This window comes from Promicromonospora iranensis (assembly GCF_028994805.1).
GTDB classification, from domain to species: Bacteria; Actinomycetota; Actinomycetes; order Actinomycetales; family Cellulomonadaceae; genus Promicromonospora; species Promicromonospora iranensis.
Genome location: NZ_JAJQQP010000005.1, coordinates 1 through 54,045, shown reverse-complemented (window position 1 = coordinate 54,045; position 54,045 = coordinate 1). Strand labels below are relative to the sequence as shown.

At 71.6% G+C, this 54,045-nt stretch carries 63 protein-coding genes, 2 tRNA genes and 1 riboswitch (1 of these 66 only partly in view); of the genes, 33 read left to right on the top strand and 32 right to left on the bottom strand.

From position 1 onward, the window contains the following. From LUM46_RS09520 to LUM46_RS09490, 7 genes are all read left to right on the top strand, one after another. On the top strand, positions 1-876 hold the 3' portion of the coding sequence (locus tag LUM46_RS09520) for a PucR family transcriptional regulator (protein ID WP_374726974.1). 429 nt of this gene lie to the left of the window's left edge; 876 of the gene's 1,305 nt are visible here — the last part of the coding sequence; its start codon lies off the left edge, out of view; its stop codon occupies positions 874-876. 119 nt (positions 877-995) lie between these two features. Then, complete coding sequence (locus LUM46_RS09515; RefSeq protein ID WP_274993590.1) at positions 996-1,982, top strand: ACP S-malonyltransferase; 987 nt, start codon at positions 996-998, stop codon at positions 1,980-1,982. Further along, the gene (locus LUM46_RS09510; RefSeq protein ID WP_274993588.1) at positions 1,979-2,980 is read left to right on the top strand and encodes a beta-ketoacyl-ACP synthase III; all 1,002 of its coding nucleotides are present in this window, start codon (positions 1,979-1,981) and stop codon (positions 2,978-2,980) included. Before LUM46_RS09515 ends, LUM46_RS09510 begins: the two co-directional genes overlap by 4 nt. Positions 2,981-3,105: 125 nt before the next feature. Further along, positions 3,106-3,354: an acyl carrier protein gene (locus LUM46_RS09505; RefSeq protein WP_274993587.1), complete on the top strand. Its 249-nt coding sequence runs from the start codon at positions 3,106-3,108 to the stop codon at positions 3,352-3,354. A 155-nt stretch (positions 3,355-3,509) separates the two neighbouring features. Beyond that, on the top strand, positions 3,510-4,754 hold the full coding sequence (fabF, locus tag LUM46_RS09500; protein WP_274993586.1) for a beta-ketoacyl-ACP synthase II: 1,245 nt from the start codon (positions 3,510-3,512) through the stop codon (positions 4,752-4,754). A 104-nt stretch (positions 4,755-4,858) separates the two neighbouring features. Next, positions 4,859-5,344, top strand: a complete 486-nt coding sequence (def, locus tag LUM46_RS09495; protein ID WP_274993585.1) for a peptide deformylase — start codon at positions 4,859-4,861, stop codon at positions 5,342-5,344. Between the two features lie 278 nt (positions 5,345-5,622). After that, entirely contained in the window at positions 5,623-6,120 is a 498-nt protein-coding gene (locus tag LUM46_RS09490) for a DUF3145 domain-containing protein (protein WP_274993584.1), read from the top strand. 15 nt (positions 6,121-6,135) lie between these two features. Here LUM46_RS09490 and LUM46_RS09485 read toward each other — a convergent pair whose 3' ends face one another. The 3 genes from LUM46_RS09485 to LUM46_RS09475 all read right to left on the bottom strand — a co-directional run bounded on the left by LUM46_RS09485 (position 6,136) and on the right by LUM46_RS09475 (position 9,219). Beyond that, positions 6,136-7,086 (bottom strand): HTTM domain-containing protein, encoded by a 951-nt coding sequence (locus LUM46_RS09485; protein WP_274993583.1) that lies wholly within the window; start codon positions 7,084-7,086, stop codon positions 6,136-6,138. Then, positions 7,083-7,919: a DUF5819 family protein gene (locus tag LUM46_RS09480; RefSeq protein WP_274993582.1), complete on the bottom strand. Its 837-nt coding sequence runs from the start codon at positions 7,917-7,919 to the stop codon at positions 7,083-7,085. The genes LUM46_RS09485 and LUM46_RS09480 overlap by 4 nt, the downstream gene beginning before the upstream one ends. Before the next feature lie 61 nt (positions 7,920-7,980). Continuing rightward, a complete protein-coding gene (locus tag LUM46_RS09475) occupies positions 7,981-9,219 on the bottom strand; it encodes an RtcB family protein (protein WP_274993580.1) in 1,239 nt (412 codons plus the stop codon). A gap of 161 nt (positions 9,220-9,380) precedes the next feature. On the opposite strand from LUM46_RS09475, the gene LUM46_RS09470 reads away from it, so the two are divergent. Beyond that, positions 9,381-9,457, top strand: a tRNA-Ile gene (locus LUM46_RS09470). Positions 9,458-9,498: 41 nt separating this feature from the next. On the opposite strand, the gene LUM46_RS09465 is transcribed toward LUM46_RS09470, so the two are convergent. Together LUM46_RS09465 and LUM46_RS09460 are read right to left on the bottom strand one after the other, a co-directional pair. After that, positions 9,499-9,900 carry a cupin domain-containing protein gene (locus LUM46_RS09465; RefSeq protein ID WP_274993579.1) on the bottom strand — a complete coding sequence of 134 codons (402 nt, stop codon included), beginning with the start codon at positions 9,898-9,900 and terminating at the stop codon, positions 9,499-9,501. A gap of 98 nt (positions 9,901-9,998) precedes the next feature. Next, positions 9,999-12,704, bottom strand: coding sequence for a pectate lyase family protein (locus LUM46_RS09460; protein WP_274993578.1), 2,706 nt, complete (start codon positions 12,702-12,704; stop codon positions 9,999-10,001). A 214-nt stretch (positions 12,705-12,918) separates the two neighbouring features. Between LUM46_RS09460 and LUM46_RS09455 the strand changes: the two genes are divergently transcribed. Next, complete coding sequence (locus tag LUM46_RS09455; protein WP_274993577.1) at positions 12,919-13,377, top strand: hypothetical protein; 459 nt, start codon at positions 12,919-12,921, stop codon at positions 13,375-13,377. On the opposite strand, the gene LUM46_RS09450 is transcribed toward LUM46_RS09455, so the two are convergent. Next, positions 13,357-14,331 (bottom strand): LPXTG cell wall anchor domain-containing protein, encoded by a 975-nt coding sequence (locus LUM46_RS09450; RefSeq protein WP_274993576.1) that lies wholly within the window; start codon positions 14,329-14,331, stop codon positions 13,357-13,359. The two genes, LUM46_RS09455 and LUM46_RS09450, sit on opposite strands and share 21 nt — an antisense overlap. A gap of 134 nt (positions 14,332-14,465) precedes the next feature. Further along, positions 14,466-15,479 (bottom strand): D-alanyl-D-alanine carboxypeptidase family protein, encoded by a 1,014-nt coding sequence (locus LUM46_RS09445; RefSeq protein WP_274993575.1) that lies wholly within the window; start codon positions 15,477-15,479, stop codon positions 14,466-14,468. Between the two features lie 256 nt (positions 15,480-15,735). Here LUM46_RS09445 and LUM46_RS09440 point away from each other — a divergent pair, with 256 nt between their 5' ends. The 4 genes from LUM46_RS09440 (at position 15,736) to LUM46_RS09425 (ending at position 17,446) form a co-directional block, all read left to right on the top strand. Continuing rightward, the gene (locus LUM46_RS09440; RefSeq protein ID WP_274993574.1) at positions 15,736-16,305 is read left to right on the top strand and encodes a hypothetical protein; all 570 of its coding nucleotides are present in this window, start codon (positions 15,736-15,738) and stop codon (positions 16,303-16,305) included. A 55-nt stretch (positions 16,306-16,360) separates the two neighbouring features. Then, positions 16,361-16,433 (top strand) — tRNA-Asn (locus LUM46_RS09435). A gap of 237 nt (positions 16,434-16,670) precedes the next feature. Next, complete coding sequence (locus tag LUM46_RS09430; protein WP_274993573.1) at positions 16,671-17,078, top strand: hypothetical protein; 408 nt, start codon at positions 16,671-16,673, stop codon at positions 17,076-17,078. Continuing rightward, a complete protein-coding gene (locus LUM46_RS09425; protein ID WP_274993572.1) occupies positions 17,075-17,446 on the top strand; it encodes a helix-turn-helix domain-containing protein in 372 nt (123 codons plus the stop codon). Before LUM46_RS09430 ends, LUM46_RS09425 begins: the two co-directional genes overlap by 4 nt. Positions 17,447-17,821: 375 nt before the next feature. Here LUM46_RS09425 and LUM46_RS09420 read toward each other — a convergent pair whose 3' ends face one another. From LUM46_RS09420 to LUM46_RS09400, 5 genes are all read right to left on the bottom strand, one after another. After that, the gene (locus LUM46_RS09420) at positions 17,822-18,472 is read right to left on the bottom strand and encodes a potassium channel family protein (protein WP_274993571.1); all 651 of its coding nucleotides are present in this window, start codon (positions 18,470-18,472) and stop codon (positions 17,822-17,824) included. A 137-nt stretch (positions 18,473-18,609) separates the two neighbouring features. Beyond that, positions 18,610-19,512, bottom strand: a complete 903-nt coding sequence (locus LUM46_RS09415; protein ID WP_274993570.1) for an ATP-grasp domain-containing protein — start codon at positions 19,510-19,512, stop codon at positions 18,610-18,612. Between the two features lie 82 nt (positions 19,513-19,594). Continuing rightward, positions 19,595-19,879 carry a hypothetical protein gene (locus tag LUM46_RS09410; RefSeq protein ID WP_274993569.1) on the bottom strand — a complete coding sequence of 95 codons (285 nt, stop codon included), beginning with the start codon at positions 19,877-19,879 and terminating at the stop codon, positions 19,595-19,597. A gap of 3 nt (positions 19,880-19,882) precedes the next feature. Further along, complete coding sequence (locus tag LUM46_RS09405) at positions 19,883-20,284, bottom strand: hypothetical protein (protein WP_274993568.1); 402 nt, start codon at positions 20,282-20,284, stop codon at positions 19,883-19,885. An 18-nt stretch (positions 20,285-20,302) separates the two neighbouring features. Beyond that, positions 20,303-21,214, bottom strand: a complete 912-nt coding sequence (locus LUM46_RS09400; protein WP_274993567.1) for a LysR family transcriptional regulator — start codon at positions 21,212-21,214, stop codon at positions 20,303-20,305. A 195-nt stretch (positions 21,215-21,409) separates the two neighbouring features. On the opposite strand from LUM46_RS09400, the gene LUM46_RS09395 reads away from it, so the two are divergent. From LUM46_RS09395 to LUM46_RS09380, 4 genes are all read left to right on the top strand, one after another. After that, on the top strand, positions 21,410-22,144 hold the full coding sequence (locus tag LUM46_RS09395) for an SDR family NAD(P)-dependent oxidoreductase (protein WP_274993566.1): 735 nt from the start codon (positions 21,410-21,412) through the stop codon (positions 22,142-22,144). 36 nt (positions 22,145-22,180) lie between these two features. Beyond that, on the top strand, positions 22,181-22,489 hold the full coding sequence (locus LUM46_RS09390) for an NAD(P)-binding domain-containing protein (RefSeq protein ID WP_274993565.1): 309 nt from the start codon (positions 22,181-22,183) through the stop codon (positions 22,487-22,489). A 49-nt stretch (positions 22,490-22,538) separates the two neighbouring features. Further along, positions 22,539-23,168: an NADPH-dependent F420 reductase gene (locus tag LUM46_RS09385; RefSeq protein WP_274993563.1), complete on the top strand. Its 630-nt coding sequence runs from the start codon at positions 22,539-22,541 to the stop codon at positions 23,166-23,168. Positions 23,169-23,238: 70 nt separating this feature from the next. Beyond that, the gene (locus LUM46_RS09380; RefSeq protein WP_274993562.1) at positions 23,239-24,183 is read left to right on the top strand and encodes an SDR family oxidoreductase; all 945 of its coding nucleotides are present in this window, start codon (positions 23,239-23,241) and stop codon (positions 24,181-24,183) included. A gap of 84 nt (positions 24,184-24,267) precedes the next feature. On the opposite strand, the gene LUM46_RS09375 is transcribed toward LUM46_RS09380, so the two are convergent. Further along, complete coding sequence (locus tag LUM46_RS09375) at positions 24,268-25,980, bottom strand: cellulase family glycosylhydrolase (protein ID WP_274993561.1); 1,713 nt, start codon at positions 25,978-25,980, stop codon at positions 24,268-24,270. A gap of 318 nt (positions 25,981-26,298) precedes the next feature. Between LUM46_RS09375 and LUM46_RS09370 the strand changes: the two genes are divergently transcribed. Continuing rightward, entirely contained in the window at positions 26,299-26,793 is a 495-nt protein-coding gene (locus LUM46_RS09370; protein ID WP_274993560.1) for an NUDIX hydrolase, read from the top strand. Between the two features lies 1 nt (position 26,794). On the opposite strand, the gene LUM46_RS09365 is transcribed toward LUM46_RS09370, so the two are convergent. Together LUM46_RS09365 and LUM46_RS09360 are read right to left on the bottom strand one after the other, a co-directional pair. Next, positions 26,795-26,980 (bottom strand): hypothetical protein, encoded by a 186-nt coding sequence (locus tag LUM46_RS09365; RefSeq protein ID WP_274993559.1) that lies wholly within the window; start codon positions 26,978-26,980, stop codon positions 26,795-26,797. A 71-nt stretch (positions 26,981-27,051) separates the two neighbouring features. Next, a complete protein-coding gene (locus tag LUM46_RS09360) occupies positions 27,052-27,600 on the bottom strand; it encodes a MarR family winged helix-turn-helix transcriptional regulator (protein ID WP_274993558.1) in 549 nt (182 codons plus the stop codon). Positions 27,601-27,676: 76 nt separating this feature from the next. Between LUM46_RS09360 and idi the strand changes: the two genes are divergently transcribed. Genes idi through LUM46_RS09320 form a run of 8 tightly spaced genes read left to right on the top strand, consistent with a single transcriptional unit; the run spans position 27,677 to position 34,568 of the window. Then, positions 27,677-28,258, top strand: a complete 582-nt coding sequence (idi, locus tag LUM46_RS09355) for an isopentenyl-diphosphate Delta-isomerase (RefSeq protein ID WP_274993557.1) — start codon at positions 27,677-27,679, stop codon at positions 28,256-28,258. Continuing rightward, positions 28,255-29,298: a polyprenyl synthetase family protein gene (locus LUM46_RS09350; RefSeq protein WP_274993556.1), complete on the top strand. Its 1,044-nt coding sequence runs from the start codon at positions 28,255-28,257 to the stop codon at positions 29,296-29,298. Before idi ends, LUM46_RS09350 begins: the two co-directional genes overlap by 4 nt. Further along, positions 29,295-30,179: a phytoene/squalene synthase family protein gene (locus LUM46_RS09345; protein ID WP_274993555.1), complete on the top strand. Its 885-nt coding sequence runs from the start codon at positions 29,295-29,297 to the stop codon at positions 30,177-30,179. The genes LUM46_RS09350 and LUM46_RS09345 overlap by 4 nt, the downstream gene beginning before the upstream one ends. Next, the gene (gene crtI / locus LUM46_RS09340) at positions 30,176-31,732 is read left to right on the top strand and encodes a phytoene desaturase family protein (protein ID WP_274993554.1); all 1,557 of its coding nucleotides are present in this window, start codon (positions 30,176-30,178) and stop codon (positions 31,730-31,732) included. Before LUM46_RS09345 ends, crtI begins: the two co-directional genes overlap by 4 nt. Beyond that, positions 31,729-32,055 carry a lycopene cyclase domain-containing protein gene (locus LUM46_RS09335; protein WP_274993553.1) on the top strand — a complete coding sequence of 109 codons (327 nt, stop codon included), beginning with the start codon at positions 31,729-31,731 and terminating at the stop codon, positions 32,053-32,055. The genes crtI and LUM46_RS09335 overlap by 4 nt, the downstream gene beginning before the upstream one ends. Further along, a complete protein-coding gene (locus LUM46_RS09330) occupies positions 32,052-32,357 on the top strand; it encodes a lycopene cyclase domain-containing protein (RefSeq protein WP_274993552.1) in 306 nt (101 codons plus the stop codon). Before LUM46_RS09335 ends, LUM46_RS09330 begins: the two co-directional genes overlap by 4 nt. After that, on the top strand, positions 32,347-33,216 hold the full coding sequence (locus LUM46_RS09325; RefSeq protein ID WP_274993550.1) for a prenyltransferase: 870 nt from the start codon (positions 32,347-32,349) through the stop codon (positions 33,214-33,216). The genes LUM46_RS09330 and LUM46_RS09325 overlap by 11 nt, the downstream gene beginning before the upstream one ends. Beyond that, the gene (locus LUM46_RS09320; RefSeq protein WP_274993549.1) at positions 33,213-34,568 is read left to right on the top strand and encodes a TIGR01777 family oxidoreductase; all 1,356 of its coding nucleotides are present in this window, start codon (positions 33,213-33,215) and stop codon (positions 34,566-34,568) included. Before LUM46_RS09325 ends, LUM46_RS09320 begins: the two co-directional genes overlap by 4 nt. Positions 34,569-34,622: 54 nt before the next feature. On the opposite strand, the gene LUM46_RS09315 is transcribed toward LUM46_RS09320, so the two are convergent. From LUM46_RS09315 to LUM46_RS09300, 4 genes are read right to left on the bottom strand one after another with little or no spacing between them, the layout of a single operon-like run. Further along, positions 34,623-35,048, bottom strand: a complete 426-nt coding sequence (locus LUM46_RS09315; protein WP_274993548.1) for a hypothetical protein — start codon at positions 35,046-35,048, stop codon at positions 34,623-34,625. A 35-nt stretch (positions 35,049-35,083) separates the two neighbouring features. Continuing rightward, positions 35,084-35,578, bottom strand: a complete 495-nt coding sequence (locus LUM46_RS09310; RefSeq protein ID WP_274993547.1) for a hypothetical protein — start codon at positions 35,576-35,578, stop codon at positions 35,084-35,086. Continuing rightward, on the bottom strand, positions 35,575-36,204 hold the full coding sequence (locus LUM46_RS09305) for a maleylpyruvate isomerase family mycothiol-dependent enzyme (RefSeq protein WP_274993546.1): 630 nt from the start codon (positions 36,202-36,204) through the stop codon (positions 35,575-35,577). The genes LUM46_RS09310 and LUM46_RS09305 overlap by 4 nt, the downstream gene beginning before the upstream one ends. Further along, positions 36,173-37,108: an alpha/beta fold hydrolase gene (locus tag LUM46_RS09300; protein ID WP_274993545.1), complete on the bottom strand. Its 936-nt coding sequence runs from the start codon at positions 37,106-37,108 to the stop codon at positions 36,173-36,175. The genes LUM46_RS09305 and LUM46_RS09300 overlap by 32 nt, the downstream gene beginning before the upstream one ends. A gap of 81 nt (positions 37,109-37,189) precedes the next feature. Between LUM46_RS09300 and LUM46_RS09295 the strand changes: the two genes are divergently transcribed. The 3 genes from LUM46_RS09295 to LUM46_RS09285 all read left to right on the top strand — a co-directional run bounded on the left by LUM46_RS09295 (position 37,190) and on the right by LUM46_RS09285 (position 39,842). Beyond that, the gene (locus tag LUM46_RS09295; RefSeq protein ID WP_274993544.1) at positions 37,190-37,642 is read left to right on the top strand and encodes a DUF6153 family protein; all 453 of its coding nucleotides are present in this window, start codon (positions 37,190-37,192) and stop codon (positions 37,640-37,642) included. A gap of 105 nt (positions 37,643-37,747) precedes the next feature. Continuing rightward, the gene (locus tag LUM46_RS09290) at positions 37,748-38,335 is read left to right on the top strand and encodes a DUF305 domain-containing protein (RefSeq protein WP_274993543.1); all 588 of its coding nucleotides are present in this window, start codon (positions 37,748-37,750) and stop codon (positions 38,333-38,335) included. 58 nt (positions 38,336-38,393) lie between these two features. Then, positions 38,394-39,842, top strand: a complete 1,449-nt coding sequence (locus LUM46_RS09285; RefSeq protein ID WP_274993542.1) for a copper resistance CopC family protein — start codon at positions 38,394-38,396, stop codon at positions 39,840-39,842. A gap of 37 nt (positions 39,843-39,879) precedes the next feature. On the opposite strand, the gene LUM46_RS09280 is transcribed toward LUM46_RS09285, so the two are convergent. Further along, entirely contained in the window at positions 39,880-40,194 is a 315-nt protein-coding gene (locus tag LUM46_RS09280) for a DMT family transporter (protein ID WP_274993541.1), read from the bottom strand. A gap of 11 nt (positions 40,195-40,205) precedes the next feature. Next, positions 40,206-40,270: riboswitch (guanidine-III (ykkC-III) riboswitch) on the bottom strand. 77 nt (positions 40,271-40,347) lie between these two features. Continuing rightward, on the bottom strand, positions 40,348-41,265 hold the full coding sequence (locus tag LUM46_RS09275; protein WP_274993540.1) for a LysR family transcriptional regulator: 918 nt from the start codon (positions 41,263-41,265) through the stop codon (positions 40,348-40,350). Positions 41,266-41,339: 74 nt separating this feature from the next. On the opposite strand from LUM46_RS09275, the gene LUM46_RS09270 reads away from it, so the two are divergent. After that, positions 41,340-42,302, top strand: a complete 963-nt coding sequence (locus tag LUM46_RS09270; protein ID WP_274993539.1) for an EamA family transporter — start codon at positions 41,340-41,342, stop codon at positions 42,300-42,302. Here the strand turns inward: LUM46_RS09270 and LUM46_RS09265 are convergent. Together LUM46_RS09265 and LUM46_RS09260 are read right to left on the bottom strand one after the other, a co-directional pair. After that, entirely contained in the window at positions 42,199-43,305 is a 1,107-nt protein-coding gene (locus tag LUM46_RS09265; RefSeq protein ID WP_274993537.1) for an NAD(P)-binding domain-containing protein, read from the bottom strand. The two genes, LUM46_RS09270 and LUM46_RS09265, sit on opposite strands and share 104 nt — an antisense overlap. A gap of 43 nt (positions 43,306-43,348) precedes the next feature. Continuing rightward, complete coding sequence (locus LUM46_RS09260) at positions 43,349-43,894, bottom strand: TetR/AcrR family transcriptional regulator (RefSeq protein WP_274993536.1); 546 nt, start codon at positions 43,892-43,894, stop codon at positions 43,349-43,351. Between the two features lie 58 nt (positions 43,895-43,952). Between LUM46_RS09260 and LUM46_RS09255 the strand changes: the two genes are divergently transcribed. Next, the gene (locus tag LUM46_RS09255; RefSeq protein ID WP_274993534.1) at positions 43,953-45,170 is read left to right on the top strand and encodes an MFS transporter; all 1,218 of its coding nucleotides are present in this window, start codon (positions 43,953-43,955) and stop codon (positions 45,168-45,170) included. An 8-nt stretch (positions 45,171-45,178) separates the two neighbouring features. Here the strand turns inward: LUM46_RS09255 and LUM46_RS09250 are convergent, their stop codons facing one another. The 8 genes from LUM46_RS09250 to LUM46_RS09215 form a co-directional block, all read right to left on the bottom strand. Continuing rightward, entirely contained in the window at positions 45,179-45,610 is a 432-nt protein-coding gene (locus tag LUM46_RS09250; protein WP_274993533.1) for a DUF6098 family protein, read from the bottom strand. A gap of 29 nt (positions 45,611-45,639) precedes the next feature. Further along, positions 45,640-46,953, bottom strand: a complete 1,314-nt coding sequence (locus LUM46_RS09245) for a cytochrome P450 (RefSeq protein WP_274993532.1) — start codon at positions 46,951-46,953, stop codon at positions 45,640-45,642. A gap of 116 nt (positions 46,954-47,069) precedes the next feature. Beyond that, on the bottom strand, positions 47,070-47,486 hold the full coding sequence (locus LUM46_RS09240; protein ID WP_274993531.1) for a CBS domain-containing protein: 417 nt from the start codon (positions 47,484-47,486) through the stop codon (positions 47,070-47,072). A 121-nt stretch (positions 47,487-47,607) separates the two neighbouring features. Then, a complete protein-coding gene (locus tag LUM46_RS09235) occupies positions 47,608-47,850 on the bottom strand; it encodes a hypothetical protein (protein ID WP_274993530.1) in 243 nt (80 codons plus the stop codon). 14 nt (positions 47,851-47,864) lie between these two features. Further along, the gene (locus LUM46_RS09230; RefSeq protein WP_274993529.1) at positions 47,865-48,470 is read right to left on the bottom strand and encodes a flavodoxin family protein; all 606 of its coding nucleotides are present in this window, start codon (positions 48,468-48,470) and stop codon (positions 47,865-47,867) included. Positions 48,471-48,554: 84 nt separating this feature from the next. Next, positions 48,555-49,688, bottom strand: a complete 1,134-nt coding sequence (locus LUM46_RS09225; RefSeq protein WP_274993528.1) for an FUSC family protein — start codon at positions 49,686-49,688, stop codon at positions 48,555-48,557. Positions 49,689-49,704: 16 nt separating this feature from the next. Beyond that, positions 49,705-50,124 carry a CBS domain-containing protein gene (locus LUM46_RS09220; RefSeq protein ID WP_274993526.1) on the bottom strand — a complete coding sequence of 140 codons (420 nt, stop codon included), beginning with the start codon at positions 50,122-50,124 and terminating at the stop codon, positions 49,705-49,707. Positions 50,125-50,467: 343 nt separating this feature from the next. Beyond that, positions 50,468-51,253: an isocitrate lyase/PEP mutase family protein gene (locus tag LUM46_RS09215; RefSeq protein ID WP_274993525.1), complete on the bottom strand. Its 786-nt coding sequence runs from the start codon at positions 51,251-51,253 to the stop codon at positions 50,468-50,470. 161 nt (positions 51,254-51,414) lie between these two features. On the opposite strand from LUM46_RS09215, the gene LUM46_RS09210 reads away from it, so the two are divergent. Further along, complete coding sequence (locus LUM46_RS09210) at positions 51,415-52,368, top strand: zinc-binding dehydrogenase (RefSeq protein ID WP_274993524.1); 954 nt, start codon at positions 51,415-51,417, stop codon at positions 52,366-52,368. Positions 52,369-52,416: 48 nt separating this feature from the next. Beyond that, complete coding sequence (locus LUM46_RS09205) at positions 52,417-53,118, top strand: CPBP family intramembrane glutamic endopeptidase (RefSeq protein WP_274993523.1); 702 nt, start codon at positions 52,417-52,419, stop codon at positions 53,116-53,118. On the opposite strand, the gene LUM46_RS09200 is transcribed toward LUM46_RS09205, so the two are convergent. Further along, positions 53,075-54,045, bottom strand: a 971-nt coding sequence (locus LUM46_RS09200; protein ID WP_274993521.1) for an HNH endonuclease, incomplete at its 5' end; no start/stop codon positions are given. The two genes, LUM46_RS09205 and LUM46_RS09200, sit on opposite strands and share 44 nt — an antisense overlap.

Here is a 54,045-nt window from a genome sequence, read left to right as displayed (position 1 = left end):
CTCGTGCGGGTCGTGGTCGATGTCGTCGAGACGCACTCCGACCGGATCGCCGCGCCGGGTGGCGAGCGCGACCTGCGCGAGGCGGTGCTGCGCTACTCCCGCGAGGTCGCGTTCTCCGCTGCCGAGGTCTACGCCCGTGCGGCCGAGTGGCGGGGCGCCTGGGACGCCCGCCTCGAGGCGCTCGTGGTCGACGCGCTCGTCCGCGGCGACGGCGACGACTCCCTCCGCTCGCGCATCTCTGCGCTCGGCTGGAGCGGCCGCGGGAACGCGCTGGTCGTCGTCGGGCTCGCCACCGAGGAGCTCGACGAGATCCGCACCGCCGAGATCCGCCGGGTCGCCCGGCGCGCCGCGGGAGACGCCCTCGTCGGCATCCACGGCGACCGTCTGGTCCTCGTGCTCGGCGGCGAGGGCGACCTCGTCGCCGCCGCCACGTCGCTGCTGAGCCGCTTCGGCACCGGTCCGGTGGTGATCGGCACGCAGGTGCCGAGCCTGACCGACGCCGCCCGGTCCGCGCGGTCGGCGCTCGCCGGGCTGACGGCCGCACCGGCATGGCCACAGGCGCCTCGCCCGGTCATGGCCGACGACCTCCTGCCGGAACGTGTCCTCACCGGGGACTACACGGCCCGCGCCACACTGATCGCCCAGGCGTTCACCCCGCTGCAGGACGCCGGCGGCGCCGTGCTGGAGACCTTGTCCGCCTATCTCGGCACCGGCCGCTCCCTCGAGGCCGCGGCGCGGCATCTGTACGTTCACCCCAACACGGTGCGCTACCGGCTCCGCAAGGTCTCGGAGATCACGGGCTGGGACCCGCTCGACGCCCGGGAGTCGTTCGTGCTGCAGGTGGCGCTGGCGCTGGGCCAGCTCGGCCGCGGCTGACCCACCTGTCCTAACTCTTCGCCGAGGTCAGCGCCTTGTAGGTTCTCCACAAGGCCCCCTGGTGAGGTTGGTACAGGTCGCGACGTCCCGCGGGCCCTGCGGGTTGGCAGAGTGGACGCGTGCTCGCCGTCGTCTGCCCTGGACAGGGCTCTCAGACCCCCGGGATGCTCAGCGACTGGCTTGAGCTGCCCGGAACCGAACAACGCCTCGCCGCAGCATCCGAGGCCTCCGACCTTGACCTGGTGGCGCACGGCACGACGTCGGACGCCGACACCATCCGCGACACCGCGGTGGCCCAGCCCCTGATCGTCACCACCTCCCTGCTCGCGCTCCGCGCCCTGCTCGACGGGCGCCCCGCGGCCGAGGTCGTGGACGTCACGGCAGGTCACTCCGTCGGCGAGCTGTCGGCGGCCGCGGTGGCAGGCGCCCTGTCCGACGACGGCGCGGCCGGCCTGGTCGCACGCCGCGCCCGGGCGATGGCCACCGCCGCGGCGGCCGCGCCGTCGGGCATGAGCGCCGTCGTGGGCGGTGACCCGGACGAGGTGCTGGCCGCCATCGAGGCCGCGGGCCTGTGGCCCGCCAACGTCAACGGCGCCGGCCAGACGGTCGCCGCCGGTGCGCTGGAGGACCTCGCCAAGCTGGCTGAGAACCCGCCGCCGCGCGCCCGCGTGATCCCCCTGCAGGTCGCCGGTGCGTTCCACACCCCGTTCATGGACGCCGCGCGCGCCGAGTTCGAGCCGGTGGCCCTCGGTTGGGACGCGGCCGACCTGACGCTGCCCTTCCTCGCCGACCTCGACGGGACCGCCTACACCGGCGGCACCCACGGCCACGGCACCGGCGCGGACGTGCTCGCCAACCTCGCGCGCCAGGTGACGGCCCCGGTCCGCTGGGACCTGATCATGACCGGCCTCGCCGAGCGTGGCGTCACCGGTCTGCTCGAGCTCGCGCCGGGCGGCGTCCTGACGGGTCTCGCCAAGCGCGGCCTCAAGGGTGTCGAGACGGTGGCGGTCAAGTCGCCCGCCGACCTCGACGCAGCCCGCGCGCTCATCACCGCGCACAGCGACGTCCTTTCCAGCGGCACGAGCGCGACCGGAGCAGACCAGTGACCACCCTGCAGCAGGCACAGCCCACGCAGTTCTCGCGGATCCTCTCGATCGGCGCGGAGCGCGGCGAGCTCGTCGTCACCAACGACGACATCGCTGGGCCCATCGACTCGTCGGACGAGTGGATCCGCCAGCGCACCGGCATCGTCACCCGCCGTCGGGCCGGCGCGGACAAGGACGTGCTCGACCTGTCCGAGGCCGCGGCCCGCAAGGCGCTCGACGCCGCCGGTCTCACCGGCGCCGACATCGACGCGATCGTCCTCTCGACGATCACGCACATGCACATGACGCCGTCGGGTGCGGCGATCCTGGCCGAGCGCATCGGCGCGACGCCCGCAGCGGCCTACGACGTGTCGGCGGCCTGCGCCGGCTACGCGTACGGCATCGGCCAGGCGGACGCCCTGGTCCGAGCGGGCCTGGCCCGGCACGTGCTGGTGATCGGGGCCGAGAAGCTCAGCGAGATCATCGACCCGACCGACCGGTCCATCTCCTTCCTGCTGGGCGACGGCGCGGGTGCCGCGATCGTCGGCCCGTCCGACACTCCGGGCATCGGCCCGACGGTGTGGGGCTCCGACGGCGCCAAGGCGACCGCGATCCGCCAGACCCACTCCTGGACCGAGCTGCGCGAGGACCCTTCGCTGGGCTGGCCCACGCTGCGCCAGGACGGCCCCACGGTGTTCAAGTGGGCAAGCTTCCAGATGGCGCCCATCGCGGAGAAGGCGATGGCCGAGGCGGGCGTGACCGCCCAGGACATCCAGGTCTTCATCCCGCACCAGGCCAACATGCGGATCATCGACCAGATGAAGAAGCAGCTCGGCCTGCCGGACTCGGTGGTGATCGCGCGCGACATCGCCGAGACCGGCAACACGTCCGCGGCGTCGATCCCGCTGGCTGCCGACCGTCTCCTCGCGGAGGGCCAGGCCAGGTCCGGCGACCTCGCCCTGCAGATCGGGTTCGGTGCGGGCCTCGTCTACGCCGCCCAGGTCGTGGTGCTGCCGTAGCAGGGTGCACGAAGGCGGAGAATGAACCCGCCGTGCATTCCGGTCTCCGGATGCGCCAAGATCTGACCAGCAAGACTCCGGTGCCCGACGGCGCCGGTGACCGTTACGAAAGATAAGGAAGTCCCATGGCCAACACGGACCAGGAGATCCTCGAGGGCCTCGCCGAGATCGTCGCCGAGGAGACGGGCCTCGACAAGGCCGACGTCCTGCTGGAGAAGTCCTTCACGGACGACCTCGACATCGACTCCCTGTCGATGATGACCATCGTCACGCACGCCGAGGACAAGTTCGGGGTTCGTATCCCGGACGAGGAGGTCAAGAACCTCGCGACCGTCGGCGACGCAGTGAGCTTCATCAAGGGCGCCCAGGACTGAGCCGCCCCCCGGCGGCGGCCGCACGGCCCGACCGATCTCACCGACTCCGGTCGACCTGATCGACCGGGCCCGCGCCGCCGTCGGGCACTCGCTGCTCACAAGGCAGCACCTTTCGCACCTGCCCCCTTCGTCCCACCACCCTCGGGAGCATCATCATGACCTCCGCACGCGAAGTCGTCGTCACGGGCCTCGGCGCCACCACACCCATCGGCGGGGACGTGGCATCCACGTGGGAGGCCGCCCTCGCAGGCGAGTCCGGGGCACGCACCCTCGACAACGACTGGGCCGAGAAGTACAGCCTGCCCGTCACCTTCGCCGCCACCATCAAGGTGAACCCGGCCGAGGTGCTCTCGCGCCCCGAGACCAAGCGGATGGACCCGTCCACGCAGTACGCGATCGTCGCGGCACGCGAGGCCTGGGCCGACGCCGGCAGCCCCGAGGTCGACGGCGACCGGCTCGGTGCCGTGGTCTCGTCGGGCATCGGTGGGCTCTGGACCATCCTGGACGGCTGGGACACGCTCCGGGAGCGCGGCGCACGCCGCATGCTGCCCATGACCGTCCCCATGCTCATGCCGAACTCGCCGTCCGCCTACGTCTCCCTGGAGCTCGGCGCCCGCGCCGGCACGCACGCCCTGGTGTCCGCCTGCGCCTCCGGCGCCGAGGCGGTGGGCTACGCGGCAGACATGATCCGCAGCGGCCGGGCCGACGTCGTGGTCGCCGGCGGTACCGAGGCCGTGATCCATCCCATGCCGCTCGGCGCGTTCGCGGCGTCCCGCACGCTCTCGCTGCGCAACGACGACCCGCAGCGCGCCTCCCGCCCGTACGACATCGACCGTGACGGCTTCGTCCTCGGCGAGGGTGCCGCGGTCCTGGTGCTGGAGAGCGCCGAGCACGCGGCCGCCCGTGGCGCCCGTGTCTACGCGAAGATCGGCGGCGTGGGCCTGTCGTCCGACGCGTACCACATCACCTCCCCCGACCCCGAGGGCAAGGGCCAGGTCGCCGCCATGCGCTCCGCGATGGAGGACGCCGGCGTGACCGCCGCCGACATCGTGCACGTCAACGCGCACGCCACCTCCACCAAGGTGGGCGACCTCACCGAGACGTACTCCATCCGGACGCTGCTGGGCTCCGACGCCGACCACGTGCAGCTCTCGGCGACGAAGTCCATGACCGGACACCTGCTGGGCGGCGCCGGCGCCATCGAGTCCCTGTTCGCGGTCAAGGCCGTGGCCGAGCGCGTCGCTCCGCCGACGATCAACGTGGACAACCCCGACCCGGAGCTGCAGGTGCCGCTCGTCCGCGACGAGCCGGCCAAGCTGCCGGGCGGCGACATCGCCGCGATCAACAACTCGTTCGGCTTCGGCGGGCACAACGTCGCCCTGGTGGTCCAGAACCACTGACCCGGCCCCGCAGGCCCTCGTACGTGCCAGACGCTCAGGTCATCCGCTGACCTGAGCGTCTGACACGTCTGCACCCCTTCCTTCTGACATGGGAGAATGCCCGCATGGCAATGCGTGAGATCCGTGTGGTTCCCGACCCAGTGCTGCGCACCCCGTGCGACACCGTGACGACGATCGACGACCGCGTCCGCAGCCTGGTCGCGGACCTGGTCGAGACGGTGGACGACGAGGGACGTGCCGGACTGGCCGCCAACCAGATCGGTGTCTCCCTGCGGGCCTTCTCGTGGAACATCGAGGGCGAGATCGGCTACGTGATCAACCCGCGCATCGTCGAGCTGGGCGAGGAGCTGCAGGACGGCGGCGAGGGCTGCCTGTCCGTGCCCGGCCTCTGGTACCCCACGGTGCGCGCGAACTACGCACGGGTCGAGGGCATCAACCTGGACGGCGAGCCGATCACCGTGGAGGGCACCGAGATCATGGCCCGCTGCCTGCAGCACGAGTGCGACCACCTGGACGGCATGGTCTACCTCGACCGCCTCCAGAAGGAGGCGCGCCGCGCGGCGATGCGGGAGCTTCGCGCGCGCCTGTGAGGGCCTGACCGCCCCGTTTCGTACACACCACGCCCTGTGGGATTCGACTCAAGAAAGTCTTAAGGGGCACTAGTGGTGGTGCGCCCTTTTAGGCAAGAATGTGCCGCACGAACTCGTCGTACGTGGTGCTTCATTCGACGCCTGCGCGTCGTTTCGCCTCGCATCTCGTCGACGGATCGGGCAGGATGTGGTCCGAAGCACCGCTGTGCAGCCGACCACAGCGTCACCGCCCTGGTGAGGACGTAGGGGAAGACGTACCTCGACCCAGGGAGGAAGACATGGCCGGTGTCATCACGCGGGGTGTGCTTTTTGTGCATTCGGCGCCTCGTGCCCTGTGCCCCCACATCGAGTGGGCAGCGGGGAACGTGCTTGGCGTGCGCGTATCCATGGACTGGACCGCGCAGCCAGCGGGTCGCGGTCTGTACCGTGCCGAGTACTCGTGGCAGGGTCCGCAGGGCACGGGCGCCAGGCTGGCGTCCGCCCTGCGCGGCTGGTCCCATCTGCGGTACGAGGTCACGGAGGACGCGAGCAACGGGGCCGACGGCGCCCGGTGGTCGCACACTCCCGACCTCGGCATCTTCCACGCCATGACGGACGTCCACGGCAACGTGGTGGTCCAGGAGGACCGTGTCCGTGCCGCCCTGGAGCTTGCCGACCCGCGCGCCATGCGGGAAGCACTCGACCTCGCGCTGGGCGCCGCCTGGGACGACGAGCTCGAGCCGTTCCGGTACGCGGGTCTCGGCGCCCCGGTCCGATGGCTCCACCAGGTGGGCTGACCCGGTAGCCCGGCCCTACCCAGGGACCCGGTCCAGAACCCTCGCGGGTTCCGGGCCGGATCGCTGGGTGGAGCCGGGCTTCCTGCGTCTCGCCCACCGCGCGACCGTCGCGTCGCGGAGGAAGACGCAGTCGCCCGCCATCATGAACAGCGAGAAGAACGGCAGCCCCATCACGACGGAGATGCCCGCGTGCATCATGATCGCTCCGGCCACCGCCGCCGCCCGCAGGTGGCGCTGCAGCAGCAGGAGCGGGAACGTGAGCTGCAGCGCGAGCGTCCCCCAGGTCACCGCGGCCACGAGCCAACCGGTCCCCGCCACCAGGTCGGCCAGCGCCGGCCACGGCCGGAACTGCGGCAGCAGCAGCGGGTAGTACACGGCCGAACCGTCACGCCACTCGGGGCCGTGCAGCTTGAACAGTCCCGACAGCACGTACACCAGGCAGATCTGGGCGCCCACGGCCAGCACGGCGGCGTTGTGGGCCAGGTTGCGTACGTGGCCGAGCCGACGCCGGCGGCGTCGGGCATCGAGGGACCAGCGGGCCGACGTGTCCGCGAAGCAGAGGTAGACCAGCAGGATGCGCGAGATGTTGTCGCCCTGGTCGGGGATCAGGGGGTTGATCGAGGTCAGCCCGGCCCAGCCGGCCAGCAGCAGCGGCACGGTCCAGCAGGCGCGCCAGCCCAGCGTGACCAGCACGGCGACCACGAACAGTGCGACACAGGCCACCGTGACCGCCGGGCTGCCGGTGAGCGCGTGCCCGCCGAGCGGCGTCGTCCAGCGGGCGCCCGCGCCCCACAGGGCGTGGCGCGCCGGGAAGTTGACCGCGACGTACCCAGCGATGCCCACGCCGAAGGTGATGCGCATCAGTGCGACGCCGTACGTCGCGTGGGCGGACGCCGTCATCCAGCGGGCGCCGGCGTCCAGGAGCGCCGTCAGGGGGTGCCCGGACCGGGCGGACCCGCGAGTCACCCGGTGCCCCCGCCGGCCGCTGTGGACCCGTCCAGCGTGTCCCACGTGCCGCGAAACGCCGCGTCGTCCTGGCCGACGACCGCGTACGGCGGACGCGCCCCGACGGTGAACCCGGCCGGCTCCGGCCGCTGCCGTGCCCCGTACGGCGTGACGACGTGCCGTACGACGTGCGCCTGGACGTAGGCCGGCGCCGGGCTCCCCGCGGCGCCGTCGGCCCGCAGCACCTGGGTGGCGTAGGCGGCCAGAGCACGATCCCGGGCGAGGTAGTCGTCGACGACGCCGGGCGCGGCTCCGGCGTCGAGCAGCGATGCCCGCAGGGCGGGCCAGGGCTCGGACAGGGCGTGCCCCAGGGCTGGTGCCTCCGAGGGCGACCGCAGGACGACGAGCCGTGCCTCCTCGGGCAGCGCCAGGTACGCGGCGCGGGTGCCGGAGGCCAGCCGGCGGGCCGGCCGCTCGGTCGCCCCCGGGAGCACGCGCCCGGTCAGCGCGCGGACCTCGACGGCGGTCGTGTCGGTCCAGGGCCCCGGCACCAGCTCGCCGTCGGCCCGCGCGTACACGCCACGGACCCTCAGGGCGTACTCCACGTGCAGGGGCGACGGCGCGAAGATCGACCAGTTCTGCGCGAAGACAGGCGTCATGTAGGCGCTCAGTGCGCCCGTGCCCGAGGAGCTGGCCGGCTTGTCGTCGGGCCGGCTGGTCAGGGAACCGGGAGCCGCCCAGAGGAACGTGGCGACGAAGTGCCCGAGCAGCAACGCCCAGACCACGACCACGAGGCAGCGGACGCGGGCGGGGACGGCCGGCGCCTCGTCTCCACCACTCCGTGCGACGCTCACCGCGCACAGGTTGCCAGAGGCACCCACCATCGTTCCAGCCCGCGGTCCGCTGCCGTGGTGCTCAGCCCTTGACGCAGAGCACCGTCCGCAGCCGGGCGACGACCTCCACGAGGTCGGACTGTGCGGCGATCACCGCGTCGAGGTCCTTGTACGCGCCGGGGATCTCGTCGAGCACGCCGCGGTCCTTGCGGCACTCGACGCCCTCGGTCTGGACGGCGAGGTCATCCACCGTGAACTCCTTCTTGGCCCGGGTCCGGGACATCCGCCGTCCGGCGCCGTGCGACGCCGACCAGTACGACTCCGGGTTGCCCAGACCGCGCACCACGTAGGAGCCCGTGCCCATCGACCCAGGGATGAGGCCCAGGTCGCCCTGGCCCGCCCGGATCGCGCCCTTGCGGGTGACGATCAGCTCCTCGCCGTCGACCTGCTCGCGCGCCACGTAGTTGTGGTGCACGTTCACACCCTCGTCGAAGGTGAGCGCGCGGCCGCCGTCGACCAGCTGCGCGAACTCGTCCCGGACCGCCTGGACGGTCAGGGCCATCATGACGGCGCGGGACCGGGCCGCGTACTCCTGCGCCCACCAGAGGTCGTTGAGGTACGCGTCCATCTCGGGCGTGCCCGCGAGGAACACGGCGAGCTCGCGGTCCACGAGGCCCACGTTGTGCTCGAGGCGCTTCGCGATGCCGACGTGGTGCTCGGCGAGCTCCTTGCCGATGTTGCGGGAGCCGGAGTGGAGCTGTAGCCAGACCTGGTCGTCCTGGTCGAGGCAGAGCTCGACGAAGTGGTTGCCCGAGCCAAGCGAACCGAGCTGCTTCCGCGCCCGCGTCTCGAGCTGGCGGACCTTCGGGTCCAGCGTCTCGAACCTGTCCCAGAACGCCTGCTCGCCCCGCAGCCGCTCCTGGCCTCCGGACCCCTTGACGGGCCGCAGGCGACGCAGGTCCACCGGCTCGTCGTGGGAGTGGAACCCGACCGGGATCGCGGCCTCGATCCGCGCACGGAGGCGCGAGAGGTCGTCCGGCAGGTCGTTGGCGGTCAGCGAGGTGCGGACACCGATCATGCCGCAGCCGATGTCGACGCCCACGGCGTTCGGCGACACGGCGTCGCGCATCGCGATCACGGAGCCGACGGTCGCACCCTTGCCGAGGTGGACGTCGGGCATCACGCGAACGCCCGCCACCCACGGCAGGGCCGAGATGTTGCGCAGCTGGTTCAGTGCGGCGTGGTCGACGTCGTGCTCGTGCGCCCACATGAGGGTCTGGGCCCGGGCGCCCGAGAGAGCGACCGGGAAGTTCGAGGACATGGGAGTGCTCCTGTTCTGTGCGGGAATGGCTCGCAGAACCTAAGGGTCGCCGTCGAGTGTGCGCCAGGAGATTTCGGCACCGCCCTCGCCCGCGGACGCGTGGATGGCCCGGCATTCCCTGCTCGAGGCAGTAAGATCCTCCCGCGGCTTCGATGCCGCGGGCCCCGTTAGCTCAGCTGGTCAGAGCAGGAGACTCATAATCTCTCGGTCACAGGTTCAAGTCCTGTACGGGGCACCAGAGGCCCGGAATCCCGCCGATTCCGGGCCTCTCTCGTGCAGTCACCGACCCTCGCGCCGCGGTCGCTCGAGGCCCGAGCCGTCTCCCGAGGAACCGCCGTCGGTGATCACCTTGTCGTCGATCGCGGGACCACGGATCGTCATACCCCGAGCCGGGTGGTGAACAGCCACCAGCGCATGGGAGACGCCCGCGCCGACGGTGACCGCCTCCCCGGCCGCCACCGTGATCCGCGATCCATCGATCTCCAGGTCGATGGATCCCTCCAGGACGACGTAGACCTCGTCGCTCGCCCGATGGAGGTGGGTTCCGTCGTCGCCGAACGGTTCGTCGACGCGCCAGTGCAGGACCTGGAGCCGATCCGAGCGGAAGCCGTCGTCCGACGGCGGCTGCGGGCCGGCGATCACCGTGAGCCGGCCCGCCAGCGAGATCCTGCTGAACGACATCCCGGCAGTCTGGCAGACACGACGAGGGCGTCCTGAGAAGTGCGCTCTCGCGCTCCCCAGGACGCCCTCGTCGGCAGTCCGCTGCTTCAGCTGGTCTGTCAGAGGTTGACCGCCCGACCCCCGATCGTCACGGCCAGGCGACCGTCGGACGCGAAGGACCAGCTCAGCGCCCCGGAGTACTGCCCGCACCGGGAGCCGTTGGAGCCGGACCACCACTGGTTGCCGCCTGCGTCGTTGCCGATGATCCGGTCGTTCGACCCACTGTTGCAGGAGGTGTTGTTGCGGAAGGTCGAGGAGCCGCCGTCGAAGTTGAAGTTGCGCTCCGCGCTGCCGATGCTCAGGTTGTTCTCGACCGTCAGCGACCCGAGGTTCCGGTTGTAGCCGAACCCGTGCTTGCCGTTGTCGAAGGCGATGCTGCGCTTCACGACGTGGTTCACCGCGATGTCCTCACCGCCGAGCTTGTAGCCGTTGCGGTCGCCGTTGCCGGCCTGGCCGCCGTTCGACAGGGTCCCGTTCTCGTAGGAGAGCGAGTCCTCGATGGTGACGGCGCCGATCGCACCGGTGTCGGACTTCGTGTACAGGTCCCAGCCGTCGTCGATGTTGTTGTGCGCCACCGTGTGACGGAAGACGTTGCCCGATCCCACGGTGAGCTTCGGCGCGAACCCGTCCGCGTCCTCACCGTCGGAGTCGGCGTTGTCGTGCGACTCCGAGGACACGATGAGGTTGTTGGCGGGCCAGTCGGCCCGGGGCGCCCCGGCGGTGTACCGGGAGAGCTGGAGACCGGAGTCGCGGTTGAACCGGGTCACCACTCGCTCGATGACGTTGTTGTCGCCGCCGAGGAGGATTCCGTTGTCGCCGGCGCGCTCGACGACGATGCCGCGCACGTGCCACCAGTCACCGCCGATGGCGAGCCCACGGTTGGCCGAGTTCTCGCTCTGCGCCGAGAAGTTGAGCACCGGCCGCTCGCCGGGGTACGCGAAGATCTCGGTGCGGTTGCCCGAGAGGCCGTTCTTGCCCGGCGGGATGGCGATCGTCTGCGAGTAGTTGTAGGTGCCTCCGCGCAGGTAGATCGTGCCACCAGGGTTGATCCGGCTGATCGCCGACGCGAGCGTCGTCGGGTTCGCCTCGGTACCGGCGGCGCTGTCGGTGCCACCGGGCGCCACGTAGAGCGCGTCCGCGCTGGGCTGCTCGATCGGCCCACCGCCGTCCGGCGGTTCAGTGGGGTCGCCGCCCGACGACGGCGCTCCGGCGTAGGTCTCGAACTCCGCGACCCGGGGCGTGCCGGACGAGCTGGTGATCTCGAAGTTGATCTTGCTCAGCGAGGTCGACGCGAAGCTGACCGCCTTGGCTCCGCTCCCCGTGGCCAGCACCGCGCCGTTGTCGTTGTTGACGACGCGCCACGAGCCGATGTTGCCGACGGCGCCGGACGCCTCACGGATGTTGATGCTCGACACCGTCTTCGCGGACGCCCACTTGACCGAGACGCGGCCGGTCGAGCTCGCGGGTGACCAGTAGGTGCTCGCGTTGCCGTCGATGACGTTGCCGTAGCTGGTGCCGCTGGCCTTGCTGGAGCCGTCGGCGCCCGCGCCGAGGCTCAGGTTGGTCCCGGTGGGCGGGTCCGTCGGGTCGGTCGGGTCGGTCGGGTCGGTCGGGTCGGTGGGGTCCGTGGGATCGGTCGGGTCGGTCGGGTCCGTCGGCGTGCAGCTACCGTCCGACACGCGGTTGCCCTTGTTCGCGCCCGCCGTCGCGGCGACGACGTTCGGCACGCAGCTGGCGCCGTCCATCGGGTACGAGTAGGGGATGCTGACCGAGGTGTTCGACGTCGGGTTGGGACCGGCTGGGTTGGTGTCACCGCTGCGGCTCGACCAGGTCACGTTGTCGAAGATGTTGCCGCCGACCTGCCAGTAGCCGGCCTGGTCGGTGTAGAACGTGCCGAGCACGTCCTTGGAGTCCTCGAAGTAGTTGTTGTCCACCTTCGCCTTGGCCCCGGCCCGTGAGTTGATCCCGGACTCGTTGAGGTTGACGTAGTGGTTGTTGTAGGCGTGCGCGATACCGCCGCGCAGCAGCGGGGTGCGCGAGTCGATGTTCGAGTACAGGTTGTGGTGGAACGTGACGAACCCGTTGGAGACGTCGCTCTCGCTGGACCCGATCAGGCCACCGCGGCCCGAGTTGCGCAGCGTGCTGTACGAGAGGGTCACGTACTTGGTGTCGTTCTTCATGTCGAAGAGACCGTCGTAGCCCGCGGACTCGCCGCCCGACGCGAGCAGGTCCACGTGGTCAACCCAGACGTTGCGGACCCCGCTCTCCATGCCGATGGCGTCACCGCCGTTGGACGTGGGCGAGCCGGACTTCTTCACGTTCCGGACCGTCACGTTCTGGATGATGATGTTGCTGGCCTCACGGATGTGGATGCCGATCTGGTCGAACACCGCACCGCTGCCCACACCGACGATCGTGACGTTGCTGATCTGCTTGAGCTCGATCACGTCGTCGGCCGTGCTGCAGCTGCTCCCCGACACCTTGCTGGTGTTGCCGTGGTTGATGGTCCCCGTGACCTCGATGATGATCGGCGTGCTGCTGCTGGCGCGGGTGCACAGCGCCGTGTGGATCGCCGTCCCGGTGCTCGCCCGCACCGTCTGCCCGCCGGCGCCGCCGGTGGTGCCGCCGTTCTGGGTGGCGAAGCCCGTGGCGGGGCCCGTGGCCGCCGCCGCGTTCGGGGCGGACTGCGCCGTCACCCCGATGGTGACGGCGAGCGTCGCCGCTGCCACCGCCGAGAGGAGCTGTACTGCTCTTGGTCGTCTCATCGTCGTTGCCTCACGTTCGTCGTTGAAAGCGGGACATTGCTGTGGTGCGGTGCGGGTTCGCCAGACGCGTCCGCGCCGACGCTGGCGCCAACCGACCGGATGATTTTCCAGCCGACGGGTAACCGGTTTCCCGGATCCTAGTAACCGGTTTCTCAGATAGCAAGCCCCTGGGACGACGACCTGGGTGTCAGTGGTCCCCGGCAGGATGGCCGGCGTGACCGATGAACTCGACGAGGCGCTGGACCTCGGACTTGAGACAGAACCGAAGCACCCGGTGTTCGCCGAGTACTTCACCGACCCGATCTACGACGACCCGGCGAACGAGTTCGCTCCGTTCGGCAACGACGAGGGCGCCGACGTGCTGACCATCTGGACGGAACGCGCCGAGGAGCTGGACGAGACCACGACGGTCCGCGCACTGCTCGAGGACGGCGAAGCTGACCCTGACGACACATGGCTCGCCGAGGACGACGACGTCGACACCGCCATGTTCGCCGTCGGCGCTGCCTTCACCCTGCTCCGGCTGACGGGCCGGATCGACGACGAGGGCACGCGACTGGCCCTGCGCGGCCTCGACGTCCTCGAGGGCTTCTACGAGCCGATCACCGAGGTCCAGTGCATGCGCGCCGACCTCATCGCGTTCACGAAACGGTCAGCCGTGCCGCCGGCGTAGCCAGATCAGGCCCAGGCCCGCGGCCACGGCGGCGAGGGCGACCGCGGCAAAGGCCGCCGCGTCCGCACCGGTCGCGGCCAGGGAGGAGGGCGGATCCTCAGCTCCGGTGCCGGTGCCGTCCGGCCCATCGGACTCGTCCGGGCCCGGCGTGACGGTCTCCGTAGCGGTCGGCGTCGGCGTCAGCGTCGGCATCGGCGTTGGCGTTGGCGTTGGCGTGGGCGCCGGAGTCGGAGTCGGCGTAGGCGTCGGAGTCGGCGTGGGAGTGGGCGTCGGCCCCGAACCCACGTTGCGCACCGTGCAGGTCACGGAGCCGCCGAGCTCCAGCGTCACGACGTCGCCCGTCAGCTGCGCCCCGTCGCACGACCAGCCTGCGCTGCGATAGCCGTCCGGCCCGCCCTCCTCGGACAGCGTGTACTGCCCGATCCGCAGCGGCTGGTTCGTCACCGCCTCCGAGCCGGAGGCGCCGACGATCGACTCGGGCCCCTGGGCACGCAGCTCCCAGTCCTCGGGCGAAGCCGATCCTCCGACGACGTCCTTGACGAGCGTCAGTGTCGGCGCGATCGCCTCGTTGTCCACCGTGCACGCGATGCTGCCGTCCGCGGGCACCGTGATATCCGGGGTGGGGTCCAGGATGTCCTCGCCACCACAGTTCCAGTTCTGGAACCGGTAGCCGGCCACGCCGCCGCTCTCCGAGATGCGGTAGGTGCCGGCCGGGACCAGCCGGTCCTGCACGCCGTTGAGACCGTTGCCCTCGATGACCTCGCCGGTCGCCAGGTTCTCCGCGCGCATGGTCCACAGCTCGCGCCGCCCCTCGGACGCACCGGTGTCGAGGTTCTCGATGCGCTTGAAGAGCGACAGGTGCCCGGTTCCCTCCTGCGCCGACGCGGCACGTGGCCCCGCCAAGCCGGGCATCAGGAACGTCACCGCCAGCATCAGGGATACGGCGAGGGCCACGGTGCGCCGAAGCGTCCGGCTCCTCGATGATGCCGACGTCGTCCCGCTGCTCACAAGTCTCCCATCGGCGTGATTTCCACGACGACGTTAATTCACCCGCATGAACTTCGCGCGCGGGACGGAATCGCCAGACCTCACAAGCCTGCGCGGGCGAGCACCGACTCCCAGTGCCACGGCTCCGGCACGCGCCCGCCGGGCTCGGCGAAGTCCGGGTGCGTCCAGCCGTAGGTCTCGGCGTTCTGCTTGAGCCAGGTGTACTGCTCGGTGTCGAACGTCTCGACGCCGCCGCCGATGTCGACCGCGAGGCCCAGGCCGTGGTTGGAGCAGCCGGGCGGTGCAGCGATCGGCGACGACGGGTCGTACAAGGACGCCTGCGACTCGTACGTGCGGTACGAGGAGTTGATCGTCAGGTGCTCCCCGAACGCCTCGCGATAGGCGGCGTCGAGCTCGATCAGGCCCGGCAGCACGTCGGCACGCACGAAGTGCGTGGGCGCCCACGGGATCTCCGCGAGGGCGGAGCTCGGCACCTTGCCGCTGTCCGGGTCCCACGCCTGGTCGGGCGCGGGACAGGTGATCGCGTCCTGCGCGTCGGACAGCGCCTCGGTAGCGACCGTGACGACCGAGCGGTTCGTGCCCAGCTCGTCCGCGGCCCGTGCCAGCTCTGCCAGGTCCTCGCTGCTGAGGGTGGTGTCCGCGGCGGTGTCTGCGGCGGCCATCGTGTCGAGCGCGGCCTGCAGGCGGGCCCGGACGGCATCGTCGACCCCCTGGCCCTCCGTCGCCTGGTAGATCTTCTCCGCGCGGGCCTGAGCGGCCGCGAGGCTATCGCGCGCCTCGGTGACCCTGCCACGGGCGAACTCGACCATGGAGGCCTCGACGGCGTCCGTCGCCGCCTCGAGGGATTCCCGGGCATCGCCGGTCCCGGTGGTGAGCCGGGTGAGGACCGACTCATCCAGCACGGACCGGGCCTCGGCGATCTGTGCGGAGAGCCCGGCGCGCGTCGACTGCTCCGTGACCTTGCCCTCGGAGGTTGCCAGCAGCTCCTCCGCCGCGGCGGTCTGGGTGGCCAGGTCGTCCGTCTCCGCGACGACGAACCAGGCGAACCCTCCCCCACCCATCGCGAGGACGACCACGAGCGTCACGATGATCATCGACCGCATGGCGCGGCGACGACGACCTTTCGCCTCGCGCCGCTCTCTCGCAGTCCCACCGGGCTTGGCGCCAGGGGGATCGACAAGTGGCATGGCGTTCGTCGAGGTCACTGGCCAGAACCTACGGCACCCGACACCCTGGAGCCGACCCCTCAGCGGGTGAACTCTCTGCTCTCGACGGGCTTTCTGCGACGGGTGCGGCGGACACGGTATCGACCTCGTCCGATCGTCCGGTCCGCAGCACTACGGTGGGGACATGGGGTTCAGATCGTGGTTCGCGCACCGCCCGCAGAAGGCCGTCCGCCGCACCGTGGACTCGCACCGCACCGACTCGGTGCTGGCGTGGGCGGCGCTGGTCACGTCCACCGGCGAGGCATGGGCGTTCGCCACCCGCGCCGAGCTGCTGATGATCTCGGCGCCCGAGGCACCCACCGGACAGGCCGACGGCGAGTCACGGGGCGCGCCCTCCGTCGTCGTGCACCGGGAGTGGGCCGACGTCGACCGGGCGACCTACGACACGGATTCCAACGTCATCCGCGTGCACTGGGTCGACGGCGACGAGCCGACGCCGCTCCCCCTCGACGGCCGGCGGTCCGTCCTGCCGCAGGTGCTGCGCGAGCGGGTGCAGTGGTCGGTGGTCCTGGCGGAGCCGGTCAAGCTCCCTGGCGGGGGTTCCGCCCGCGTGGCGGTCCGACGCCGCGTGGACGGAGAGCTGTTCTCCCAGGTGATCGGCGGGGGCGATCTGGACCTCGCCGATCCGGGCATAGCGGGTGTGATCGACGCCGCTGAGGCTCGGGTTCGAAATGCGGCAGGACTACCTGCCTGAACCTGTTAGAGTTTTCACCGGTCGCCCTCCCGGTGCACGGGACGGGTGAACGCGATCCCGCGTAGCTCAGCTGGCAGAGCATCCGACTGTTAATCGGACGGTCGTTGGTTCAAGTCCAACCGCGGGAGCAACCAGGCCCGGAATCTCAACGATTCCGGGCCTTGCTGTTTCTGTTACATGGTGCCCACCCAGCAGAAACCCAGCATTGTCCCCTGCCGAACCGCACCAGACCCTCCCGGCGACCGACCCCGATGGCGCAGCTGGGCGTGTGGGTGCCTTGGTGGACCGGCCTGGCGCGGGATCTCGATCACAGGACCGTCGACCCTATGCTTGCCATGCGTATGCGCCTGGCGCATAATCGCTGAGTGAACATCTTTCCCGCGCGACCGTTCCGGATCGCGGTCGACGCGCTGAAGGCGAAGGCGGGTGCTGGCGATGAACGCGCTGAGACAACACTGCGTCTCGTGGCGGCTCAGGTCGCCGTCCTCCGTGACCTCGACGGGGAGCCTGCCGAAGAGACCCCGACGGTACGGAGGGTGGTGCAGTCGGGCGAGTTTCCGGTCTGGCGACTCTCACACCCGTTCCGGGAAGGGCACGCCGTACGCACGATCGTCTGGTTCACACCGGAAGGAGAGGCGGTCTTGATGCTGTTCTTCTCAGACAAGGCCCAGATGGGCGACGTGTTCTACGACTCAGTCGGCAGCCGAGCCGATCAAGCGATCGACGAATGGTTGCGCGACCGGCCTACATCACAGAAGGAGGACAACCGATGAGCGCCGAAGATGCCTACACCCCGTTCAACGACGAGCTCGACGAGATCATCAACGCCACCCCTGAGCGCGCCGCCGCTGTCGCAGAGATCCGTGCCGAGATGGACGACGCAGACCGCGCCTATCGGATGAACCTCGCAGCTCTCCGTTCGGCGGCTCACTACACGCAGGAGGAGATCGCTCAGCGCCTGGGCATGAGCCAGAGCGCAGTCTCTCGCGCTGAGAAGCGTGGCGACATGCTCTACAGCACACTCCTGTCCTACCTACGAGCAGCCGGCGCCGAGAACCCAACTCTCGTGGTCACGATGCATGGCAAGCGCATCGAGATCGACTTGGCTACCGCTGCGGAGCACGAAACACCCGCAGCCTGACCTCGCACCGAACGCACCGCCGCATCTATCATCTACGCCGCACTTTCATTGCGGCGCACTACGTCAGGACGCGTCGGAACGGCACCGTCCACGCTGATCTGAGGACGCCTCGGTCGCAGTTCAGCGCACATAACACGTCACATTGGGTCCCAACCGGTTGACGGCGAACTCATCCCGGACGGTCGTTGGTTCAAGTCCAACCGCGGGAGCAATCAGGCCCGGAATCCCTAGGGATTCCGGGCCTCGCTGTTTCCGTGGCATGGTGTCGGCCCAGCGGATACTCACCGCAATCACCCGTCGAACCGCCGAACTGCCGAACTGCCGAACCGCCGAACCGCTCCAGGATCGCCTGGTGGTCGGGATCGACATTTGCCCTCACGACTCCGGCTCTCGCTCGCGTGATCCATCAGCCGCGACCTGCGACACGATCCACCCCATCATGCTCGCGATTAGTGCGCCTACCGTCGCGATGCCAACCAGCATGAGGCCAACGGCAATCAGCCGTCCCTCGCCAGTAACCGGGAAGCGATCCCCGTAGCCCACCGTGGTGACTGTTGCGGCTGCCCACCACAGCGCATCGTCGATCGTGGTGATGTTGGCTTCAGGTGCGTCTTGCTCGGCGTCGAGCACTGCGACCGCGGCCAAGAGGGCCAACATCACGGCGGCCCCGAGGACGTACGTGCTGACGCGTCCGACGAGTGAGTGCGCGGCGGATCGGTTGATGATTCGAACGAGCGCGAGCAACCGCAACAGGCGCAGCGGTCGCAGCATTGGCAGGACGATGAGTGCGACGTCGTACCAATGTCGGCGGATGTACGCCCATCGGGGCCGCGCAAGATGGACGCGAGCTGCCAAGTCGACCGCGAAGACAACCCAGACCGACCAGGTCGCGACTTGCAGGACTGTCGCTATATCGCTGTGCAGTCGCGGGTCGAGCACCGGCCACGCATATGCAACAAGGAAAGCGACTGCGAGCAGCAGCAGTGGAACCTCGGCACGACGTTCCCAACGCTCGACCCGCGTCATAGTCGGGAGATTACGCATGGTGCGGAGAGCCTGCTCGGCGAATGATCGCAGCGCGCATATCGGCACATCATGCGAGGGCTCGACCTATGGGGACACGACACGAGCGAGGATAGGTCGGATTGGCAACCACCACGCCGTCAGCATCCTACGGCGAGCGCCTGCATGAGCAGGGCCGGGTCCTCGGCGGCGGGGAGGTCGCTGACCTGTCCGTCCCCGACCTCGATCACGCGCCAGACACCATCGGACCGCAATGCGAGGTCTGTGGTCACGAACGGCGCACCCAGGGCACGTACGCTCGCGCCGACCGCGACGCACACTGCGGTCGGGACATCCACAGTGGCACGCGCGGGCGCGTCAGGGTGCGGGGTGATCAGTACCGCCGATCCCGCGACCCACCAGATCCGAACTTCCTGGATGTGCCCATCGGCGTCGGGCGTGAACTTCTCGAAGGCACGCACGACGATCCCGCCGGCCAAGTCGTCTCCCTGCAGTTCGACCATCCTTCCGATCACACGGGTGGTGGCCGCGACGTCGGCAAGATCGGGCACGAAGCACGCCTCGTGCCACTCGTGCTTGCGGGACTTCACGTAGTCCTTGACGACGCCCGAACCACCGCCCAGCGCCTCGACCAAGGCGCCGACGTCCGCGCTCGTCGGCGTCCGGCCTGGCTCCCCCGGCAACCAGACGCTCGCCGGGGTCAGGTTCGCGAATATGCCGTACCACCCGGGCAGCTCGTGCGCGGCCTGGTACGCGGGAGTGTCGGTGAGCAGCCGGACTCGACAAGTACGCAAGGCGGCCTGGAGCCGTGAGTACGCGGCGGAAGGCATCATCCAGCCGCGGTACCAGGCGACCCGTTCTCCGTCGGACGTCGGAACCCGACGAACTGCCGCCTGGACGTCTCCAGCGAGGACCGCGTCCTGGTCCACCATCGCGACTCCCATCCCCGCCTGCTGTGCGGCGTCGGCCTCGCGCATGAAGTGTCGATCAGGAACCCAGGGGGCGAGGGGATCGGACGGGACCAGGAGCAGCGGCACGGCCATGCGCGGACCGTACCGACTCGCGGACAGAAGTACCCACGGCGCAACGCTCTGGACGTGGATCCGCTCTGGTCTGCGCGGCGAGCTACGGTTCGCGCGATCGAGGATCGAGCACCCTCAGCAGCGCACTGGCCAGGACGCTCACCGAGACCTGACTGCCCTCGTCAGCAGGTGTCTGCTCCAATTCGTACGCCAGGCCTTGCAAGACCATCTCCGCTGTGAGCGCACCCCAAATCTCAGGCTGGTCGTACACCAGGTCACGCAGGTCCCAGAGAGCCTCCACGAGCTCGTCCTTCGTCTGCGCCGCATCAAGCCGTTGCATCCCGAGCGCGAGCGCGTCCACGCCATGATCGTAGGCGACGAGCTTCACGGACTACTCACGCTCCGCGGACCAGCGGTAGTCGCCTGGGGGCAGTGCGTTTCGCTGCGGCGCAGGCCCGGCGCGGCGCCAGGTCTCTCCGCGACGATCAACTCCGACCGCGAAGACCTTGCCCTCTGCGGAGTCGACCTCCGCCCGCAGATGCTCGGAGACGAGCCGAAGCCCACCTTCGATCCCGTCAACGTCAGGGAAGACATCAGGTGCGCTGCCGCGGGCCGCTTCGATGAACCGCTCCAGACCCTGCAGGTCGATGACGAACTCCACGGGAGCGGCCTTGGGCAACACCTGCACGAGGGCACGGGCCTCGTGGGCGTCAACCGCGATGCGGCCAAGAACCGTGCCGCCACGGGAGATCAGGTCGCGGGCAAGGTCCGGGATGGAGTCGGAGTTCCGCACTGGTTTCCTCGATGTCGCTCAACCACGCCGTGAAACAGCATCGATCGCGAGCTGCCACATCTCATAGTTCCCGCACTCTGCGGTGATCTCGGCCGTCTCCTGAGCCGCGGCGAAGAAGTCGTCGGCCATCGGCGAGGTGCGCGATGCCGCCATCGCGACGAATACCTGGTCGGGCGCCAGGTCCGGGACGGGCACGTAGCTGATGTCCGGTCGCGAGTAGAACACGGTCTCCGAACGTCCCACGAACGAGATGCCACGGCCGGCCGCGACGTGCTCGAGCTTCTCCTCCACCCCGCGTACCCGGAGCCCGGAGTCGGGTTGCGGACGCGCGGTGGGCTGCGTGCTCGGGTCGGCGTGCCAGACCACCGGCTCACCGGCCAGGTCGGCCTCGCTGACCTGCTCCTTGTCGGCCAACCGGTGGCCCGTGGGCAGCGCCACCATGCGGGGCTCGGTGTAGAGCGGAGTCAGGCGCAGGCCGCTCTCGTCGATGGGCAGCCGCACATAGGCGACGTCGACGCGGCCGTCGAGCAGCATCGCAGCCTGGTCGTCCCACTCCATGCGCTGCACGTCCACGACCACGTCCGGATGCCGCGCCTCGAATGCCCGCGTTGCCGGTATGACCGGGATGCCGGCCCGGAAGCCGACCACCAGGCGTTGGCTGCCGCGGGCGGCCACGGACACCCGGTGCCGAGCGGCGTGCGCGGAGGCGAGCAGCGGACCGGCGTCGTCCAGCAGCTGTCGGCCCGCGTCGGTCAGCGCTACGCCGTGGCTGTCCCGGGTGAACAGCGACGCGCCGAGCTCCTGCTCCAGCGCGCGGATCTGCCGACTGAGCACCGGCTGCGCGATGTGCAGCTCCTCGGCGGCCCGGCCGAAGTGCAGCCCGTTCGCGACTGCGACGAAGTAGCGCAGCTTGCGCAGGTCCAGATCCATGGGGCCTCCCGGTCCGGCGATGCCCCCAAGGTATCACCACGGCTGAAAAGGGTCTTGGACACCAGATCAGGCGAATGGCATCGTTCATCGAGGCGGAGAGAATTCGTTTCTGAGAATTCATTCCCGGCGTTTTATTGCGGTGCCCCGAACCGGAAATGAACCGCTTCGGATACCCATCAATTCAACGGAGTGATCGTGGGAAAGCTTGATGGCAAGGTAGCGGTGATCACGGGCGGCTCCACCGGCATGGCGCTGGCCGGCGCCAAGCTGTTCGTCGACGAGGGTGCGCACGTCTTTATCCAGGCGCGGCGGCAGGAAGCACTGGACGAGGCCGTCACCCTGATCGGCCGCAACGTCACCGCCGTCCAGGGTGACGCGGCCGACCTGGACGACCTGGACCGCTTGTACGACACCGTCAAGCGGGAAAAGGGCTCGATCGACGTGCTGTGGGCCAGCGCCGGAATGGGCGAACCAGCCGTACTCGGCGAGGTCACCGAGGAGCAGTTCCACCGCGCCTTCGGGCTCAATGCGCGTGGCACCTTCTTCACCGTGCAGAAGGCGCTGCCGCTGATCAATGACAACGGCTCGATCCTCATGACCGGATCCAACGCCTCCCTCGGTGCCTTCCCCGGTTGGAGCCTCTACGCGGGGAGCAAGGCCGTCCAGCAGGCCTGGGCCCGCGTCTGGCTCAACGAGCTGCGCGAGCGCAAGATCCGGGTCAATGTCCTGACGCCCGGCCAGGTCGCCACCGCCAAGCAGGACGAGCTGTTCGACGAGGCGACCGTGGCCGCCTTCGAGTTGCTCATCCCCCGGGGAAAGATGGGCCGCCCGGACGAGATCGCGACCATCGCCCTGTTCCTCGCGTCCGACGACTCCAGCTACGTCAACGGCCTGGAGCTGGTGGCCGACGGCGGCACCACAGCCCTCTGAAGCACCGCCTCGAGAACAGGAAAGAGAGCACACCTCATGAGCAGCATCACCCTGATCGGTACGGGGAACATGGCCCGCGCCATCGGCACGCGCGCGGTGGCGGGCGGCAACAGCGTCGAGGTCATGGGACGCGACCAGTCCAAGGCCGATGACCTGGCCGAGGCTCTGGGCGGCGCGACGACGGGCCCGTGGGGCGCCCAGAGCCTCGGACTGCGCCCGCTGGATGCCGGCGGCCTGAAGATGGCGCACTGGCTCGAAGGCATGGGCGTGGTCACGGTGGGCCTCGCAGGCAACGGCGTCGGCCACGGCGACTTCGCCCTCGGCGTCAACGAAGCAACCGCCTGAGCCTTCTGGGCAACGGCGTTCAACTCAGACCAGAGAAAGAGCACTCACCATGAGCAGCATCAGCATCAGCGTCATCGGCCTGGGCGGCATGGCCAGCGCCATCGCCGCTCGTGCCATCGCGGCCGGCAACTCCGTCGAGCTCGTCGGTCGCGACGCGGCCAAAGCCAAGGAGCTGGCCGCCACGCTCGGCGGCGGGGCCACGGTGGGGACGTTCGGCACCGTCCCTGCCGGCGACATCGTCGTCCTCGCCGTGCCGTACGCCAGCGCAGTGGCGGTCGTCGCCCAGTACGGGGAGGCGCTGGCCGGCAAGGTCATCGTCGACATCTCCAACACCTTCAACGCGGACGCCACCGGGCTCGTCACCCCCGACGGCACGTCCGGTGCGCAGGAGATCGCCCAGGCCGCACCTGCGAGCGCCGACGTCGTGAAGGCGTTCAACACGGTCTTCGGCCACGTCCTGGCCCAGGGGCGTCCGTTGGACGTGTTCTTCGCCGGCGACGACGCGCGGGCCAAGGCCGACGTGTCGGCGTTCATCGAGAGTCTCGGGCTGCGCCCGCTCGATGTCGGCGGCCTCGAGATGGCTCGCTGGCTGGAAGGGGTCGGACCGCTGTTGATGGGTCTGGCCCGCCACGGCGCGGGCAGCTTCGACATCGCGCTCGGCGTCGACCTCCCGGGCTGAGCGCACCAGCGCCGCCACAGCACTCATCGCCGCACCACTCACCACCACACCACTCACAAGGAGCAGCAGCTTGCGCGTCTTCGTCACTGGCGGGACCGGCCATTCCGGTTCGCACATCGTCCCCGAGCTCCTCGCCGCCGGTCACGAGGTCACCGGCCTGGCCCGGTCGGAATCGGCCGCGGCGGCGCTGTCCGCGGTCGGCGCGAAGGTACGCCGCGGCGACCTCCAGGACCTCGACGGGCTCCAGGAGGCGGCCGCCGACTCCGACGGCGTCATCCACGTCGCGCACCGGCAGGACCTGCTGCCGTCCGGTGGGATCGACGCCGTGGCCGCCGCGGAGCTCCCGGTCATGCTCGCGTACGGCGAGGCACTCGCGGGAACCGGAAAGCCGCTGGTCGTGGCGGGGAGCATCGGCTCGCCCGGCAACGGCCGGTCCCTGGGCCGGCCCTCCACCGAGGACGACCCGGCCCTCCCCGTCGGCGATGAGCACCGCGGCACCCTGCGGGCTCGTAACGTCGTGGAGACCGCCGTGATCGGCCTCGCCGAGCGGGGAGTGCGGTCTTCGGTCGTGCGGATAGCCAACATCGCGCACAGCACGGCCGATCGTGCCGGCTTCCTCCCCCTGCTGATCGCGCTCGCGCGGGAGAAGGGCTTCGCCGGCTACCCCGGAGACGGCGCGAACCTGTGGAACGCCGTGCATGCCCGCGACGTCGCCTACTTGTTCCGCCTGGCGCTCGAGAAGGGCCCGGCCGGCAGGTACTGGCACGCGGTGGGTGACGGCGGCATCCCGCTCCGCGAGATCGCCGAGGCGATCGGCGGCCGCCTGGGCCTGCCCTCCGTGAGCGTGCCTCTGGACGAGCTGATGCTGCCGGGACACTTCGGGTTCCTCGCGAACGTCGTCACGCAGGGTTACCCGACGTCCACCCTCATCACCCGCCGAACTCTCGGCTGGGAACCCGCTCAGCCCGGCCTGCTCGCCGGTCTGGACAACGGCAACTACTTCCCCGCGAGCTGACAGCAGGGCCCCGGGATCGCGACGGGTCCGGCGTCGGAACTTCGGGGACGGCGCGTTCGCGCCGTCCCCGAAGGCTTCCGTCCGTCAGGCGGTACCGCTGACGACGGCACCGTCGCGGGTCACCGTGTACTCCAGGGTCTGGCCGCTCCAGAAGTGGAGCGTCAGGGAGACCGGCTCACCGTCCTGGAGGCTGTCCAGGTACCGCTTGGTCAGCCTGATCGTCCCGTCCTCGTAGTCCGGCCTGAAGTCGTCCCAGAACTCCGGGAAGGTCGTCCAGCCGTGGTACCCGGCCCCGGTGCCGTCGGCGTAGACGGACTCCATCGTGGCCAGCCGGTCGCCGTTGAACGTCGTGGGGATCCGCAGCGACTCGTTGGTGCCCGAGGCGTCCTCGACGGCAGGGTCCTGCGAGCTGATGACGTTGAGCTTCCACGGCATGCCCTCGGAGAAGTGCACCTTCAGCTGTGCACCGGACCCGATCTCCCGGTCCCCGAGGATGCGCTTGAGCAGGTGCGCCTTGATCCTCAAGGTGGTCCCGTCGAAGGAGTAGTCCTTGCCGGCCCGCAGTGTCGTGGTCCCGAAGCGGAGCTTCTGGAACGTGAGGCCGTTGAGGTCCAGGGTGACCGAGGCGTCCTTGACCTTGTCCGAGGCATCGACGAACACGATGTCCGTGGACGCGGTGCCGGAGCGGGTGGTCCAGGCCGTGGAGATGTAGTCGAACTGCTCCTGGTCGCGCCACTCGCGCTTGAAGCGGTCGAAGTGCGTGCCGTTGTCCCACCACATCGTCGTGATGCCCGTGGTGCGGGCCAGGTAGCCGAAGTGCTCGAAGAACTTGAGGTACTCGCCGCGCTCGACCTTGTTGTCGTAGTTGTCGAGCAGGCCGTACTCACCGATGATGACGGGGATGCCCTGGGAGACGAAGGTGTCGACCTGGTTCTGGAAGCTCTCCTCCAGCAGGTTCCGCACCTCCTCGTTGTAGGTGGTGTAGCCGGCGACGTTCACGCTGAAGGGCCAGAAGCTGTAGTTGTGGGTGGTCGCGGCCAGCATCGGGTCGTCGAGTGCCGCGATCTCGGCGGCGAGGGCGTCCATGTCGGCCTGCTCGGCCCCGGTGTGGAGCGTCGGCAGGACCAGCAGGCGGTCGGAGTTGTTGCTGCCCGACGAGCGCACGATGTCGTGGAACGAGCTGTTCAGCTCGGCCATGTGCCGGTGGTCCTCCTCGGCACCCGAGGAGCCGGTGAAGCCCTGCTCGTTGATGGACTCGAAGGTCAGCTCCTGCGGGTAGTCCTTGAACGTGTCCGCGATCTGGGTCCAGGTGGCGGTGTACTGGGCCATGACCTCGTCGTGCTTGGTCGGCAGGTGCGTGACCCACTGCCACGAGTCGTGATGGATGTTGATCAGGACGTAGAGGTCCGCGTCGAGGGCCAGGTCGACGATCTCCCGCACCCGCTCCATGGTCTCCGGCTCGACCGTGTGGTCCGGCGCCGGACCGGTGTGGTTGCCCCAGCTGACGGGGATGCGGACCGAGTTGAAGCCTTCGGCCTTGATGTCCTTGAAGAAGGTGTCGTCGACGCGCGGGTTGCCCCATGCGGTCTCGCCTCCCTCGCCGCAGCACTGGGCGTCGAGGGAGTTGCCGAGGTTCCAGCCCGGCTGCATCGCCGCGGCGATCTCCACGGCCGACGTCGGCGTGGTGGCCGTGCTGTGCACGGCTGTCGGCTGCGCACCGGCGGGGACGGCGAGGCTCGCCGACAGTGCCAGTCCGGCCGCCAGCGCGGCGAGCTTCTTCCAAGGAGGTCTCTTCACGGTATGCCCTTCTTCGCGCACGGGTGGCGCACGACGAGGCTGGTGGCTCCCCGTCGAGCGCGCCTTGGGTACTACGACGATCGCTGGCCGCGTCGTTGCCGGCTCAGCATCCGCTTCGAGGAGACAGCCCTCGAAGCGCTTCAACAAAATAGGGCTTCAAGGCGATGGTGCGCAATCCCCGGATCACGAGATCTAGCCCATCTCGGCGTCCATGTCGCCAGATTCTTGGGCGGACCGATATCGAAGCGCTTCGAGGACGGGCGGACGATCTCGCCATGCGCGGCGCGAACCCGGGGATCCGAGCGCGAGACTGGACCCATGCCAACGACCAGTGCGGGCCTTCTCCCCTACCGACGGCTCACCGACGGCGGGTTCGAGGTTCTGCTCGGCCACATGGGCGGGCCGTTCTGGGCCCGCAAGGACGAGGGCGCGTGGACGCTGCTCAAGGGCGAGCTCGACCCCGACGAGGAGCCCCACGCCGCGGCACTGCGCGAAGCGCGCGAGGAGCTCGGGATCGAGCTGCCGCCGCCGTCGGCCCCGGACATCGAGCTCGGCGAGGTCCGTCAGCGCTCGGGCAAGAAGGTCCTCGCCTGGGCGCGCGAGTGGCCCCAGGACGGTCCTGACCTGGAGCAGATCACCGGCAACACGGTGGAGGTCGAGTGGCCCCCGCGGTCGGGACGGCGCATCGAGGTCCCCGAGATCGACCGGGTGGCCTGGCTGGCGCCCGACGACGCGCGGCGCCTCGCGGTCAGCGCACAGGCCGCGTTCGTCGACCGCCTGGCAGAGGCGCTCGCGAGAGCGGCAGCGTCCTGAGTCAGCCCTGCGCGACCGAGTCCAGCCAGCTGTACCGCAGGCGCAGCGCGGGAACGAGGAGCAGGAGCAGCGAGAAGAACCCCATCCAGCGGCTCAGCACCGGGTGCTCACGGTCCAGGCGCTCGCGGCGTCCCTCGGCAGAGTCCTGGTCCGGGACCAGCTGGTGCACAGCGCCCTGGTCGGTCACGTAGTGGCAGCGCTTGAGGCCGGCGCATGACAGTTGTCACGGCCGGCGCCTCCCCGCGGATCCGCTCCGGGTCAGTCCTCCTCGCCCGTGCCCGCGAGGTCGTTCAGGAAGCGGGTGACGATCTCCCGCTCCTGCGGGCTCAGACGCGCCGCGGCCTCGAACCGCCGGGCGTGGCTGCGGCCGACGGTTCGCTGAGCGGCCAGACGGGTCTCCTCGGTGACCTCGATCGCCAGGCTGCGCCGGTCAGAACGGTGGGGAAGCCTACGGACGTGGCCACCCTCCGTCAGCCGGTCGAGCACCTTGGTGGTCGAGGCGGACGAGATGCCGAGGTGCGCGGCGATCGCCCCCGGCGTCGCGATGTCTCCCCGGTGCTGGGCGGCGATGACGAAGCGCAGCGCGCGCATGTCGGTCTCGCCCAGCTTCATGTACCGGCGCGACGCCTCGCTCAGCCGCTGCTCGGTCTCCCGCCAGCTCCGCAGCCCCGCCAGGACACGCACCACCTGGTCCACCTCGTCGTCGCCGAGACCCGCTCTCCGCACGATCTCCTGGTGTGGATCCAGGACGCGGGGATCCAGCATCGACAGCTCGATGGGCTCGGCCGGCTCAGATTCAGGCACCACGCCCGCTCCCCTCCCTGGATTAATGCTTCCTGTGCTTGAATATAGCCTGGCTAGTTAAAACCATCGAGGAGGGCACGTGCCGACAGAGAGAGTCGTCCTGCTGGACGAGGACCACGCGCCGATCGGGTCGGAGCTCAAGCACCTCGTCCACTCCGAGAGCACACCGCTGCACCTGGCGTTCTCGTGCCACGTGCTCAACGCCGCCGGCCAGGTGCTGGTGAGCCGCCGCTCGCTGGGCAAGCAGGCCTGGCCCGGGGTCTGGACCAACTCCTTCTGCGGCCACCCGCAGCCGGACGAGCCGATGGAGGACGCCATCGTCCGCCGCGCCCGCGAGGAGCTTGGCCTGACCGTACGCGACCTCCGGGTGGTCCTGCCCGACTTCCGCTACCGAGCCGTCGACGCCTCGGGAGTCGTGGAGAACGAGGTCTGCCCCGTCTACCTCGCGGTCACCGACGGGGAGCCGTGGCCGAACCCGGCCGAGGTCATGGACGAGCACTGGACCGATCCCGCCGCGCTGGGGAGCGCGCTCCGGGCGGCGCCGTGGGCGTTCTCCCCGTGGTTCGTGCGCCAGGCCTACGAGATGACGCTCTACACACCGTCGGGATCCGCGGGCACTTTCGGCCTCGGAACGGTTCCGGCCGGAGGGACGCCGAGATGACCGAGACCCTCGCCCGGGACGCCGTGGACGTCGTCCTCACCGACTTCTTCGAGGACCGGATCCGACGTGCCACCCCGCTCGCCCAGCACTACGCGCTCCTGTGGCGGCGGCTGGCCCGGTCGTCCGAGGGCGGCAAGCGACTGCGCCCTCGGCTGCTGCTCAACACGCACGCGGCGTTCGGCGGCACGCACCCCGAGGACGCCACCACGGCGGCCGCGGCGTTCGAGCTGCTCCACACGGCCCTGCTGCTGCACGACGACGTCATGGACCAGGACCTCAGCAGACGGGGACGCCCCACCGTCTCCGCCGAGTTCGCGAACGACGTGGCGGACGACGGCCTGTCGCCGGAGGTCGCCGCGGCCTGGGGCGACGCGTCGGGGATTCTCGGCGGCGACCTGCTGCTCAGCGCCGCCCACTCCCTCGTCGGCCGGGTCCGGCCGGAGGTCCGCGCCGACCTCGCCGACATCATCGACGAGAGCCTGTTCCGGGCCGCGGCCGGCGAGCAGGAAGACATCGCGTTCGGCCTGGGCACGGCGTCGGCGACGCCCGAGCGGGTGGTGCGGATGATGGAGAACAAGACCGCCGGCTACTCGTTCGCCGCCCCGCTGCGAGCGGGGGCGGCGCTCGCCGGGGCGGGCGCGGACGCCTCGGCCGAGCTGGACCGGGTGGGCACCGCCCTGGGCGTGCTCTACCAGCTGCGCGACGACCTGCTGGGTGTCTTCGGCGACGCGGGCCGCACCGGCAAGAGCACCACGAGCGACCTGCGCCAGGGCAAGCGGACCCTGCTCGTCGCCTTCGCCGAGGGGCAGCCGGCGTGGACGGCGGTGCGCCACCTGTGGGGCGACCCGCAGCTCGACCCGACCGGCGCCGCCCTCCTCCGGGACGCACTGGTCGCGAGCGGTGCGCGCGACCAGACCACGGACCTCATCGACGTCATGCGGCGAGAGGCGGTCGCCGTGATCGGCGGCTCCACGCTGCCCACCGGTCTGCGGCAGGAGCTGGTCGGCCTCGCGGACGCCCTCGCGGAGCGTGAGTCATGAACCCGTCGTCCTCCCTCGCGCTCTACACGGACACGGCCCACCTGGCCGCGGCCCAGGTGCTCGGCGCCTACTCGACGTCGTTCAGCCTGGCCACCCGGCTGCTACCACCCGCGCAGCGCGCGATGATCGAGGACATCTACGCGCTGGTGCGGGTGGCCGACGAGGTGGTGGACGGCCCCGCGCACGAGGCGGGCCTCGCGCCCGCCGAGTGCCGTAGCGCCCTCGACGCGCTGGAGACCGAGACGTACGCGGCGCTGCGCAGCGGGTTCAGCGCGAACGTCGTGGTGCACGCCTTCGCCACCACCGCGCGGGCGGTCGGTGTCGACGAGACGCTGGTGCGCCCCTTCTTCGCATCGATGCGCCGCGACCTGGACCCGGTGGCCACGCTCAGCGTCGGGGAGTTCCACGACTACGTGCACGGCTCGGCGGAGGTGGTCGGCCTGATGTGCCTGCGCGCCTTCCTGCACGGCTCACCCGTCTCCCCCGCGGTCCGCAGCCGGCTGGAGGAGGGAGCACGCCGGCTCGGCGCGGCGTTCCAGAAGATCAACTTCCTGCGTGACCTCGGCGACGACGAGGGCCGCCTGGGCCGGTCCTACTTTCCCGGCACGGGTCCCGACCATCTCGACGACGAGCACAAGGCGGTGATCGTCAAGGACATCGACGCCGACCTCGCCGCCGCGCGCGCCGTGATCCCGCTGCTCCCCGCCGGGCCGCGCCGCGCGACGGCGCTGGCCGCCGGTCTCTTCACCGAGCTCAACGACCGGCTGCGGCACACCCCTGCCGCCCGGCTGCGCGGGCATCGGGTGTCCGTGCCGACGGCCGTCAAGCTGCGCATCGCCGCGGCGGTCCTCGCCGGCACGCGGGCGGGGGCGCGGGCATGACCGACAACATCCGCGGCCGACGGGTCGTCGTGATCGGCGGCGGCATCTCCGGCCTGGCGACCGCCGCCCTGCTCGCCCGGGACGGTGCCGAGGTCACGCTGCTGGAGGCGCGGCCAGAGCTCGGTGGCCGCGCCGGACGGTGGGAGCGCGACGGCTTCCGGTTCGACACCGGCCCCTCCTGGTACCTCATGCCGGAGGTCTTCGAGCACTTCTTCCGCCTGCTCGGCACCAGTGCCCGCGACGAGCTGGACCTTGTGCGGCTCGACCCCTCCTACCGGGTCTTCTTCGAGGGTGACGCCGAGCCCTTCGACCTGCCCGCCGACGGCGCGCGCGAGGCGCTGCTGGCGCTCGACCCGCCGTCGGCGGCGAGGCTGGGGACCTACCTGGACTCCGCGGCCGAGACGTACCGGATCGCCACCGAGCGGTTCCTGTACGCGACGTACGCGTCGCTCGGACCGCTGCTCGACCGCGACCTCGTGCGCCAGGCACCGCGTCTGGCCCGCCTGCTCGGCGAGCCGCTGGACCGCTTCATCGCGCGCCACACGACGGACGACCGGGTCCGCCGCATCCTCGGCTATCCCGCCGTGTTCCTGGGCACCTCGCCACACGCCGCACCCAGCATGTACCACCTCATGAGCCACCTGGACGTGACCCAGGGCGTGCTGTACCCGCGCGGCGGGTTCGGCGCGGTGATCGACGCCGTCGCCCGGGTCGCCCAGCGGGCGGGCGCGAAGCTGCACACCGGGCAGCGCGTGGAACGGATCACGGTGGCCGACGGCGCCGTCACCGGTGTCGTGGTCGACGACGGCACCGGCCGGACGTACGACCTGGAGGCGGACGTCGTGGTGTCGAGCACGGACCTGCGCGTGACCGAGCACCACCTGCTCGACCCCGCGCACCGCAGCCACAGCGACCGCTGGTGGAAGCACCGGGATCCCGGCCCTGGCGCCGTGCTGGCACTCCTGGGGGTGCGTGGCGAGCTGCCCCGGCTGGCGCACCACTCGCTGCTGTTCGCGCGCGACTGGCAGCAGGGGTTCGACGCCATCTTCGGCCACCGCCCGTCGGTGCCGACACCCACGTCGCTCTACGTCTGCCGCCCGAGTGCCACCGACGCCGTCGCACCGCCCGGACACGAGAACCTGTTCGTGCTGATCCCCGTGCCCGCCGACACCACCATCGGCGCGGGCGGCGTGGACGGCGCCGGGGACCCGGGAGTGGAGCGCATCGCCGACGAGGCCATCGCGCAGATCGCACAGTGGTCCGGCACGCCCGACCTCGCGGACCGGGTGGTCGTACGGCGCACGATCGGCCCCGCCGACTTCGAGCGGGACTTCGGCGCCTGGCGCGGCGGCGCCCTCGGCCCCGGCCACACCCTGCGCCAGAGCGCCATGTTCCGTGGCCCCAACGCGTCCTCGCGCGTGTCCAACCTCCTGTACGCCGGCGCGACGACGATCCCCGGGATCGGCCTGCCCATGTGCCTGATCAGCGCGGAGCTCGTCGTCAAGCGGCTGCGGGGCGACACCACCGCCGGACCGCTGCGGGAGGACGGATGAGCTACACCTACCTCGCCGTGCTGCTGCTGTCGGCGGCCGGGGTGCTGGTGCTGGACGCCAGGTTCCGGCTGTTCTGCTGGCGCTCCCCCGGGCGCGCGGCCGCCGTCCTCGCGGTCGGCACGGCGTTCTTCCTGGCCTGGGACCTGGCCGGCATCGCGCTGGGCGTGTTCTTCCACGGCACCGGGCAGTACATGACAGGGATCATGCTCGCCCCCGAGCTGCCCCTCGAGGAGCTGGTGTTCCTCCTGTTCCTGTGCGAGCTCACGATGGTGCTGGTCATGGGCGCCCAGCGCGTCCTGGACCGCGCGGGGAGAACACGATGACCTACCTCCTGCTCGCCCTCGCCTTCCTCGCGGTGGCCGCGACGGTCGCCGTCGTGGCGCGACGTTCCACGAAGCCCGGCGTCAGCTGGCGCGCCCTCGCGCTCGCCGCCGTCGCCCTGCTGATCCTCACCACGGTGTTCGACAACCTGATGATCGCCAGCGGGCTGTTCGCCTACTCCGACGCGCACATCTCGGGGCTCCGGGTCGGGCTGGCGCCCGTCGAGGACTTCTCCTACCCGCTGGCCGCCGTCGTCCTGCTGCCGGCGCTGTGGTCCCTCTTCGGAGGCCGCGATGATCGCTGACCTCGCACGTGCCTCCCGCCCGCTGAGCTGGATCAACACCGCCTACCCCTTCGCCGCGGCGTACCTGCTGACGACCGGGGACGTCGACGCCTCGCTGGTCCTCGGCACGCTGTTCTTCCTCGTGCCGTACAACCTCGCGCTCTACGGGATCAACGACGTCTTCGACTACGGCTCAGACCTCGCCAACCCCCGCAAGGGCGGCGTCGAGGGCGCCCTGCTCCCGCCTGCTCGGCATCGCACGATCCTCGTCGCGTCCGTCGTCAGCTGCGTGCCGTTCGTGGTGGCGCTCGTCCTGCTCGGCCCGCCGCTGTCGTGGGTGGCGCTCGCGGTGAGCCTGTTCGCGCTCGTCGCCTACTCCGCGCCGCCGTTCCGCTTCAAGGAGGTGCCGGTGCTCGACTCGCTGACCTCGAGCGTGCACTTCGTGAGCCCGGCGGTCTACGGCCTGACGCTGGCCGAGGCCGAGCCGACACCCGAGACCCTCGCGGTGCTCGGCGCCTTCCTGCTGTGGGGCATGGCGAGCCACGCCTTCGGCGCGGTCCAGGACGTCGTCCCGGACCGCAAGGGAGGCATCGCCTCGATCGCGACGGCGTTCGGCGCCGCCACCACGGTCCGCCTCGCCCTCGCGGCCTGGGCCGCCGCCGGGCTCCTGGTGGCCACCACCGGCTGGCCCGGTGCGCTCGCCGGCCTGCTCGTGCTCCCCTACCTCGCGCTCGCGCTCCCCTACGCGCGGCTGAGCGACGCGGAGTCCGCCCGGGCCAACGGCGGGTGGCGCCACTTCCTCTGGGTCAACTACGCGGTGGGCACCGCCGTGACCATGATCCTCATCCTGCACGTCCTACGGAACGGAGGCCTGCCATGACGCTGGTCAAGCCACTGACCTGGTCGAGCGTGGTCGCCTACCCGCGCGCCGAGGTCTTCGCCTGGCACGAGCGGCCCGGCGCGGTCTCACGGCTCACGCCGCCGTGGGCGCCGATGGGGGTGGTCCGGGAGGCGACGTCCCTGGCCAACGGCGAGGCCGTGCTGGGCCTCCCGCTCGGGCTGCGCTGGGTGGCCCGGCACTCGGGCTACGAGCCACCGGAGCGGTTCGTCGACGAGCTGGTCTCCGCGCCGCTGCGCTGGGGCGTGCGCTGGCGGCACGTGCACGAGCTCCGCGACGAGGGCACCCGCACCCGCATCACCGACACCGTGCACACGAACGTGCCGCCGGGGCTCCTGCGCGCCATGTTCGCCTACCGGCACCGCCAGCTCCGCATGGACCTGGCGGCACAGGCCACCGCACGGAACAGCGGCGACCGGCCGATGGTGGTCGCCGTGACCGGCAGCAGCGGGTTCGTCGGCAGTGCCCTGGTGCCGTTCCTGACGACCGCCGGCCACCGCGTGATCAGGCTGGTGCGCGGTACGCCGCACGGCCCCGACGAACGGCGCTGGGACCCCGCCGACCCGGCCGACGACCTGCTGCGCGGGGTGGACGCGGTGATCCACCTCGCGGGCGCATCGATCGCCGGCCGGTTCACCGACGCGCACCGCGCCGCCGTCCGCGGGTCGCGGATCGGGCCGACCAGGGCGCTCGCCGAGCTGGCCGGACGCACCCCGGACGGGCCGTCCGTGTTCGTCTCCGCCTCGGCGATCGGGTACTACGGCCCGGACCGCGGCGACGAGGTGCTCGACGAGTCCTCCGCGCGGGGCGACGGGTTCCTCGCCGACGTCGTCGCCGACTGGGAGCAGGCGACCAGCGCCGCCGCCGAGGCCGGGCTGCGGGTGGTCACCGTCCGCACCGGGCTCGTGCAGTCACCGCGCGGCGGGACGCTGCGCCTGTTCTACCCGCTGTTCTCGGCAGGGCTGGGCGGCAGGCTCGGCGACGGGCAGATGTGGCAGTCCTGGATCGGCATCGACGACCTGGTGGACGTCTACCACCGCGCGCTCTACGACACCGGGCTGTCCGGCCCAGTCAACGCCGTCGCGCCGGAGCCGGTGCGCAACGCCGCGTACACGAAGACCCTCGCCGGGGTGCTTCGCCGGCCGGCGGTCCTGCCGGTCCCCGGCCTGGGCCCGCGGCTGCTGCTCGGCCGCGAGGGGGCGACCGAGCTCGCCGAGGCCAGCCAGCGGCTGTACCCGGCGGCCCTGCTCGGGCGGGGGCACCGGTTCCGGCACCCGACCCTGGAGCCGGCCCTGCGTCACCTGCTCGGGCGCGACGGGCGCAGCTCGGGCTGACGCGCGTCGGCCAGCCGGTATGGCGCCGCCCTGCCCGTGCCCGCGCAGCGCCGATCAGGACCCGGGCGCCCAGTCCTCGTCGTCGAGCACCCACACCGCGTCGCCGGTCTCCGACCGGACGTCGTCGGAGAGCCAGTAAGTCTCGTCGGGATTCCATCCGGCGATGACGCTCGCGGTGTCGCCGTCGACCGGGACGACGGTCCCGGCCGCGGCGAGGTACGCGGCGGCGGTGAGGTGGACGGCGTCGTGGTCGACGGCGACCGCGGCCCAGTCAGGCATCAGCAAGCGCCCGTCGCGGCCGGTGGTGCGATACCAGTCGTGCCGCTTCTGCGCGGTCACCTCGAGCGGGTACGCGCGGCACAGCGCGGCCCACACGTCGGGTCCGTCGATCTCGTGCACGCACGCACCGGCGGGAACCTCCACCCGTCGCGTGACCGCACGCTCCCAGCTCATGGCGTCCTCGACCAGCCAGAGGCCCACCGGTCCGAGCCGCCCGAGGCTCCTCGTGGTGCGGGTCAGGTCGGGCGGCGGGGCAGACCACCACTCACCGCCCGCGGATGCCGTCGGATCGGCGGGCCTCTCCTCCCGCGCCCGTCCCAGGCGACCATGTGCTGGTCCGCACGGTCGAGGGGTGCACTCCACCATCCGATGCCGGTCGCGGACCCGGCGACGTGCCGGGCGACGCGCTCCAGGGCGGCCCGCACCACGGGTGTGACGGCGAGCATGTCCTCGCCGTCGGGCTCCTGCCAGTAGCGGGCGTGGGCCACCGCGTCGGCGAAGGCATGCAGCGCCGCGTCCTGGTCGACGTCGGCGAGGCGGACCGTCTCCGGCAGCGTCGCGACGACCTCGGGCGTCGCCGTGGGCACCTCGCAGCCCGCCGACATCACCGCCTGCGCGAGCGGCACCTCCGTTCCGTCGCGGTCCGCGAAGATGGCCTCGGCGTCCAGCGCGAGCTCCAGCAGGAACCGGCGCCCGCGCCACCCGCTCAGCAGCGCCTCGGCGGTGTTCACCCGGCCCCTGCCATTCTCCGGGACAGCTCCGGCACGCCGTCACCGTGCAGGTCACCGAGCACGGCCGACCGGCCCGCCATCGCCATGACGAGGGAGAGCAGCGGACCCTCGATCTCCGGTCCGGAGCCGGACCGGAAGTCGGCGTCGGTCGCCACGAGGCGCAGGCCCTTGACCAGGGACCGGCTGTTGACGGCGAAGTCCTTGGTGGCGAAGAACCGCGCGACGGCCGAGAGCCCTTCGGCGTCCGGCTCGCGCCGCAGGCCCATCGGCCGGCGGATGTCCTCGGCGTGGACGATCAGCTCGCCGAGCCCCGCGGGGCTCTCCTTGCCGGGCAGCCCGATCGGCCCGGTCCCCGCGAAGCGCTCGAGGGTCACCGCCGGCGTCGCGCCGCGGAACTCCTCGAGCCGGCGCTGGTTGTGCACGTCGGCGTCGAACCGCGCGCCGACGATGCTGCGCACCCATCCCCACATCGAGAGGGTCGACGCCGCTCCGAGGTGCGCGACGACGTCCTCCACGTCCCACGAACCGCACAGGGTCGGCGAGCGCCACTGCTCGGGCGTCAACGCACTCAGATCGTCGACAAGTGCCGAGCGCTCACGTTCCTGGATCTCTGACAGCCGGGTCACGGTGCGACCCTACCGACGTCGCCACCAGGCGCCGGGTCTCCTCCGCGATCGTCGGCCAGACCACGGGCGGCAGGTCGTGGCCGATGTCGTCAAGGATCATCAGCTTCGCGCCCCGGATCTCGCGCGCCACGGCACGGGCCGCCGACGTCCGGATGAGCGGGTCGTCCGCGCCCTGCAGCACGAGTGTGGGCGCCTGGATCTCGCGCAGCCGCGGGCCCTGCCATCGCGCGTGCAGCTGACGGCCGATCCCGGTCATGTCCCGTGGGCCGGTCTCCAGCCCGCGCTCGATCCGCTCCCGGGCCGCCTCCTCGTCGCACGGGTTGGCCCGGGACGCCATCCCCTTCGCGATGGCCAGGGAGGCGGCGAGGTCACCGTCGTGGCCCGCCGGATACCGCTTCGTCGCGTTGCGTGCGACGAGACCGAACTGCACGTAGCGCAGCGCGCGGTACCCGACGGCGTCGCTCGGCGGGGCGTCGCACGAGACGAGCCCGAGCACCCGGTCCGGATGGCGCAGCGCGACCCGTTGCGCGACGATGCCGCCCAGCGAGTGTCCGAACATCACCGCGCGGTCCCAACCGACGGCGTCGAGCACGGCGACGGCGTCGTCGGCCAGGTCCTCTGCCGTGTAGGCGCCGGGGCCGAACAGCATGCGCCAGTACCCGCGCCGCGCGGTCTCGCTGAACCGCGTGGACGCGCCGGTGTCGCGCTGGTCGTAGCGGATCACGTCGAAGCCCTGGTCCGCGAGCGCCCGGCAGAGGCCGTCCGGCCACCAGAACCGGGAGATCGCGAGGCCCATCATGAGCAGGAGCGGGACTCCCCCACGCTCCCCGAAGCGGTCGTAGGCAAGTTCGACGTCGCCGTTGCGCACGAACGTGGTCGGCGACCAGGTGTCTGTATCGGTCACCTGAACGATTGTCGTACGCGGTCGGGTCACTCGCCCGAGTTCGCCTCGGCGGGTGATTGCGATAGCCTCCGTGCCGTGCTCGTGATCTCGCTCCTTCGCTCGGCGGTCGCCGAGCCGGGGCGACGCCTGAACGGCGCGCTGATGATCCTCATGGTCATCATCGGCGTGGTCACCATGCACTCGATGAGCGGGTCACCGACCTCGCACCACCACGGACCGCACGACGTCTCCACGGTCGTGGCGCAGGACGTCGCCGCCGCCGGCGGGATCGCATTGCCGGCGGCCCCGGACAGCCACACGGCGGTGAACACCGCGGGACCCGTGGGTGAGTGCCATGACGGGTGCGGCGGGCACGACGCCGCCATGGCGATGTGCCTCATGATCCTCGTCGCGCTGCTCGCCCTGGTCGCGCCCGCACGGCGGTTCCTCTGGCGGGTCCTGCCCGCCTGGTCGGTGCCCGTGCCCCGGGTGGCGGTCGACCTCCGCGCGCTCACGGCTCCTTCCCTGCACGAGCTCTGCATCTCCCGGACGTAGACCCGGCGTCGACGCGCTCCGCGTCGACCCGGCCAGCGCGACCACGCACGGTGGTCGTGCCGGTCAGTGCTACCCGATGAGCTGAACGAGCTGGAGGAAGAACCGATGAAGCGCACCTTTCTGTCCGCAGTCGTCCTGGCCGGCGCACTCGCCCTGGCGGGCTGCGCAGGCTCCGAGGAGCCGACGCCGCAGGACACGTCCGCCGTCGCCGACCCAGGGTCCGGCGAGGCCACCACGCACAACGACGCGGACGTCATGTTCGCGCAGATGATGATCCCGCACCACGAGCAGGCGGTGGTGATGGCCGACGCCGTCCTCGCGAAGGACGGGACGAACCCGGAGGTCACGGAGCTGGCCACCGAGATCAAGGCCGCACAGGCCCCGGAGATCGAGCAGCTCGGCCAGTGGCTCGACACGTGGGGTGCCGAGCGCACCTCCGAGCACGCCGGCCATGCCGGGATGAGCGGCATGATGTCGGAGGAGGATTTGCAGGCGCTCGACGCGGCCACGGCGCCCGAGAGCGACCGCCTGTTCCTCGAGCAGATGATCGCGCACCACCGCGGCGCGGTGGAGATGGCGCAGGAAGAGGCCGAGGAAGGCAGGGACGCGAGCGCCGTCGAGATGGCGCAGACCATCGTCGACACGCAGTCGTCCGAGATCGAGGCGATGGAGAATCTCCTCGCCTCGATGTGACCGATGGGTGGTGCGCCGGCGACGAGCCGGCGCACCACCTGTTCGTGAGGAGCCTGACATGGTCCGACCTTCCGGGGTCGCGCACGCCTCCGCCCGCTGGGTGGTCGGCCTGCTCGCGGCGCTCGTGCTCGCGACGTGGTGCGCACCGTCCGCCGCCGCGCACACCAAGCTGCAGTCGTCGGCGCCCGCCGCCGGCTCGACGTCCGACGGCCCGGTCGAGGAGGTGGCGCTGACGTTCACCCTCCCGGTGACCTCCCTCGGCGACGGGATCGTCATCGACGGCCCGGAGGGTACCGTCGCGGCCGACGTCGTCACGGCCGAGGGCGACCTCGTCCTCGTCGCGACCCCTGCCGAGCCGCTGGCCGCCGGCGACTACACGGTGCGCTGGACCGCCGCGGCCGAGGACGGGCACCCGCTGGAGGGGACGTTCGGCTTCACCGTCGCCGGCACCGGCCCGGCGCCGTCCGAACCCGCGCCGTCCGAACCCGGCGAGCCGGAGGAGACGGCCGGCGGCAGCCCGCACACCGGCCACGACATGCGCGACGGCGGCACGGACCATGACATGGGCCATGACATGGGCCATGACGCCGCGGAGATGGACAGCCCGGGGGCCGACGCCGCGGCGGTGGTCGCGCGCATCGGCAGCGCGGCGGCCCTCTGGGGCGGGCTGGTCGCCGCCGGTGCCCTGGTGTTCGCCGGTCTGGTGCTTCGCGGGCCGGACCGGGAGGACGTCCCGGTGGTGCTGCGGATGGTCCGCTGGACGGGTCCGCTGATCCTGGTCGGCCTGGCGGTCCAGGTCGCGGCCGGGTCGGTGCACATGGCGCACGGCGACCTGGCCGCCGCGGTCTCGCCCGCCTCGGTCGCGGCGTCGCTCACCGGCACCACCCGCTGGGCCCTCGGGCTCCAGGCCGTCGGCGCGACGGCGATCGCGGTCGGGGCCTGGCGCACGCTGCCGGGCTCCTGGTTCGCGGTCCTGGGGAGCGTGCTCGTCGGGGCCGGGCACGTGCTCGGCGGTCACAGCAACACGGCCGAGCCACGCTGGGTGGTCGTGACCGCCGACGTGGCGCACCTCGCGGCCGCGGCCGCCTGGGTGGGCGGCGTGGTCGCGATGGCGCTCCTGCTGCGCCGGCGGCGTCGGGACGGGCGGGCGCTCGACGCCGCGCTCCTCGGCGCCCGCTTCTCCGTCGTCGCCGCGGTCTCCGTAGCGGTGGTGGCAGCAGCCGGGGTGGTGCTGGCGGTCGAGATCCTGGACCGTCCGGCGCAGATCTGGGAGAGCACCTGGGGCCTCCTCCTGCTCGCGAAGGTCGCCGTCGTCGCCGCCGTCGGGGCGATCGGCACGTACAACCACTTCCGGGTCGTCCCGAAGCTCGCGGCACGGCGCTCCAGGGTCCGCAGCGCCCGCAAGGCGAGCAACCTGCTGCGGCGCAGCGCCGGGCGCGAGACGTCGCTGATGGTGGTGATCGTGCTGATCACCGCCTGGCTGGTCGCGGCGTCCGTCGAGGGCTGAGCCCTCGCGCTCCGGCACCGGGTCGGTTCACCGGCGGTCAGTGCGTCAGCTTGAGCCCGATCACACAACCGATCAGGCCGACGATCAGCAGCACGCGGACGACGGAGACGGGCTCGGCGCCGGTGGCCATGGCCCAGACGACGGTGGTCGCCGCGCCGATGCCCACCCAGACGGCGTAGGCGGTGCCCACGGGCAGGTCGCGCAGGGCGAACGCGAGGCCGCCCATGCTCGCGACGAGGGCCACCCCGAAGACGATGCTCGGGCCGAGATTCTGGAAACCCTCGGAACGGCCGAGGGCGGTGGCCCAGACGGCCTCGAGAAGACCGGAGACGACAAGGACGATCCAGGACATGGTGTGCTCCCTCGTTGCCGTCTTGTCGCGCACCGGGTACGGCAACCCTCGTCCGGGGACCTCCTCAGGCCCTGATCCGATCTTGGCACACCGGCGGCCGGCAGGGCAGGTCCTCGCGAGGTGGTGTGGGCCACCCGCTGGTCGCGGCGCCGCTCACCCGACCCGGGCCGCGGACACCTGTCCGGCGCGCTCCCTGAGCGCCGTCAGCGCCGCGGCGATGGCGGGCTCGCCGGAGCTGCCGCGGCGCACGCACGTGAGGATGCGGCGCGACGGCGGCGGGCTGCCGGCCAGCGGCACCCGGACCAGGCCCGGGTGGGCGTCGAGCGAGACGAGGCGCGGCACCAGGCACACGCCCAGACCGTGCCGGACGAGCGCGAGCACCGCCTGCCAGTCGTCCGCGTGATGCACGGTGTGCGGGGCGAAGCCCGCGGCCGTGCACAGCGCGTGGATGAGCCGGCCCTGGTCGTGGTGCGGCGAGATCCACGTCGCGCGCTCGGTAGCCGCCAGGTCGACCGTCCCGCGCGCCGCGAGCGCGTGATCCGCGGGGACGACGAGGTCCAGCACGTCGTCGAGCAGGTGCTCCTGGTGGAACCGGGCGTCGTCGGTCGGCGGGCTGTCGGACAGCGGGGTCAGCACGGCGATGTCGAAGCCCTCCGCGAGGAGCTGCTGATAGCTGTTCCGGGTGTCCGTCTCGGTGACGATGGCCTGGATCGGCTCGCCGGCGCGCGCGAGGGTGCCTGCGACGGGCGCCAGGAGCGGTCCGATGCTGGTGGCGAAGCCTGCGAGCCGCAGCGTGCGTCGCGCCGGCGCGCCGTGCTGCGCCAGCTCGGCACGTGCGGTCTCCCACTGCGCGCAGAGGACGTCCGCGTGACCGAGCAGCACCCGTCCCGCCACGGTGAGTCGCAGCCGCCGGCCGTCCGGTTCGAGCAGGGCCGCCCCGGCCTGGCGGGACAGCTGCCTGAGCTGTTGCGACACGGCGGACGGCGACAGGTTCAGCGCGTGGGCGGCCGCCGTCACGGTGCCCTGTTCCTCGAGCACGCGGAAGGTCTGGAGGAGGCCGAGATCAACCATGCAGTTATTCAACACGATCTCGTGCCGATAGTTGCGATGGACGTGCACGGTGCGTTCGGCGAAGACTTGGAGGCATGCCTGGCAGGAACTCCTTCGTCCGCCGCTGGTACGGCTCGCCCGTCCCGGCCCCGGTCCTCGTGCTGGGCAGCGTGATCAGCGTCCAGACCGGCCAGGCGCTGGGCAAGCAGCTGATGGGCGTCGTTGGGAGCCCCATGGGCGCCGTCACGCTGCGGCTGGTGCTCGCCGCCCTCCTGCTCCTGCTGGTGTGGCGGCCGCGCCGTCTGCCTGCCGACCGGCAGGGTCGCCTGCTGGTCCTCGCCCTCGGTACGGCGATCGCCGGGATGAACCTCGTCTACCTCGCCCTGGAGCACCTGCCCCTGGGCGTGGCGATGACCATCCAGCTGACCGGCCCGCTGGTGGTGGCGCTGGCCACCTCGCGCCGCGCACGTGACGTGGCCTGGGGACTGCTGGCCGCGGCGGGGATCGCCTGCTTCATGCTGCCCGGCTCATCGCCGTCGGGCCCGCCGTCCCCGACCGGTCTGATCTTCGCCGTGCTGTCCGCCGTGTCCATGGGCGCGTACCTGCTCCTCAGCCAGCGGACCGGCGCACACACGGTGGGCGGCGGGCCGCTGGCCCTCGCGGTCCTGTGGGCGGCGCTCGTGACGCTGCCGTTCGGTCTGGTGCAGAGCGGCGACCGGCTGCTGCGGCCCGACGCCCTGACGGCAGGGCTGGTGGTGGCCGTGCTGTCGGCGGCGCTGCCCTACTCCCTCGAGCTGACGGCGCTGCGCCGGCTGCCGGCCCGGGTCGTCGGTGTCCTGCAGAGCCTGGAGCCCGTGGCCGCCGGTCTGGCGGGCCTGCTGCTCCTCGGCGAGCAGCTCTCGACGCCGCAGTGGCTGGCCGTCGGCCTCATCACCGCGGCGTCGGCCGGCGCCGTCAGCCGGCCACCGGCACCCGCAGCCGGCGCACCACCGTCGCCGCCGCCTCCCTGCCCGCGCGGTTGGCGCCGACCGTCGACTGCGACGGCCCGAACCCGATGAGGTGCAGGCGCGGCTCGGCCGCGGCCCGGGTGCCGGTCAGCGCGATGCCGCCCAGCTCGTTGCGGAGGTCCAGCAGGTCGAGGTGGGCCAGGTCGGCCTTGAACCCGGTGGCCCACAGGATGACGTCCACCGGGGTGAAGGTGTTGTCCGCCTCGCGCACGCCCATGGGCTCGACCGCCCGGAACATCGGCCGCCGCTCCAGGGCGCCGCGGGCCTGCGCCGCGAGCGCGTACGGCGTCCGGACCAGCCCTGTGTACGAGACGACGCTCCCGGTCGGCCGGCCCGCCGCGACGTCGGCCATGACCTTGGCGATGGTCTCGCGGCCCGCCGTCTCGGGCTGGAAGCCGTCCTCGCGGAAGACCGGCTCCCGGCGGGTGTACCAGCGGGTGGTCGCCACGCGGGAGATCTCCTCCAGGAGCTGGAGCGCGGAGATGCCGCCGCCGACGATCGCCACGCGCTGGCCCGCGAAGTCCTCGGCCCGGACGTAGTCGCGGGTGTGGAGCTGGCGGCCGACGAAGGTCTCCTGTCCGGGGTAGCGCGGCAGCACGGGGTTGGTCCAGGTCCCGGTCGCGTTGATGACGGCGCGCGTGGTCCAGGTGCCGCGGTCGCTCGTCACCACGAGGTCGCCGTCCGGGTCGTCGTCGGCCCGGCGCACCGCCACCACGTGGACCGGGCGCAGGACCGGGAGCGTGAACTCCCTCTCGTAGTCGGCGAAGTACCGCGGGACCGCGGCCCGGCTCGGCTCCGCCGTGTCCACGGCGGGCTGGGCCAGGCCCGGCAGGTCGAAGATGCCGTTGACCGTCGCCATCCGCAGCGACTCCCAGCGGTGCTGCCAGGCGCCGCCGGGCGCGGGGTTCGCGTCCAGGACCACAAAGGTGCGCTCCGCGTCCGGCTGCTCGACGGCGCTCACGAATCCCCGGTGCCGCAGGTGGTACGCCGCCGAGAGCCCGGCCTGCCCGCCGCCGATCACCACCGCCGTCGCCCGGCGAAGTTCCTCGCTCACACCGGGGTCAACGCCGCGGGTGCGCGGATGTTCCCGCGCCCGCTCAGCCCGCGGCCGTGATCCGCCGCACCGCCTCCGTCACCGTCTCGTGCCGTGGCGCCTCGGTGTCCAGGGCGCGGTGGATCGTCAGCCCTTCGATCAAGGCGTCCAGCATCCTGGCGGTGACCGGGTCGAAGTGTCGTTCGAGCGCCGCGCGGGACCGCCCCATCCACGCGTTGGTCAGCTCCCGGTAGGCGGGCTCGCGGGCCGCGAGCGTGTACAGCTCGTGGGTCAGCACGAGGTCCCGGTGGGTGCCGAACACGTCCCGCGTGATGATCTCGACCACGGCGGCGCGCGCCGTGGCGAGATCGGTGGCCTCGCTCATCCGCTGCTCGAACCCGTCGCTGACGCTCCGCGAGAACCGGGCGAACGCCTCCCGCAGCAGCTCGTCCATCCCGGCGAAGTGGTAGGTCATCGACCCGAGCGGCACGTCCGCGGCGGCCGCGACCTTGCGGTGGGACACGCCCGCCACCCCCACCTCCGCGACGAGGTCGAGGCACACGTCGATGATGCGGCTCCTGCGGTCGGGGTCGTGCCGCCGTACGGTCATGGGGTCACCCTAGCGGGCGATGTGTACGATCGTACGCAGAGTGGGTAGGGTCGTGCCCATGCCTCTTGTCCCGGGTTCCGGCCCGCAGCCCGCCGACCGGCGCGCCCGCGCCGCCGTCGCCGCCATGTTCCTGACCAACGGCGCCCTGTTCGCGAACCTGGTGCCGCGCTACCCGGAGATCAAGGCCGCGCTCGGCCTCGACAACGCGACCTACGGCCTGGCCGTCGCGGCCTTCCCGGCCGGGGCGATCATCGCGGGCCTCGGCGCCGGCTTCGTCGTCCGCAGGCTCGGGTCAGCGCAGGCGGCGGTCGCGGGGACCATCCTCACCGGCCTGGGCGTGCTGGCCGCAGGACTCTCCCCCTCGTTCGGCCTCCTGATCCTCGCCCTGCTGCTCGGCGGGGCGATGGACGCCGTCACGGACGTGGCGCAGAACGCCCACGGCCTCCGGGTGCAGCGCCGCTACGGGCGGTCGATCATCAACGGCTTCCACGCGGTGTGGTCCGTCGGCGCCGTGCTGGGTGGGTCCATGGCCGCCGGGGCGATCGCGCTCGGGCTGCCGCTCGGTGTGCACCTCGGCATCTCCACGGCGGTCTTCGCGACGGTGGCGCTGGTGGCGCTGCGGTTCCGCCTCCCCGGCAAGGACGGCGACGCCGCCGACGACGCAGCGGCGGGCTCGAGGCCGGACGGCCTGCTGCGTGGCGCCGCCGCCAGCCCGCGCACGCTGCTCATCCTCACGGCGCTCGTGCTGATCGCGATCGGCGGCACCCTCGCGGAGGACGCCGGCAGCTCCTGGGCGGCCCTGTACCTGTCCGGCACGCTCGGCGCCCCCGCAGCGCTGGCCGCCACCGGGTTCGTCGCGCTCGTCGGGACCCAGTTCGTCGGGCGGCTGCTCGGCGACCGCATGGTCGACCGGTTCGGGCAGCGCATGGTCGCCCGTGGTGGCGGCCTCGTCATCGCGCTCGGCATGGGACTGGCCCTGGCCTTCCCGACCGTGCCGGGCACGATCCTCGGCTTCGCCGCGGTCGGCCTGGGCAGTGCGACGCTGGTGCCCGCCGCCATGCACGAGGCGGACGAGCTGCCGGGCCTGCGCGCCGGTACCGGCCTGACCATCGTGTCGTGGCTGATGCGGCTGGGCTTCCTCGCCTCACCGCCGCTGGTCGGCATGGTCGCCGACGCCGTCGGCCTGCGCTACGGCCTGCTGGTCGTGCCGCTGGCGGGCCTGCTGGTGGTCCTGCTGGCCGGGGTGCTCCAGTCCCGGGCCACCCCGTCCCGGTGAACAGTCCCTCACCGCCCGTCCGCCCCCGGGTGAAAGACGCGCGCGTACAGCCACGCCGCCTCGTCCACCACCGACCGGTCGATCGAGGCGACGGCGGTGGTCCCCACCAGGAGCGGCTCGCAGTCCGGCCCACGCCCCGCGATCTCGCCGGTCAGCGCCCACGGGTAGCGGTCCGGCGCCAGCAGGTGCGCGTACTGGCACAGCTGCCGCGCGAGCCAGTGCTCGACCTTCCGGTCCCACCACGGCTCCGGCGTCAACGGGTTCACACTCAGGCCGGGCAGCAGGCAACCGCTCTCGTGGTCCCGGCTCACGGTGGCGGCGTCGGCCACCGGCCCCCCGCTGAACCGCACATAGAGCGGCGAGACCGCCTCGACGAGCTCCCCCACCTCCCCGAGCGAGCGCAGGTGCGGCACGCCGGGCAGCATCCCAGCCTCCTCCATCGACCGGACCTCCTCTCTCCGCGGTGAGGTCACCTGCTGCCGGCGACCCGGAAGCGCAGCCCCAGGTGGTCGACCGTGGCAGGCAGCGGGTCGCGGGCCAGGTAACGGCCCCGCGCCACCCGCAGATCATGGGCGGCCAGCCGCGTCAGCATGTGCGACGCGACCAGCAGCACGAAGTTACGTCCGGGGCACGCGGCCGGACCGCCGCTGAACGGGATCAGCCCCCAGTCCGCGGCGTTGCGACCGTCCAGCCACGCCTCCGGGAGGAACCCGTCGGCATGCTCCAGCCGGTCCGGGTCACGGTGGAAGAACGAGCTCACGACGGCGAAGCCCGTGTGGGCGGGCAGCGTCCGCTCGCCCCAGTCCGTCGGGCCCGTCGAGTCGCGCAGCACGGCGAACGTCGTCGGCCAGAGGCGCAGCGACTCCAGCACGCACGCCCGCGCGTAGGGCAGGAGTGCAGGTTCCTGCCCTTCCGGCTCGGCCTCGGCGAGCAGGCGCTCGCGGACGGCGGGTCGGGCGGCAACGATCGCGAGCGCCCGCAGCGTGGCGGCGCCGGCGGCGTCGAACGCGAAGAGCCAGTGCGGCACCTGGCCCACCGCGGTGGCCGGTCCGCTCTGGTGGGCGACGGCGGCGAGGCTGCCCGGCTCCGGATTCAGCAGGTAGGACCCGATGCGGCCCTCCAGGTCTTCGCGCAGGTGCGGCCGGCCGGGATGCAGCCACGACCAGTTCGCGTCGCTCCGCAGCGCGTTGAGCACAGCCACGAGCTCTCGGTCGCCGCGCGCCTTCGGCCCGAGGACCACCTCGAGGACGGTGCCCCACCACGCCTCGGCGAAGTCGTCGGCATCGAACCGTCCGCTCGTCCGCAGTTGCCGGCTCAGGTCGGCCACACCCCGTTGTACGGCGTCGACGACGGCGGGCCCGCCGTCGTGCACCGGCTGGTCGGTCTGCAGCACCTTCTCGTTGAACGGCCGGCGGTGCCAGCGCTCGGCGGTCGAGGAGATCAGCACGCCCTCGGGCTGGAAGTGCGCGAGCGCGGCGCGCTTCTCCTTGGTCGCGGGGGTGAACGGCTCGGGTGAGCCTTCGAGCAGGCGGCGCACGTCGACGGGCTCGGTGACGACGACGACGCGGCGCGTACCGAGGCGCACGACGAGCGGCGCGCCGCCGTGGCGCGCGCGCAGGTCGGACAGGACGGCGCGCGCGGTGCGGTCGGTCTGGTGCCGTTCGGCCCAGGCGGTCATCTGCGGTCGGCGGACGATCGCTCCCTGGGCGACCAGAGGGGCGAGCACCTTGCCCAGGACACGTAGGTTCTCGGCGGGGGTCAGGTCGACGGGCGTGGGGCTCATGGCGTCTCCTCACCGGACTCGGCGCGCGGCCCGCCCCGAGGTCGTCTCGCGTCAGGCGGCACGGGCGGGGCTCGTCCGCCGAAGGACTTCGACGGACGAGCCCGGCCGGCGTCCGCTCAGTTGTTCGGCTTCTCCTCGGAGATGTCCGCGAGCGCGGACGACGGGTCGCGCGTGACGGCGAGGTCACCGATCGCGACGATGCCGACGGCCACGTCGCCGTCCATGACGGGGACGCGTCGGACGGCTGCGGAGCGCATCACCTCGACGGCGGTCTCCGCGGGGTCGCTGGGCCCCACGGTGACGAGCTGCTCGGTCGCGACCTGCTTGATGGTGGCGTCGAGGCCGAGCCCTTCGGCAAGACCGCGGACGACGAGGTCGCGGTCGGTCACGATCCCGACGGTCTTCGACTCGGACTGGACGACCAGCGCACCCACGTCCTCGGCGGCCATCGCCCGGGCGGCGACCTGAACCGAATCGGACACGTCGACGGTGGTCGGCGCTGGGGTCATGACATCGGCGACGGTTTGTACCATGTCGCTCTCCTCCCTCGGTAGGGCCGACGGCGGGCTGCTTCACCGACAGGTCCACCATGCCTCGGTGGCATCCCGCTCGCATCCCGCTCGTGTGCCGGCCGTGTGCCGGCCGTGCGGTCGGTCAGGCGTCGACGCTGTCGGTGATGTGGGCACCGGCGCCGACGCGTGCGCAGTGGCTGCAGCAGTAGGTCGTGTCGTCGGCCTCGACGCCGTGCCCGAGCACCGTGCAGCCGCAGTGGGCGCACCGTGGGGCCATGGCGTGGGCCGCGCACTCGAACGAGTCGAAGGTGCCCTTCGCCCCGTTGTCCTTCGTGATGGTGAACGTGTGGGCGTACTCGTTGCCGCACATGTCGCAGGTAGCCATGTCGTTCTCCTTCGTCAGCTCTGGGGCGGCGGCACGGGCTGGGCCGCGAGCGCCGTCGCCACGGCGTGCAGGTTGTGGGCCATGAGGCGGCCGGTGCTGTGCGACCACTCGTGGCCGTGCTCGGTCTCCGGGTACTCGGCCCCCGGGCCGGGGCCCTGGTTCCAGTAGGTCCACGCCTGGCCGGGCACGGTGTAACCGATGTCGCCCAGTGCTCCGCCGATCTCGGAGATCACGTGGTGCGCGCCGTCCTCGTTGCCGGTCACCACCACTCCGGCGACCCGGTTGTAGGCGACGGGGGTGCCGTTCTCGGCCGTCTCGGAGAGCATCGCGTCCATGCGTTCGAGCATGCGCTGGGCGATGGACGAGGGGCGGCCGAGCCAGGTCGGGGTCACGACGACGAGGATCTCGGCGTCCAGGAGGCGCTCGTGCACGCCGGGCCAGGCATCGCCGTCGCCCATGTCGGTCTGGACCCCGGGCGGCACGTCCAGGTCGGCGAGCCGGACGTGCTCGACGGTCACGCCGCGTTCCTGGAGGGCGTCGGCGACCACCGCGGCGAGCGCCTCCGTGTTGGACGGTGCGGGGGACGGCTTGAGGGTGCAGCTGATGAACAGGGCCTTCACGGGGACACCTCGACAGGTCGCATCGGCAGCCACTTCTCGACCTCTCTCAACGTAACGCCGTGCCCGGCCCCTCGCCTGCCCGGGTCAGGCACGCAGTGCGTCGGCGCCGCGGCCGAGCGCCACCGCGAGCGCGCCCGCCACGAAGTAGTCGTACTGCGACGAGTGCTGGGCGGCGCGGACCGCGGCGCGGAGCTGCTCCAGGGCCCGGTCGAGCCGCGCGACCGCATCGGCGGCTTCCTTGCCGACCGCGTCGGCCGCGGTGTCGTCGCCGACGTCCTCGGTCTCCGCAGCGCGTACCGCGCAGGCGAAGGCACGGAGCGTGCCGGCGAACTCCGGCCTCAGGTCCTTTCCGAGCGCGACGTCGTCGCGGCCGTGCCGCTCCCACTCGACGAGCAGGCGCACGACCTCGTCGACCACCTCGGCCGCGGTGCTCAGCGCGCCGGCCCGCCGCATCAGGGATGCCATCCAGTACCCGTTGCGCTTGTACCGCACACGCACGTTGGCGCGCGACGCCTCGCGCGCCTGGGCGACCGCCGCACGTGCGCTCTCGACGATGGGGAAGAGCTGCTGGCGGCGCTGCTCCCACTCGTCCGGGTCCAGGGGCCCTTCATCCTCCAGCCAGTTCGCCAGCACCTCGGCCTGCTCGGCGACGCCGTGCCGGAGCCGGCCGAGCGCGAGCTCGGACGGCGTGAGCGGCAGCGGCGGGAGCAGCAGGTTGATGCCGATGCCGATCGACGCGCCCACGACGATCAGGCCGGTGTAGGAGCCGATGTAGTCGAGCCCGTCAGTGCTGCCGATGATGAGCACGAAGATGGCCGACATGACTGTCCAGCTGCCCATGTCACCGAAGATCCGCCAGCCGACACAGAGGATGGCGATGCCCACCACTACTGCCAGCTCGAGCAGACCGGGCAGGGGCAGCAGCCCGACGGTGCGGGCGATGACAGCACCCACCAGCACCGCCGCGACGGACTGGAGGGAGTCGCGGACCGAGCGCACCACCGTGCTCGTCGTGGCGAGCACGGCTCCCAGCGGCGCGTAGTACGGGTACTCCGAGAACGGCGCGGGCGCGATGAGCGCCACGAACCAGGCCAGGCTCGCCGCCAGCGCGCCCTTGACGGCGAGCGACCAGCGCGGATGCCTCAGCCAGGCGCGGTGGGCAGCCGAGAGAAGCCCGGCCGGGCGCGCGATCCTGACTGGAATCCGGGGAACGGCCATGTCGCGGCCTACGCCGTCACCCGTTCGGCTCAGCATCGGAGATGTCGGCGAGCGCCGACGCGGGATCGCGCTCGACGGCGAGGTCGCCGATCGAGACGATGCCGACGGGCACGTCGCCGTCCATCACGGGGATGCGGCGGACGGCCGCGACGCGCATCAGCTCGACGGCCGTCTCCACGGGGACGCCGGGACCGATCGAGATCAACTCCTCGCTCGCCACCTCGCCCACCATGGTCTCGAGGCCGAGCCCTTCGGCCAGACCGCGGACCACGAGGTCGCGGTCGGTGACGATGCCGACGGTGGTGGATCCGGCCTGCACGACCAGTGCCCCCACGTCCTGCGCGGCCATCGTCCGGGCAGCGGTCTCGAGCGTCTCGGACATGCCGATCGTGGTGGGTGCTGGGGTCATGACGTCCGCAACGGTCTGCTGGGCCATGTCTCGCTCCTTCCCTCGGTACGACTTCCCTCGGTAGGGGCCGACGGCAGGCTGCCTCACCGGCGCTCCCACCGTGCCGCGCAAGAATGCCGCTCGCATCCTGTCTGCTGTCCGGGGGTTGCTGTGCGTGGGATCGCCGGTCCCCGATCCGGAGTCCTCTCCCGTTCCGGGCCGATGCCTCGCAGAGTGGACGACGTCGCGCCGCGCACCGTGGCCGTCGTCAGGTTCGGTCCCAGTCGTCAGTCTCCGGAAGGAACAACCATGCCGTTCGCCAACCTGAAGGTGCCCGCGGACACCCTCAACGCCGACGTGCTGGGACGGAGCTGACCGCAGCCCGAGGTGGTCACCTGCCCGGCGCTCGGCGCGCGTGCCGTTCCAGGCGGGCCTGCGCGTCCGGGTAGGGCGTGGCCGAGGGAACGTCGCGACCGTCCCGGACGGCGGTCGCGACGTCGACCGCCGCGTCGATCGCCGCACGGTAGGGCAGCGAACCGGTGCTGACCCGCCGGACCCCGAGCGCGCCGAGCTGCCCCACCGTGCGGCCGGGGACCGCGAGCACGTTGAGCGGTAGCGGCAGCGCGCTCGCGAGCCGTTCGAGCACGGCCGGGTCGGTGGCGCCGGGGACGAAGATGCCGTCGGCCCCGGCGTCGACGTAGGCGCGGGCCCGGTCGAGGGTGGCGTCGACGGTGGCGTTCTGGTTCAGCCAGTAGGTCTCGACGCGCGCGTTGACGAACACGTTGGGTGCCGCCGCCCTGATCGCTGCCACCTTCGCGGCGTGCGCGGCGGGGTCGATGAGCTCGCCGGACGTGGAGTCCTCGACGTTGACGCCCGCGAGGCCCGCGTCGGCCAGCGAGGCGATGAAGTCTGCGACCTCGGCCGGGTCGTCGCTGTAGCCGTCCTCGATGTCGGCGGTGACGTAGGCGGGCAGGGTGCGCAGGCGCCGGACCAGGTCCACCGTGGCCTGGCGGCTCGTCCGGCCGGCGTCGGGCGTCCCGAGGGCAGCGCTGACGCCGAAGCTCGTCGTACCCACCGCTGGGAAGCCGGCCTCGACGAAAGCCAGGGCGGATGCGACGTCCCAGGCGTTGGGGAGAAGGAGCGGGTGCGGGCCGTGGTGGAGGTCGGCGAACGTCATGGGATGAGCGTCCCAGGGCCGTGCCTCCACCCTCCACCCTGAACATGTGAGACAACGGATTCGCCGTTGCTCTCACTTCGCCGAAGTGGACGCACCCGTCCGTTAGCGTCGCTCGCGCTGGTGCACATCAGACGGAACAACGGAGACGAACGATGCGAGCAATGACTGTCGAGCGATTCGGCGACCCGAGCGGCATGGCGATGACGGACGCCCCCGTCCCGGCCCCCGGGCCCGGGGAGCTCGTGATCGGGACCGAGGCGATCGGGGTCGGCGGTGTCGACGCCGTGATCCGCCGCGGCACCATCAGCGGATACGGCATCACGACGGGGCTGATCCTGGGCAGCGAGGTGGCCGGCACCGTGACGGCAGTCGGCACGGACGTCGACGAGTCGTGGGTGGGTCGCCGGGCATGGGCGTTCACCGGTCTCGGCGGTGGCTACGCCGAGCAGGCGCTCGCGCAGGTGGACGACGTCGTCGCGCTCCCCGAGGAGCTGTCGTCGATCGACTCGGTGGCCCTCGGGACCTCGGCGCCCGTCGCCCACTTCGCGCTCGCGCACGCGCACTTCGCGCCCGGCGAGTCGGTGCTGGTGCGTGGCGCGGCAGGGAGCATCGGCGTCGCGACCGTGGAGCTGGCGGCACAGGGTGGCGCGAGCGCGGTGGCGGTGACGACGTCGTCGGCCGAACGTGGTGCCCGGCTGCGTGAGCTCGGGGCGACACACGTGCTCGACCGCTCCGGCGACGGCGACCCGGACGCCCCGGCGTCCTTCGACGTGATCGTCGACATCGTCGGCGGACCGGATACCGCCGAGTTCGTCGACCGGCTCGCACCGAACGGGCGCATGGTCCTGGTCGGGGCGGTCGCGGGATTCCCGCCGGCCGACTTCGGCGGCCGGCTCCTGAGCGCTTTCCAACAGTCCCGTTCGGTCGCGACCTTCAGCCTCGACAGCGTGCCCATCCCGGCCAGGGACGCCGTCCGGGCCGACCAGTTCGGTGCGGCGGCGCGTGGGGAGCTGCACGCCGTCGTGCACGACGTGCTGCCCTTGGCCCAGGCGGCGGAGGCGCACCAGCAGATGGATGACGGCACGGTGTTCGGGCGGATCGTCCTCGTGCCCTGACATCTCCGTGTTGACCGTGTCCCAGGGACACGGTTTCCACTGGGTGACATGAAGTCCACGACTGAGGTCAACCCAAGGATCGCCCCACCCGGCTGGCCCGAGATCGTGGTCGGGATCGCAGTGCTGGCCCTGGTCGGATTCGGACTGCCGATCCTCGTCTCCGGTCAGGTCGACCTGACCAGCCCGCTCGGTGGTGCGCTCCTGGCGTGCCTCTCGGGCGTGGCGGGGCTCGCCGGATTCGCCGCCGCGGCCGCCCTCAGGCGGCGGACGTGGGGATCCTTCGGGCTACGCCGGGCCAGCGCCGGCTGGCTCTGGCTCGGCGTGGCGGGCGGGGTCGTCGCGCTGCTCGCCAAGGGCATACTGACGCCCCTGTTCCTCATGCTGACGGACGCCCCCACCGATACCCAGGCCGGCTACGCCGCCGGGGCGAGCAGCGGCCCCTGGCTTCTGGTGCTGACGGCGATCGGGCTCATCGTCCTGACGCCGATCGGCGAGGAGCTTCTCTTCCGCGGGGTGGTGACGACCGGCCTGCTTCGCTACGGGCCCATCATCGCGACCGTCGGCAGCGCCGTGATCTTCGCGCTGCTCCACGGCATCAACGTCGTGCTGCCCGCCGCCCTGGTGGTCGGGATCATCACCGCGGAGCTCCGACGGCGCAGCGACTCGGTCTGGCCGGGCGTGGTGGTACACGCCTTCAACAACTCGATCACGGTGATCGCCTATGCGCTGATTCCGGGGGTCGTGTCATAGCCCAGGAGAGGTCGGCCGGGCGGGCGCGCCGAGGTGGCCGGCGCCCCGGGCCTGTGTTCGAGGCCGGCCGGTAGGCGATCGCTCCTCGGTCGGGGCGGGTGTGGCAGCCGATCGTGTAGCGGCTGGGTGGGATGCGTCCGCTCGGGTTGCCCATACCGACGGCAGGGGTCCACACCGGTGTCGGTTGCGTGGGGCGGTCCTGAGCCTCGACCGGTCCGGGTGCCATGGCCGGTTCCGCTGGTGCGGGCGTGCCGGAGACGGACGCGTGCCCTGGTGCAGTGTCGCGGACCGGTCGCGGTGGTGCGGGCGCGACGAAGCCGTAGCTGTGCCCGGTGGGCGTGGTGGTCTCGACGGCTTGTCGGCCTTCGTGCTCGGTGACCGACTGTGCCCAGCCGGGCGCCTGCTTCGCATGATTACACCGGGCGCAGAGGCCTTGCCCGTTGTCCAGGCTCGTCACACCACCCTCGGCGTGCGGGGTCACATGGTCGATGTGCCGCACCGGTGCGTCGCACCACGACGTGGCACAAATGCCCTGCTCCCGCGCCCGCAACAAGTCCGCTAGCCCCGGTGGGTGGAACCGTGCCTTCGACGTCGTGGCCAATAGGCGACCGTTCGGGTCGACGTAGATCGCTCGCAGCCATGCCGCGTCGGCGTCGATCCCCTGCGCGGCCAGGTTCCGGGCCACCGGCCCCGGGACGACACCCGCGCCCCCGGACATGCCCTCCACGACCACACCGGGCTGGTCACCACCGGTCAGCAGCGTCCGGTCAGAGACCAGCAGATTGATCGCGACCGGCACCTCGTCAGCATGACCCGGCTCACGGCCGGTGAAGCGCTCGATCAGGGTGTCAGCCATGATCTGCCCCGCACCACGCTCGTCACCCGCTGCTCTGGCTGCCTCCGCGTGCTTCTTCAGCTGCGCGTACG

What these genes read in the sequence shown, in the direction of transcription:
- LUM46_RS09505 (WP_274993587.1), top strand. Translation starts at nt 3,106, where the DNA reads ATGGCCAACACGGACCAGGAGATCCTCGAGGGCCTCGCCGAGATCGTC.
- fabF (WP_274993586.1), top strand. Translation starts at nt 3,510, where the DNA reads ATGACCTCCGCACGCGAAGTCGTCGTCACGGGCCTCGGCGCCACCACA.
- def (WP_274993585.1), top strand. Translation starts at nt 4,859, where the DNA reads ATGGCAATGCGTGAGATCCGTGTGGTTCCCGACCCAGTGCTGCGCACC.
- LUM46_RS09490 (WP_274993584.1), top strand. Translation starts at nt 5,623, where the DNA reads ATGGCCGGTGTCATCACGCGGGGTGTGCTTTTTGTGCATTCGGCGCCT.
- LUM46_RS09475 (WP_274993580.1), bottom strand. Translation starts at nt 9,219, where the DNA reads ATGTCCTCGAACTTCCCGGTCGCTCTCTCGGGCGCCCGGGCCCAGACC.
- LUM46_RS09465 (WP_274993579.1), bottom strand. Translation starts at nt 9,900, where the DNA reads ATGTCGTTCAGCAGGATCTCGCTGGCGGGCCGGCTCACGGTGATCGCC.
- LUM46_RS09460 (WP_274993578.1), bottom strand. Translation starts at nt 12,704, where the DNA reads ATGAGACGACCAAGAGCAGTACAGCTCCTCTCGGCGGTGGCAGCGGCG.
- LUM46_RS09445 (WP_274993575.1), bottom strand. Translation starts at nt 15,479, where the DNA reads ATGATCATCGTGACGCTCGTGGTCGTCCTCGCGATGGGTGGGGGAGGG.
- LUM46_RS09440 (WP_274993574.1), top strand. Translation starts at nt 15,736, where the DNA reads ATGGGGTTCAGATCGTGGTTCGCGCACCGCCCGCAGAAGGCCGTCCGC.
- LUM46_RS09425 (WP_274993572.1), top strand. Translation starts at nt 17,075, where the DNA reads ATGAGCGCCGAAGATGCCTACACCCCGTTCAACGACGAGCTCGACGAG.
- LUM46_RS09420 (WP_274993571.1), bottom strand. Translation starts at nt 18,472, where the DNA reads ATGACGCGGGTCGAGCGTTGGGAACGTCGTGCCGAGGTTCCACTGCTG.
- LUM46_RS09415 (WP_274993570.1), bottom strand. Translation starts at nt 19,512, where the DNA reads ATGGCCGTGCCGCTGCTCCTGGTCCCGTCCGATCCCCTCGCCCCCTGG.
- LUM46_RS09400 (WP_274993567.1), bottom strand. Translation starts at nt 21,214, where the DNA reads ATGGATCTGGACCTGCGCAAGCTGCGCTACTTCGTCGCAGTCGCGAAC.
- LUM46_RS09390 (WP_274993565.1), top strand. Translation starts at nt 22,181, where the DNA reads ATGAGCAGCATCACCCTGATCGGTACGGGGAACATGGCCCGCGCCATC.
- LUM46_RS09385 (WP_274993563.1), top strand. Translation starts at nt 22,539, where the DNA reads ATGAGCAGCATCAGCATCAGCGTCATCGGCCTGGGCGGCATGGCCAGC.
- LUM46_RS09370 (WP_274993560.1), top strand. Translation starts at nt 26,299, where the DNA reads ATGCCAACGACCAGTGCGGGCCTTCTCCCCTACCGACGGCTCACCGAC.
- LUM46_RS09350 (WP_274993556.1), top strand. Translation starts at nt 28,255, where the DNA reads ATGACCGAGACCCTCGCCCGGGACGCCGTGGACGTCGTCCTCACCGAC.
- LUM46_RS09345 (WP_274993555.1), top strand. Translation starts at nt 29,295, where the DNA reads ATGAACCCGTCGTCCTCCCTCGCGCTCTACACGGACACGGCCCACCTG.
- crtI (WP_274993554.1), top strand. Translation starts at nt 30,176, where the DNA reads ATGACCGACAACATCCGCGGCCGACGGGTCGTCGTGATCGGCGGCGGC.
- LUM46_RS09335 (WP_274993553.1), top strand. Translation starts at nt 31,729, where the DNA reads ATGAGCTACACCTACCTCGCCGTGCTGCTGCTGTCGGCGGCCGGGGTG.
- LUM46_RS09330 (WP_274993552.1), top strand. Translation starts at nt 32,052, where the DNA reads ATGACCTACCTCCTGCTCGCCCTCGCCTTCCTCGCGGTGGCCGCGACG.
- LUM46_RS09325 (WP_274993550.1), top strand. Translation starts at nt 32,347, where the DNA reads ATGATCGCTGACCTCGCACGTGCCTCCCGCCCGCTGAGCTGGATCAAC.
- LUM46_RS09320 (WP_274993549.1), top strand. Translation starts at nt 33,213, where the DNA reads ATGACGCTGGTCAAGCCACTGACCTGGTCGAGCGTGGTCGCCTACCCG.
- LUM46_RS09290 (WP_274993543.1), top strand. Translation starts at nt 37,748, where the DNA reads ATGAAGCGCACCTTTCTGTCCGCAGTCGTCCTGGCCGGCGCACTCGCC.
- LUM46_RS09285 (WP_274993542.1), top strand. Translation starts at nt 38,394, where the DNA reads ATGGTCCGACCTTCCGGGGTCGCGCACGCCTCCGCCCGCTGGGTGGTC.
- LUM46_RS09280 (WP_274993541.1), bottom strand. Translation starts at nt 40,194, where the DNA reads ATGTCCTGGATCGTCCTTGTCGTCTCCGGTCTTCTCGAGGCCGTCTGG.
- LUM46_RS09275 (WP_274993540.1), bottom strand. Translation starts at nt 41,265, where the DNA reads ATGGTTGATCTCGGCCTCCTCCAGACCTTCCGCGTGCTCGAGGAACAG.
- LUM46_RS09270 (WP_274993539.1), top strand. Translation starts at nt 41,340, where the DNA reads ATGCCTGGCAGGAACTCCTTCGTCCGCCGCTGGTACGGCTCGCCCGTC.
- LUM46_RS09260 (WP_274993536.1), bottom strand. Translation starts at nt 43,894, where the DNA reads ATGACCGTACGGCGGCACGACCCCGACCGCAGGAGCCGCATCATCGAC.
- LUM46_RS09255 (WP_274993534.1), top strand. Translation starts at nt 43,953, where the DNA reads ATGCCTCTTGTCCCGGGTTCCGGCCCGCAGCCCGCCGACCGGCGCGCC.
- LUM46_RS09250 (WP_274993533.1), bottom strand. Translation starts at nt 45,610, where the DNA reads ATGGAGGAGGCTGGGATGCTGCCCGGCGTGCCGCACCTGCGCTCGCTC.
- LUM46_RS09245 (WP_274993532.1), bottom strand. Translation starts at nt 46,953, where the DNA reads ATGAGCCCCACGCCCGTCGACCTGACCCCCGCCGAGAACCTACGTGTC.
- LUM46_RS09240 (WP_274993531.1), bottom strand. Translation starts at nt 47,486, where the DNA reads ATGGTACAAACCGTCGCCGATGTCATGACCCCAGCGCCGACCACCGTC.
- LUM46_RS09235 (WP_274993530.1), bottom strand. Translation starts at nt 47,850, where the DNA reads ATGGCTACCTGCGACATGTGCGGCAACGAGTACGCCCACACGTTCACC.
- LUM46_RS09225 (WP_274993528.1), bottom strand. Translation starts at nt 49,688, where the DNA reads ATGGCCGTTCCCCGGATTCCAGTCAGGATCGCGCGCCCGGCCGGGCTT.
- LUM46_RS09220 (WP_274993526.1), bottom strand. Translation starts at nt 50,124, where the DNA reads ATGGCCCAGCAGACCGTTGCGGACGTCATGACCCCAGCACCCACCACG.
- LUM46_RS09215 (WP_274993525.1), bottom strand. Translation starts at nt 51,253, where the DNA reads ATGACGTTCGCCGACCTCCACCACGGCCCGCACCCGCTCCTTCTCCCC.
- LUM46_RS09210 (WP_274993524.1), top strand. Translation starts at nt 51,415, where the DNA reads ATGACTGTCGAGCGATTCGGCGACCCGAGCGGCATGGCGATGACGGAC.
- LUM46_RS09205 (WP_274993523.1), top strand. Translation starts at nt 52,417, where the DNA reads ATGAAGTCCACGACTGAGGTCAACCCAAGGATCGCCCCACCCGGCTGG.